Genomic DNA, 56,751 nt, shown 5'->3' on the forward strand with positions numbered 1-56,751 from the left:
CATCGGCGGCACCACGTTTAGCTTCACCGTCGAGCTGCGCTACGGCGCCGGGGCGTTCGTCACCGGTGAGGAAACGGCGCTTATAGCGTCGGTCGGAGGGCAGCGAGGCCTTCCGCAGCAGCGCCCGCCCTACCCCGCCGAGCGCGGCCTGTTTGGTCGCCCGACGCTGATCAATAACGTCGAAACCCTGGCCAACATCCCGCCGATCATCCGAAACGGCGGCGATTGGTTTGCGAAGATCGGTACCGAGAAAAGCAAAGGAACCAAAGTGTTTTCCTTGGTAGGCAAGATCAATAATGTGGGTCTCGTCGAGGTGCCGCTCGGTATGCCGCTTCGCGAGGTCATCTATGACCTCGGCGGCGGCATCCCGGACGGGCGCACATTTAAGGCGGTACAAACCGGTGGGCCATCCGGCGGCTGCATCCCGGCAGAGCACCTGGATTTACCGGTCGACTTTGAATCGCTGCAGCAGGCCGGCTCGATCATGGGCTCGGGCGGCATGATCGTCATGGATGATGCCTCATGTATGGTTGACGTGGCGAAATACTTTATGGGTTTCTGTAAGTCGGAGTCGTGCGGCAAGTGCATCCCCTGCCGGGTGGGAACCGTGCAGATGCACGCCATCTTAGAGCGAATCACTGATGGCACGGCGACCATGGAGGATCTCGGTTTATTAGAGAACCTTTGCGGCCTGGCTAAGAACGCGAGCATTTGCGGCCTCGGCCAGTCGGCACCGAACCCGGTACTCTCCACGCTGCGATATTTCCGCGATGAGTACCGGGCGCACATTGAGGAGAGGCGCTGCCCGGCCGGCGTGTGCAAGTTTAAAAACGCCGGTAAAGATGTATACGAAGAAGACCTGGAGGTGCGAGATGAGACGGGAACCTCGAGTTAAAACGCTTAGGATAGATGATTGCGATTGCGCCGGGCGCGAGGACCAGACGGTTCTTGACGTTGCGCGCGAGAACAACATCCGCATACCCACGCTGTGTCAGATCAACGGTCTCACCAACGTGGGGTCATGCCGTATGTGCCTCGTCGAGGTAAAAGGCGTGCCGAAGCTGCTCACCGCATGCACCACCATGGTCTGGGAGGGTATGAAGGTTGTGACGAACTCGGAGCGCCTACATGAATATCGCAAGATGATTCTCGAGCTCTTCTTTGCCGAGCGAAACCACATCTGCGCGATCTGCGTTGCCAACAGAAGCTGCGAGCTACAAGCGCTGGCGTTAGAGCTCGGTGTGGACCACATCCGCTACCCCTACCTCTACCAGGCCCTTGAGATTGACTCGACACACGATAAATTCGTGCTCGACCACAACCGCTGCATCCTGTGCACCCGCTGCATACGGGCATGCTCGGAGATCGAAGGCGCCAATACGCTGGGCATGATGCGCCGTGGCGTCAACGACAAGGTCATCACCGACCTCAACCAGCCGTGGGGTGAGTCGCGAACCTGCACGAGCTGCGGCAAGTGCGTAAACGTCTGCCCGGTCGGAGCCATTTATGAAAAGGGCTTATCGCGCACCGAGTCGCGAAGAGAGCACACCTTCCTGCCTTACTTAACAATCATGCGGGGTGAGCGCTAATGAGAGAGAGAAATAAAGCGCGGGTGGCGACGGTATGGCTCGACGGGTGCTCGGGATGTCACATGTCGATTTTCGATATGGACGATCGGCTTCTCGAGCTCAAAGACCGGATCGAGCTGGTATACAGCCCGCTGGTGGATGCCAAAGATTATCCTAAAGACGTCGACGTCGCCCTGGTCGAGGGGTGTATCGGCAATGAAGAGCAGCGCAAATTCGCCCACACCATGCGCGCGAGCACCAAGACCTTTGTATCACTCGGCGACTGTGCGGTGACGAGCAACATCGTCGCCTACCGCAACCCGTTCAAGATGCACGACGTGATACACCGCGCGTTCATCGAAAATTCGGAGGGCGAGATCGTGCTGCCGCAAGAGGACGTCCCTCCGCTTCTCCCCTTCGCGGTGCCGATTCACGAGATTATCGACGTCGATGTATACATTCCCGGGTGCCCGCCCTCGGCCGATTTGATTCACTACACCTTGGTCGAACTGCTGGAAGGACGTCATCCGGATATCAAGAATCGCTTCGGATAGGAGGCGCGATATGGCAAAAAAGGCAGAAAGCGCGCGTAAAAATATCGAAATAGCTCCGATAACCCGTATCGAAGGGCATGCCAAGATAACCGTTCACCTCAATGACGACGGACAGGTCGAGGACGCCCGCCTTCACCTCACCCAATTTCGCGGGTTTGAGAAGTTCTGTGATGGGCGCCCCTTCTACGAGATGCCTTTTATCGTGCAGCGCATCTGTGGGATTTGCCCGGTAAGCCATGCTATAGCCTCATCCAAGGCGTGCGATCAGATCTTATCCGTGCGGGTGCCGAACGCGGGAATGCGGCTGAGAAAACTCGCCAATCTCGCCCAGGTTATCCAGTCGCACGCGCTGAGCCTGTTCTATCTCTCCTCCCCCGACATTCTCTTGGGGATGGACGCCGATCCGGCAAAGCGTAACCTCTACGGCGTTTTAGAGGCCAACCGTCAGCTCGCGTACGACGGGGTTTACCTGCGCAAATTCGGTCAATCGGTTATCGCCCATCTGGCAAGCACCGGCAAGCGCGTCCACCCTGGCTGGATCGTGCCCGGCGGCGTTGCCACTCCCCTCTCCGCCGAAGCCCGCGAGCAGATGCAGGCAATGATTCCGGGGGCTCTGGCGGCGGCACAGCGCTCGCTTATCTGGTTCAAGCAAGCGATGGAAAACTTCCGCGAGGAGATCCGCGCCTTTGCGTGCTTCCCCTCCCTGTTCATGGGGATAGTAGGTCCGGATGGCGAGCTCGAGTACAGCGACGGGCTCGTTCGAATTGTCGATTCTTCCGGCGCCACCATAGCCGATGAGCTCGATCCTTCGAGCTACCAGGACTTTATCCGCGAGATAGCGGTGCCCTGGACCTACATGAAATTCCCTTCGTATAAGCACCTACCGCCCCCGGAAAACTCGCTGCGTGTGGGGCCGCTCGCCCGCCTGAATATTATTGGTAAGGTGGATATGCCGCATGCAGCCCAGGAGTGGGCCGAGTTTCGAACCCTTGAGCGAGGTGTGGTCTTGAGCTCGTTTTATTACCACTATGCCCGGCTTATTGAGGTTCTTTACTCGATTGAGAAGATCGAAGCGATGTTAAAAGATCCGGAAATTCTGGGCAGACGTGCCCGGGCAAAAGCCGAGCCCAACTGCTCCGAGGGTATCGGCGTGGCCGAAGCGCCGCGCGGGATGCTCATCCACCATTACAAAATCAACGACGACGGCCTAATCACCTGGGCGAACCTCGTCATTGCGACCGGTTTCAATAACTACGCGATGAACCGCGGCGTGCTGCAGGTAGCCAAACATTACATCACCGGCCCCGAAATACCCGAAGGTGTGCTCAATAGGCTGGAGGCGGTCGTCCGCGCGTTCGACCCGTGCCTGAGCTGCGCAAGCCACGCCGTCGGCCAGATGGCGATGCGGGTGCAGCTCGTCGGCCCGGATGGAGCAGTGTTGGACGAGGTTATTCGGGGTTAAGCTACCGCTTTTTGGGTGGTTCGACCCCGTTGGCGTCGCAGTACTCTTTGATGGTTTTCAAGAATATGTTGCCGTACCGCTTGAGCTTCACCTCGCCAACGCCGCTGATATTGGCCAGTGCTGCATTGGTGCGCGGATAATACGCGGCCATCTCTTTGAGCGTCGCATCGTGGAAGATAACGTACGGGGGCAGATCCGACTCGTCCGCCATGGTTTTACGCAGCGCCCTGAGGGCTTCAAACAGCCCCTGGTCACACTTATCGTCGACGCTTACAGGTACTATCTCCACCTCGACGTGCGGCTTCGTAAGGAAAACCTGCTCATCCTCGAGCAACACGCCCCTGCTCTTCTCGTTGAGCCTGAGAACAGGATATCTGTCGCCCTCCAAACTCAGATACCCGAGTTGAACGAGTTCTCGAATCATCGACTGCCACTCAGTTCTTGAATGTTCTTTGCCGATGCCGTGTGTCGGCAGCTCGTCGTGGCCCCGCTCAATGATCTTCTGGTTATTCGAGCCGACCAGAATATCGATGATATGGGTAACCCCGAAGCCATTATTGACCCGGTGGACACAAGAGAGCACCTTCTGCGCGACAACCGTAGCGTCGAACTTCTCCCGCGGCTCCAGACAGACATCGCATAGGCCGCAGTTGGGCTCGTCGAACGCCTCGCCGAAGTAGCCAAGGAGCACTTTGCGCCGGCAGATGTTCCCCTCGCAGTAGTCGGTCATCTCTTTGAGCTTCTTGTAGGCGATATCGCGCTCCGCCTGGTCTTCTTTTTGTCTGATAAAATACTCGATTTTCGCTTTGTCGGCATAGCTGAAGAAAAGAATACAGTCGCTTTTTAAGCCATCCCTGCCTGCCCTGCCCGTCTCCTGGTAGTAGCCCTCGATGTTCTTGGGAAGATCGTAGTGGATGACGTAGCGAACGTTCGGCTTGTCGATCCCCATCCCGAAGGCAATCGTGGCGACGATTATCTCAGCGTCATCGCGGATAAAGCGTTCCTGGTTCCTGCTCCGTTTCTCCGGGTCCATCCCGGCATGGTACGGGAGCGCGCGAAACCCGGCCTTTTTAAGATCGGACGCGAGGCTGCTCACCAGCTTTCTGCTCTGGCAGTAGATGATCCCGGAATCCCCACGGTGCTCCGATATGTATTTTAACAGCCGCTGGTAAGCGCTGGTCTTGGGCTCGATTTTGTAGTAGAGGTTGCTCCTGTTGAAGCTCGCTCGATATTTGCTGCAGTCCGGGATACCCAGTTGCACCGCAATATCGTCTTGCACATGTTCGGTAGCCGTGGCGGTCAGGGCGATAATAGGTACCTCGGGGAAGTTATCCTTAAGGCTCCTAAGCTGGCGGTATTCCGGCCTAAAATCGTGCCCCCATTCTGAAATGCAATGCGCCTCGTCGATAGCAAAGAGCGCTATCGGAAGCCGTTTGAGAAAGCTTAAGAATTCGGGCATCATCAAGCGTTCGGGCGCAACGTAAAGAATCTTTATCTCGCCCCGCTCTAGCTGACTTCTCGCCCTGGTGATCTCGGAAGGATTAAGCGAGCTGTTGATAAACGCCGCCGCAACCCCGTTAGATACAAGCCCATCCACCTGGTCTTTCATCAAAGCGATGAGGGGCGAAACCACAATCGTTACACCATCGAGTTGCAAGGCCGGCAGCTGGTAACACAGCGACTTTCCCCCGCCGGTCGGCATCAAGGCAAGCACGTCTTTTTTATTGAGAACATCGTTGATAATATCCTGCTGGAGCGGTAGAAATGTCGTGTAACCAAAATATTTATTGAGCGTTGTAAGCACTGTTCCTCCGAAGTCGTCGATTCTTGCTAAGATTTTTTCTAAGAGCTTGCGATTAAACGCCTTGCGATCAAAGCTATCGAATTATAAAAGCGCATTTGCACATTAACGTTATATGGTGCCGCTGCCAAGAGCTTGCTTGGCTTGGTGTCCAATAAAAGGCATAGTCTAGAATGTTAGTAAAGCATATCAGCGAACACATCTACCTGGAGACAAAACAAGCGGCTATGAAGATGCTTGCCAAGAATTTTGCTACCACAGTGCTACCATTGCAGAAAAATGAGGGACATCCATTATCTGAACACCCCTCATAGCCTGCTAGAATTGGAGCCACTGAGCGGATTCGAACCGCTGACCTGCTCATTACGAGTGAGCTGCTCTGCCTGCTGAGCTACAGTGGCGCTTAACTATCGTTGCTGAGCTGCTAAAACAGTTTTAATCAGCGTAGATAGTGTAGCGTAAAATCCATCATTTTTGCAAGTTTGTTAGCACGCTGTTAGCACGAGATTAGCACTGTTTAAGCTCGTCACAGTACTTAAGACTTAGATATTATCTCTAAAATCGACACAATTGACAAGAGACGGATGGCGCTTTATGCTCGCGCAGTATGAGCCCAGAAGTCTGGATGACGGCCCTGCCCATAGAAAACTAGCGGGCAAGCAATCTACCAATCATCTATACCGGAACGTATTATGTGAACGCCAAGCAAAAGAGCGGCTAAGTATGCTGTAGCCTGTAACCAGAACAGCCCACCATCATTTGCGACCTCATCAAATTGGTTGTGTAAATAAATACCACTTTTGGAAAGCATAAAGCCTGCATATAGAACTAGAACGCCCCCAAACAACTGTGCAAACAAGACGCCCTTCCGTCTTGACAGGAGTCGCGGTTTTCTCGCACTGTGTCTAGCTGCTCTAGGTTGTACATATGTTTGCTGAGCTGTTTGCACAATACTCGTTGTTGGCATGTGCATTTGTGACTGCACCTGTACCAGTGGTACTTTCTGTGGCAATTGGTACACATATTTTGCCGCAACAAGCTCAATTTGTTGACCAGCTAAAAAAGGCTTCGGAAAGTAATCTTTCCCGAGACGCATTGAAGTATTACACCATGGGCAGTCACAAAGGTAATTTCCATACCAGTGATATTCATTCTTGGAACATTGTTTTAGCTTTACGCCTTCAGCCTTCAAAGCATTAAACCACTCAATTGCCGCAGGCCTTTTCGTTGGATCTGCATGGCCTTCAACAAAACATCGGTAAAACAAAACCCTTATAGACGGCGGAATTATGTTATATGGAAGTGCGTAACTGGGCGGTTCGATGCCTCTAAGGTCTGTAGCATATGGGAAATACCCCTTCTTTATCTTTTCCTCAGGGGTTGGAGCATCATCAACGAGAGGGCCTTTTGCCTGATACGGATGCACGCCATTCGCTAAAAACTTGAACACTATGATACCTAGGGCAAACAAATCTGAGTAGTATCGGTCGTAATCGTTTGTCTTAAAATCTACACCCATCAATTCAGGAGGCAGGTACTCACCGCTTCCGACTCGAGTGTAATAAGTAATGCCCGATGCCCTATCTTTTACCTGGAACGAGTCACAATCGATTATCGCTACTAGGGCGCTCGGAGATACGAGAATATTGGTTTCCCTTAAGTCTCCGATACGGTGCCCTTTCTCATGTAGCGCCGCAACCGCACTCACTATATTAAACGCTGCGGTAAACAAGTGCTGCCAGGTGAAGCTTCCACCAAACGCTTTTAGCCTATCGGAAGGGTCAAAATATTTGTGGGCTTCCTTAAACGTCTTTGTATCTATCAAAGGCATCGTATAGCCGACAAACCATGTTCTGGCTGGGTCGCTATAGAGAACGTCTTCCGGCCAACCGATTGATCGATACCTCGCATTAGGGGACGGATCATCTGGTGGGTTGTTCACCATGCTTAATACTTTTTGGTGGAGTTCTGCGGTAACTTTTTGCGGATGATAAATTTTTGCACAGCTGCTATCACTGCCGATAATTTTGTAGATAGCCCCTTCGCCGCCGCTCTTGCTAGTACTTTTTAATCCAATTTCATTGCCCTTAAGGTCATAAACCGTACGAATTGGCATTGGTTACATTCCTTTAGGTAGAATGCCAAGAACTAAGGTTTTATCATCCTCTGAATGCTCGCTGAGCTTATCGGATGCAAGTAAATCATAGATATCCTGGTTGGCCTGCTCAAAATCATCAATCTGTGCGGCATATTTAAAAAGCGGTCTAAAAAAGCCTTCGAACGGTGTGTAGCCGTTATCGGCTTTTTTCAAGCCGGCTCGTTGGCAGCCATCAGTAAACAGCGCAATACCATTGACACCGGAGACTGCCGATGTGCTCTTAAGCGACTTCTCCCAACCCTGGCTTGTCAGCGGTGTGACCTCATTTGTGTATTCGGATTCTCCCGGTCCCGTAATGAGCTGAAGACCATTATCCGTATCAATAACAAGCGCACCGTCCCCTATATGAACGGCTGCAACCGAATCCTTAAGGGTAATAGCGACGAGAAGTGTGCACGCTAAATCACGGAGGCTGCATTTTTCAGTTTCGGCTCTCTTCTCCAGCGCTCTCCTGGCCGCAATTACTGCATCTTTCGCTAGGGTTGTGATATCCACGCTTTCAGGTGTTGCTTTAGCAGCTCTTTCTACACTTTTTACAGCGCTTTTGACTGCTACGTTAGCTCCGATATCAGCTTTCGATGCACTACCAAGCCCGTCTGCAATAGCGGCAACCGCAAAATCTTTGTCGATAGTCTTAAAAGCAAATGAATCTTGACACGGCATAGCTAACTGGACATGAAGCGGACCTATAACCGAGGCACCAAAAAAAAATGTTTTCAACCATATCCTCCTGTGCCTTATATTGTTGAGATCTCTGCCCATCCAGTTGGGCTGTCTAGTTGGACATTTTCGCCGACTTTGGACGCCGATACTCTGCCTTGGCTTTTTGACAACCATTCGAACATAGCTTTAAACTTGCCGGGCATCAACCTTACAGGCGTTCGGTTTGAGGGCGAGAGCTGCTTTAGTGTGTCCATATCCGCCGGTTCGACTCCGACCGTAAAGAATAAGAAGTTCTTGTTATTCTCTCCGTCATTGATGCCTGCAATTACCTTATTCCAGATTGCATCGCCTGGTTGCATATCGGTAGGTTCTCCATCCGTGATCAAAAATATCCATGGGCGGTAGTAATCAATACCTCTACTCTTGTATTCAAGTTTACGTTCTTCAATTAAATCTATTGCTCTAAGAATGGCTTCACCCATAGGCGTTAAGCCTGAGGCAACTAATGTAGGCGGGTTAAACTGTTCCATTGATGAGAAGTCGTGGGTAACGGTTACGCCGTCGCCAAAGGTAATAATTGCTAAATCTACTCTTTTGCTTGCCAGCTCATCGGATGTGACATCCTCCTTGAAGAACCGTAAACCATCGTTAAGTTGCTTAATCTTGCTATTGACTACCATTGACCCTGATGTGTCGAGCAAAAGGACTGTGGCACAATGCGGATGCTGGGGATTTGCAATTTCGATACTCTCTTCAAGCCTTGACATAAATCCTCCTCGGTGGTTGCTTGCTACGTGGGATTCCAGTACTAATATACTAGACAACCTGCTGAGCTACAGTGGCATGATGTGTGTTTCGTTGTTGAACTGCAATTTCTCTGTTTTGCTCTTGTCCGTGTCTGACCATATTTTACCACGTTTTCCGGTGTTTTGTGACCAAACTGTGACCACGTTACGACTTGCATCCTACACAGCCACCGCAGTTAAATCGGGCTGTCCCAGTCTTTCGATCACCGTTTTTTCCGTGCTCGGATAGAGATGCGCATACGTGTTGAGTGTGAATTGAACCGAGCTATGCCCGAGCTGCTTCGACACAAACAATATATTAGCACCCTTATCAATGAGCAAGCTGGCACAACTGTGCCGCAGATCATGAAAACGAAGGTTCTTGACTTTAGCAGATTTCCCGACATATTTAAAGAGCCGCAAAACCAAAAGAGAGCCCGGGTGGTACCACCCTTTGGCTCTCTTTTTATAATAGACCTGTTCCAGGCCTATGTTAGCCAGGTAAAACCTAGGCTAGCTTGTAACTGTTAATCAACTTGGCGATCTCACCGGTTGCGCTGGCACTTCGCTCGGCTAACTTACGAACCTCGTCGGCAACAACGGCGAAACCCTTGCCGTGCTCGCCTGCTCGCGCGGCCTCAATTGCCGCATTGAGCGCCAGCAGGTTTGTCTGGCTGGCTATATCATCGATAACGTCGATGATATCGTTAATGCCGTTGGTAAGCTCGGCAATGCTATTGGTCTGGTCCTCAACGCTCTCAACAACACCGTTGATTGCTTGTGAGACGGTATCGACAGCGCCGACCGCTTTTACCGTTACGCCCGACTGATCGGACACTCCTTTAGCAACCTGGCTAATTGCCGAAGCAACCTGGGTTGTCGAGGCTGAGATCTGATCTGCCATTTCGGCCAGGTCGCGAGATGAAACTGTCACCCGATCAGCGACACCTCTAATCTTATCCAGCATGTCTTTCTCTTGCACGACACCGCGGACGATTTCATATGACCTGTTCAGGGATAATATTAAGCGTTGTGAAGGCTCTAAATAGAGTGTGTGCAGTATGAAAAACCGCCATTGTTTGCATAAATATGGCGTCCGTATACTGACAGATGTAGTATAGTCTTTGTATTTAATATGGCTCGTTGGCTAAATTTTGATTACTCGTCGCTCACTTCGTGGTTATCTATGCGCGGGCTCTCTTCAGCGCCATCGGTCTTCGTGTGAGCATCGGTGTGATCGTTGCCATTGGGTATTCTGCGCGGTCGTTTATGACTACCGCCGTTGCCGTGATTATGTGCCTTGCTGCCGTCACCGTTACCGTCGATCTCAATAAGAATCTCTTGCTCGCCCTCGTCACCGATTGCAACGAGTTCGGTGTCATCCTCTTCGAGGCTGATTTGCGGTTCTTTACAACAGCCGTCCTTGTCGGTCTTGCACTTACCCTGGCAGCATGGAAGCGCTTCAGCAAGCGGCATCTCGAGACGCTGGCCGGATTCAAGCTCGGCAATGACGGTCTCTTTCGGCACGTTAAACTCGACGATTCGCGCCGGGCCGAATTCTGTGTTGAGGCGCGTGCCTCTCTTCGGAGCGCGCTTTTTAAAATCCTGGTAGGCTTCGTATTCATATTTCAGGCAGCACATAAGCCTGCCGCAAATACCTGAAATTTTAAGCGGATTGAGCGGAAGATCTTGCTCTTTTGCCATACGGATGGAAACCGGTTCGAAATCGCCTAAGAAAACGGTACAACACAGGCGCTGCCCACACGGCCCCAGGCCCCCGACCATTTTAGCCTCATCGCGGACGCCGATCTGGCGCAGCTCGATTCTCGTCTTAAATATCGCCGCAAGGTCTTTAACGAGCTCACGGAAGTCGACACGGCCATCCGCCGTGAAGTAGAAGATAATTTTACTGCCGTCGAAGACGTACTCGACATCGATAAGCTTCATCGGCAAACTATGCTTTGCGATTTTTTCTTCGGCGCTCCGGTACGCTTCTTTTTCTTTTTCTTTGTTCTTTACAAGCTGGTCTTTATCCTCGTCGAGAGCTTTTCTGACCACTTTCTTTAAAGGGGCTGTGATTTCATCTTCGGTTACTTCCATCGGCGACGCGACTACTTCGCCGAATTCCATGCCCCGCGACGTCTTTACAACGACCTTGTCGCTCGTCTTTAGCTCTATCCCGTCCGGATCAAAGTAGTAGACCTTGCCAGCTTTCTTGAAAACGATTCCAACAACAATTGGCATACCTGCCAAACCCTCCTGCTCGTGCTAACTTATATACGGCGTATTTTGTACCGCCACCACGTCATGAATTTTAAACAACATCGTTTCAAATGCTAATTGCATATTAACATTAAAACGAGAATATTGCTTCGTTTCTTCTAGTATCTGCAAACACCTGTAGATATCTTTGCTGCTCAAAAGATCAGCATGCTCGCGGATCGCCTGTTCGTAATCCTGGTTGGTCAGCACATCGCTTCGACCGGTTTCTTTTACCAGGATGACATCACGATACCAGGATACTAAGATTGTGAGAATATCGTCGTAGCCCTGGTGTTCTTCGCGGCTCAGCTCACGCTTGTGCCGATCTTCAAGGCGGTTGATGATCTGCTTCGGCTTATCCTTCGGGCTGAACTGCTCTTTAAGCTCATCGAGCTCACGCTTATGCCGTGTTTTAAGCTCTTCGAGCGGCTTCTTTAGCTCGCCGACGAACTCCTCGGCAACAAAGCTTACCTGAGCAAGATAGGCTCTGTCCAGGCTTCGTGCGGCGCTGATGATGGCCTTTCGCCGGGCATGCTTGGCCGGCGACATAACAAACGAGATCGCCGTTCCAAGGATGCCGTCGCTTAAACGTGTGGCAAGAAGCGCCTCATCCGGATGCGCATTATATCTCTCAATCAAAAACGATGTCACTTGCGGCGCCGGGATGGACTGAAACCGTACCAGCCGGCAGCGCGAGACAATCGTCGGCAACACGTTCTCGATACTCGCGGTTACCAGGATAAATACTACGTGCTCCGGCGGCTCCTCAAGCGTTTTTAAAAGCGAGTTCGCCGCTTCATCGGTCATCCGGTCGGCATCATCGATGAGGATAACCTTGGTTCTTCCCTCGTAATTTTTAAGCGTAATCACTTGTAGGAGTGATTCAATTTGCTCGATGAGGATGAAGTTGCCTTCCGGCTCGATGAGGATAACATCGGGGTGGATATCGCGCAGCACCTTGCTGCATATCGCGCAGCTCCCGCAACCATCGTCGTCGCAGTTAAGGATCGCCGCCATGACTTTAGCGGTCGTCATTTTACCGATGCCGCGCGGCCCGACAAAGAGCAACGCGTGAGTATGGCCCCCGGCGTCGAGAGACCGTACTAATTTATCTATCGCATCGTCCTGGCCGATGATGGTGCGCCAGAGATTATTACCATTCACAAGCAGCAATTATATCATATATGGCAGTATTGCGGAGCGGATTACAGGAGCGGCTTTATTGCTTCGACAATCGCCGCATGCGCGGCATCGACCGGCTGCGTGCCGTCGATCAGGCGCCAACGCCCGGGATTCTTCTCGGCGAGCGCCAGATAGCCGATACGCACGCGCTCGTGAAACGCAAACGATTCCTGCTCGATGCGATCGGCCGATACTCTAGTCGCGCGCTCAAGCCCCACTCCGACCGGTACGTCGAGCAGAAACGTGATGTCGGGTTTCAGCCACTGCACCGAACGGTTGTTGATCTCCAGGATAAAGTCGAGCGGCAGTTCGCGCCCATAGTGCTGGTAGGCGATGGATGAGTCGATATAGCGGTCGCTGATTACTGTTAAGTCCTGCTCGAGCGCCGGCATTATCTGTTCAAAAACGTGTTGTGCCCTATCGGCGGCATAGAGCAGAACCTCCGTGTGATAATCCATACCGGTATTTGCCGGGTTAAGCAAGATTTGTCTGATTTCCGCACCGATTGTCGTGCCGCCCGGTTCTCTTGTCGTAATGACGGTGTGCTCTTGCTTTTGCAGATATTTGTCCAGGAGATCGATTTGCGTGCTCTTGCCGCTTCCCTCGATTCCCTCGAACGTGATAAATAGACCGTTTCGCATTAATTAGCACCTACTTTGTCGCGCGTTTTTGTGGTGGATGTGGCTTCGACCGTTGTCCCGGCCGATATTTTCTCCTCAGATGTTGGGACTTTAATAGCCTTGCCGTGTAACGGGGTGATATAGAACCCTTCGGCGAATGCGGCGTTTATTAAACGCCCTGTTGAACCGTCCCAAGCCTCATGCATAGCGCGCATCATACGGTGCTTGAAGCGCATCTCGGTAAAGAGAAAGAGGGTTTCCATCTTCCTGTTAAACGTATCAGTCGTATTGATTACGACATTGGGCTTTTGCGCCCTGAAGTAATAGAGCCCGCCGATTGCTTTGTTGTTCTTGGCCACCTCGGTGCCGATTTTGCCGGCAGTGGCGTGGTCGGTGTCATGGTAACCTTCGCGCCCACCCGACTCGAATGTGAAGATGTCGGTCGCCCCGATCTCGGTTGCGATTTTTTGCACCTTGTCGACGGCCTGTTTCTTATCTTTCTGGTAGCTCTCTTGCAAATAGCCGTCTTTATAGTTAATGAAGAACGTGCCGGCCAGCCTCTCGGCTTTCGAAATTTTGAGCTGGTCGTCATGGCGCGTTTTGATAATGCGCCGCGAGTAGAACGTGGGCATGTAGCGCTCTTTACCGCCATCGGCAAGAATCGCCAGGTAGACCTTATTGCCGCGCTCCAGTAGCCTTGGCAGGGTGCCCCCGGCCATAAACTCGAGGTCGTCCGGGTGAGCGGTTACAAAGAGAATAATGCCGTTCTCCGGTAGAGTATCTACACCCATGTACGCATGCCGATCAAGCATGACAGCTTGCGCATCTACGCCTTTCCGCTGCTCGCCCACCCCTGCTTCGTTGAAACGCGACTTAATCAAGTACGGGGCAGCGATGTAAAGCGCAACGAGCATAACCAGTACAAGCGAGACGACTATTGCTAATATCTTTATTACCACGTCCTCTTCAACTGCCTTTCTACAATTCCTTGTATGCCTCTCTACCTTCTTTATACAGGTCGCGCCCGTGCGCGTCCATAGCGACTATGACCGGCAGTTTTTCAACCTCAAGCTTGTAGACGGCTTCGGGGCCAAGCTCTGGGTATGCGAATACTTCGGATTTCTTGATATAGGACGTGAGAAGTGCGGCGGCCCCGCCCGGTGCGGCGAAATACACCGCGCTAAATTCATGGAGGGCTGCTTTTACATCGTCTGAGCGCGGCCCCTTGCCTATCATGCCTTTTAGTCCGCGGGCAAGAAGCGTGGGGGTAAAAGGATCCATGCGCGCGCTCGTCGTCGGGCCTATCGCGCCGGACACCTTCCCCGGCGGAACCTCCGAAGGGCCCGCGTAGAAGATAATTTGTCCGGTAAGATCAAACGGTACGCGTGAACCGCGCTCGATTGCCTCAGCCAAGTACGCGTGTGCCTGGTCGCGTGCAGTATAAATCGTGCCTGTTATTTCGACTTGGTCGCCCGCGTTAAGCCCGCGAACGACATCATCGGTTAACGGAGTGGTTATTTGTTTCGCCATATTTATGCCTCTAACCTCGCAATACGTCAAAGTTATTCGATGTAGCGCCAAAAATACGTGTGCCGTTTGTTCTATATAATCGCTTCTGCTTGCCTGGTCGCTACGCAATTAAACGCGACGGCGCATGGCAGGCATGCGATGTGGGTTGCCATGGTCTCGATCTTTAAGCCCAGCGCGGTTACCGTGCCGCCCAGCGCGCCCGGGCCGATGCCGAGCTTGTTGACCTCGGCAAAAAGCTCGCTCTCAAGTTGGGCAAGCTGCGGGTCGGGATTAACGGCATCAAGCGGCCGAAGGAGCGCTTTCTTAGCTAGAAGCCCCACTTTGTCAAAGCTACCGCCGATGCCGACACCGACAATAACCGGCGGGCATGATTTGGCGGCATTCTCCGCCGCCTGCAGAACAAAGCGGCGCACCGCGTCGACGCCGCCCGAGACCGGCAGCATCTCGAGCCGCGAGGCGTTCTCGGTGCCGCCCCCTTTCGGCATCACGGTAATTTTAACTGAATCGCCCGGGACGATATCTATGTTGATAAAAGCGGGCGTGTTGTCGCCGGTATTTTCGCGCTCAAACAACGGTTTTGTAACGATTGATTTTCTGAAGTAGGCTTCGGTGTAGCCGCGGCGCACACCCTCGTTGATTGCGGCGGTGAGATTGCCGCTCACCGCTACGTCCTGGCCGAGATCGACAAAAACGGTAACGTAACCGGTGTCCTGGCATATCGGCAAATTATCGCACACCGCAATCTCGGCATTGAGTACAAGTTTTTGGAGCATGTCGATGCCGGTCGCCGATTCCTCATATTCGAGACTCTTGTCTATGGCGGCAAGAACATCGGGACGAATCTCGATGTTTGCCTTAATGCAGAGGTCGCGTACTGTATCGGTTATAACCTGGGCTAAAACTTCCCGCATAGTGCTTAGCGCTCCTTGAATAATCTCTTTAAATTTCTCTACGAGATCGCCGGTACGATCTCTTTGAGCTCGGCGATTGCTGTTTTCACCGACGCCGCCGACTGGTGCAGAGCTTCCAGCTCAACGTCGGAGAGCGGCAGCTCGACAATCTCATCGACGCCCTGCGCGCCGATTCTTGCAGGCAGGCCGATATACATGTCGCTGATATCGTACTGCCCTTGGGCATACACGGCAGCCGGTACAATATCTTTTCTGTCGCTTAAGATATGGTCGACCATTTTAGCCGCGGCTGCTCCGGGCGCATAAAACGCGCTGCCGGTCTTCAAGTAGGACACAATCTCGGCACCGCCGTTTTTGGTCTTCTCGACGATCTGGTGTGCCTGCTCGTGGTTTACCATCTCAAGCAGCGGCCAGCCGTTAATCTTCGTATCGCTCACAACCGGAACCATTGAGTCGCCGTGCGCGCCGATAACTATACCCTCAATACTCGTCATCGTAGTATCAAGCGCCTGCGCTACGAAGTATTTATAGCGCGCGGTATCGAGGACGCCGCCCATACCGATAACGCGCTCCGGCGTGAGCCCGCTGAGTTTATATGCAAGATACGCCATAACATCCATCGGGTTGGTAACGACAACGAGAATTGCATCCGGTGCCTGGGAGACCACGTTTGCCGCGATCGATCCTAAAATGGCTGCATTTTTGCCGAGAAGGTCGGAGCGGCTCATCCCCGGTTGGCGTGCCAGGCCGGCGGTGATAACCACAACGTCCGACTCCGCAACCTCAGCGTATTCGGTCGTGCCGGTCACGGTTTGCCCATAACCTTCAATCGCGCCCGCCTGCATCATATCGATCGCTTTGCCCTTGGCGAGCCCGTCGACAACATCAACCAGGACAACGTCCGCAATTTTGTTTTTAAGAAGCGTATACGCACAGGTCGCACCAACGTTACCTGCACCAATAACAGAAACTTTTGCCATCATAACCCCCACTATTTCGCTCATGGTGAACAGCTCGAAACCTCTTAGTATGTGCGCTGCAAGCTGCAAGCTAAAACCATGGGACAAACCATCTATTTGTCTGAACTATTATTATAACAAAAAAAGAGACAGCCCTTGCTGTCTCTTTGATTTCAAATATTTATGTTAACTGCTACTCTCCGGCGGCTGCGCGTTTCGGTGCGGCGACGCTGGTTTTTCTCGTAGCCGTTTTCTTCGCGGTAACCTTTGTGACCGTAGCCTTCTTTATCGTGCTCTTTTTGGCCGCAGCTTTCTTGGTCGTTTTCTTCTTAATTACGCGCTTAGGCTTGGCTACTTTAAGCGCAGTGCCGCCATCCGCAGCGGTGCCCTTTGCGGCTTCACGCGCTGCTTTTTCCGCTGCTTTTCTGATCTTCGACGGACAATTCGGGTCGATGCAGAGAATCCACGGCCTACCGATACCGGTCATAACCTTAATCTTCGGCGAGCCGCACTCTTCGCATATCTCCATCAGCGGGATTATCTCGCCGCGCTGCGGAAGCGGATACGACACGGTGCAACTATCCGGTGCCGGCTCTTCGCCTTCTTCGGCCTTCTTGTAATTCGTGCAGCCGACAAAACGCTTGCGCGTCTTCTTCGACTTCATAATGCGCAGTTGCCCGCCGCATCCCTCGCGGGTGCAATCGCCGACAATCCTGTCTTCGCGGATACCGGCACGAATCTCGGCCCCGAGCTCTTCTTTGTGCTCTTCCAGCCCTTTCATGATCTCGTGCAGCAATAACCGTGACCGGTCGACAACCGCGTGCTGATTGGTCTCACCTTCCGCAATTGCGTCCATATCCTTCTCGAGCTCGGCGGTCATCGCCGGTGTGGCGATAAGCTGCGCGTATTTTACAAGCGAATCGGCAACCGCCACACCGGTTTCAGTCGGTATGATCGGGTCGCCGTGGATATAGCCGCGGTCGTAGAGACCTTTTATAATCTCGTGCCTGGTCGCCTTGGTGCCGAGACCGAGCTCTTCCATCACCTGGATAAGCTTGCTCTGGCTGTAGCGCGCAGGCGGCTGCATTTCTTTATCTTCCATCTCAATGTTAATGAGATCCAGTATATCGCCTTCGTGTGCCGGCGGGAGCTCTTCGTCTTTCTTGCGGCTGTACGGGTAGTACCTGAGCCACCCTTCAACCACGACGTGGCTGCCGCGCGCAAAGAACGGTTCGCCGTTGGTATCGATATCGATACGCATGCTCTCGGAGATCGAGACCGGCGCAAGTGTTGCCATAAATCTGCGAACAACCAGCTCGTAAACCTTCCACTCTTGCGGATCGAGGTTACCCTTTTCCACTACACCGGTCGGATGAATCGGCGGGTGGTCCGTTGCGAACTTTTTGCCGCGGGTTGGTTTCAGCTCTTTTTGCATAAGCAGCTCGCGGGCAAGGAACCCAAACTGCGAGCTGGCCGAAAGCGTCTTCAAAATGTCCTTCAAGTCGAGCGACGGCGGATACACGGTGTTATCCACCCTCGGGTAACTGATGAGGCCTCGCATATAGAGGCTTTCAGCGATACGCATCGCGTTTGCCGTCGAAAGCCCGGTTGAAGCGGCCGCGCTTAAGAACGCGGTGGTGTTAAACGGGGCCGGCGGCGCCGTCTCGCGCTGCGATTTTGTAACCGAGGTAACCGTGCCGGTTTTCGTACCGTTAATGGTAGCGATAGCCTGCAACGCCTCGTTGTGATCCCAGAATTTTTCTGTTTTATGGCTTGCGATAAAGCGCGTACCGCTGTGATCGAACATTGCCCTGATCTGCCAGTACGGCTGCTTGACGAACGCCTCGCGCTCTTTCTCGCGCTGTGCGATGAGTGCAAGCGTCGGGCTTTGAACACGCCCGACCGAGAGGAATTGCCCTCCCAGACGCCTTGATGCAAGCGAGATAAAGCGCGTAAGCGTTGCGCCCCAGATCAGGTCGATATCCTGGCGGGCCTCACCGGCCTGCGCGAGATTAATGTATAGATCCTCCGGGTGCGTAAACGCGCGCTCGATCTCTTGTTTTGTGATAGCCGAGAAGCGCGAGCGCTTTACGCCGACCTTCGGGTTTACTTCTCTAATTAGATTTGCGGCATCAACGCCGATTAACTCGCCTTCGCGGTCGAAGTCGGTTGCAATCACAACTTCGTTCGCGTCTTTTGCGAGCTTCTGCATAGCTTTGATAATCTGTTTTTGCATCGGCACTTTAATAATTGCGGCGTCGATGAGCGAGTCCGGCGTTACTTTCTGCCAGCTGCTGTATTCCTCAGGAAAATCAACTTTGAGGATATGCCCTTTAAGACCGATAACGGCCGTCTCCGAACCGTTTTCCGCATAGCGATAAATCGGAATCGTGTAGCTTTTCTCGGTTTTGATTTTTCCGTTCGCCAGTATCTTAGCTATTCGTTCTGCCGCGATATTCTTCTCAGTTACGATAAGTTTCATCCACACCAACTCTTTTTATGTACTCTCGTCTTGGATTGACACGGGTAAAAATTGTCTGACCAATTATATTGCTACTGTGAAATTTAGGCAATACACGAAACGCCTATATATATCACTGACTCGTGTATATATCGGAGGATTATACCCGAAGTTTAACTGGAATGTGGATAGTTTTCGTAACTTTTATGTTACGAGTGCTTGCAGGCTAAGAATATTGGTGGTCACAAGCCTACTATATGATGGGAGAAATTTATTGCTGGGCGCACTCGCCCGTTTGCCCTTTGAGGATTTGAACGCCGTGGCGCAACGCCGGTAAAATCACCGCAAGTGATTCGCGGACGGCCTTTGGGCTGCCGGGCATGTTGATAATGATAGTCTCGCCGCGGATGCCGCTGACCGCGCGTGAAAGCATGGCGTGTGGTGTGATTTTCAAGCTTTCCTGGCGGATCGCCTCGACAAATCCGGGGGCAAGACGCTCAACAACCGAAAGCGTGGCCTCGGGGGTAACGTCGCGCTTGGAAAAACCGGTCCCGCCGGTCGTAAGGATAACGTCGGCATCATCAAAATCAGCGAAGCGAACAAGCCATTCCTCGATCTTGTACTGTTCGTCGGGGATAACCTCGTGCGCGATCACAACAGCGCCCTCGCTCTCGACGATGCGTTTGATTTCCGCGCCGCTTAAGTCTTCACGCTCACCGCGCGACCCTTTATCGCTAATGGTAAGAACTGCGATTTTTATACCCTGAAGCCGCATATCTAGTAGTATCCTTTCGGGCAACTCTATGGAACCCAAATGCGCTGCCGATGCGCACTTGAATTTCGCTCGCCCTTAGTTTCTCAGTTTATTTTACGACAGCAATCTCGTCATCGACAGCGATTTTGCCCTCGGTGATGACTTTGACAAAAATGCCTTCTTTGGGCATAACGCAATCGCCGGCCTGGCGATAGATCGCACACTTGGTATGACATTCTTTCCCGATCTGGGTTACCTCTAAAACAACGCCATCGCCTACGGTAACTCTGGTACCGATGGGAAGTTTAAGCAGGTCGATGCCAATGGTTGTGAGGTTCTCGGCAAAATCGCCGGGGCCGACTTTGAGGCCCATTGCGACCATCTTGTCGATGCTTTCCTGCGCGAGCAGGCTTATTTGGCGGTGCCAATCGGCCGCATGGGCGTCGCCGACAATACCGTGATCCAACTTGATATCAGCAGAACCGATGTTTTTCTTGCGCATACCCTTCTTCGGGCTGGTGTTGACCGCAATAATTTTCGCGGTTCCGTTCGTGTTATCCATACTCTTAACCTCTTCCTTACTTCCTATATGCGCCGCTTTTACCGCCGGTTTTCTCGACGAGCTCGATGTCGGAAATCATCATGCTCTTATCCACTGCTTTGCACATATCATATACTGTGAGCGCGGCGATCGAGACCGCCGTTAACGCCTCCATCTCGACGCCGGTTCTGTCCATCGTTTTGGCTGTTGCGATAATGCCGAGCTCGCTCTCGGATAACGGGGTAAAGCTGATGTCGACGCCGGTGATCTGCAGCGGATGGCACATCGGGATAAGCTCTGGCGTCTTCTTAGCGCCCATAATCCCGGCGACCTGGGCAACTGCGAGCACATCGCCTTTTTTGATCCGGCCGTCTCTGATGAGCTCCATGGTCTCTGATTTCATCTTAACCACACCGCGAGCGATAGCCGTTCTGGCCGTGATCTGCTTCTTGCTCACATCGACCATCTGAGCTCTACCTTCTTCATTTAAATGCGTCAGTGCTTTTAGTTCTTGTTGAACGATATTCCACCGATCCGCCATCTTATCCTCCTATTTGGCTCATCAACCTGGCTAGTTTGTCCGTCCCGGCGTTATGGCGCTCCGGCTTGTTGCGCGTGACCTCCTGGATAAAGGCAACGAGTTCGTCACCGCTTTCGACCTCGCACATCTTTGCCCGGATGTCGAACTCCGTATCTGAGAACAGGCACACGCGGAGCTTGCCATCGGGGGTTATCCGCAAACGGTTGCAGCTTGAACAAAAATGATTGCTCATTGCGCTTATAAAACCAAGTGTACCAAGAGCACCCTCAAACGTCACATAGGTAGCCGGGCCCGCGCCCTTAGGCCCTGAAACGGGCGCAACGGGGCCGTATTTTGCAATCTTTGCCTTGAGCTCGTCTATTGAGATGTAGCGATCGGAGTCCCAATCGCCGACCGGCATAAACTCGATAAAACGCACGTGGACCGGATAGTCGTAGATGAGTTTTATAAAATCCTTGGGATCATCGTTAATACCCCTGATGAGCACCGCATTTACTTTAACGGGAGTAAGGCCGAACTCGAGTGCCGTTTTCATGCCTTCAAGCGCCCGCTCAACGCTTCCGCAGCGCGTCAAGGTACGATACACCTCAGGATTAAGGCTGTCGATACTGATGTTTATACGTTTCAAGCCGGCTTCTTGGAGCGCCTTGCCGTACTTCGGCAAGAGAATTCCGTTCGTGGTGAGCGAAACGTCATTTAAGCCGGGGATGTGGGTCAGCATATCGACCAGTTTTATAATGTCTTTTCGTACCAAGGGCTCACCGCCGGTTAAGCGTATCTTTGATATGCCTGCCTTAACCGCCGCCTTTGCAAAGCGCTCGATTTCTTCATAGGTCAGGATATCTTCATGCGGTTTGGGCTCTACTCCCTCTTCAGGCATGCAGTATGAACAGCGCAAATTGCAGCGATCGGTTACGGCGATACGTAGATAATCGATTTTGCGGTTGTAGCTATCGCGAAGCTCGCTCATAGTCTTCCTTTTTTTAGTGAGAATTGCTGCTCGAGAAAATTGGCGACCGCCACGGCGTCATCGAGGCCGAAATGCGGCCGGTCGATCGGGAACGAGTTATCGGTAACGAGAGCAACAAGTTCGTCTTCCGTGCTGATAAGCTCGGCCGAGTGCTCTTTGCGCGAAACCTCGATCTTCGGAAACGGCCCGCGCTTATACCCTTCGGTAATCACAAGATCGTGACCGGCATCAACCATATCGAGAACGCTTTCGACCGAAATCTCCTCCTCATAGTGTTTGATCATCGCAAACCTGTGAGCCGAGACAATCGCTACGGTATCGGCGCCGGCTTCGGCATGCCGATACGTGTCCTTGCCTGGATGATCGATGTCAAAGCCGTGGACATTATGCTTAATAACCGCGACCTTGTAGCCACGGCGCTTCAGCTCTTCAATAAGCTTAACGACGAACGTGGTTTTTCCGGTATTCGATTTGCCGACGATAGAAACAACCGGGGTCATTACTTAAAACATCCCAGCTCACACGAATGAATTTTGATACCGAGTTCGTCACACGCGTCACCGATTTGGTGAAGCGGCACCCCCAGCCCGGCGCCGATTTTACGGGCGGCCGTGCATGATAATCTGTTATCTTTAGCGGTCTCTTTTACTTTCTCAAGAACCTCTGCACTAATTTCTGACATTGGAACCTCCTAATTATCTACTCCGTGATCGGCTCGAACAGCTCAACCGTAACGGTATCGCCCGGGTTAACCTGCCTGACCGCTTCAGGTACAACCATCACACCGTTTGCCAGGCTTAACGGCTTTATATTGCCTGACTTCTGCATACCGCTTAAGCGCGCTTTAAATACACCGTCATCCCTGCGAACGATGACGCGAATCATATTGCGACGACCGGATTTGTTCTTAACCATATCCTCAGCGATTGCCTCAATACGCATCCGCATAAAATCGGTGCGCCCGCTCATTTTAAGCATGGCCGGACGAGCGAATTGGTCGAAACTTATCATCGATGAGGTTGGATAACCGGGCAGCCCTATTACCGGTTTGCCCTTGATGATGCCAAATGCAAGCGGTTTGCCGGGCTTCATCGCGACCTTCCAGAAGACCATCTCACCTGCGACATCGAGAATATCTTTAACGAAATCATAATCGCCGACGGAAACGCCTCCGGTTGTGATAATCATGTCGGCGGACGTTCCTTCCTCGACTTTTGCCATGAGCGCTTCGCGGGTATCTCTGGCGATACCGAGCATGAGCGGTATACCGCCGGCTTCAATCACCTGTGCGGCAATCCCATAGCCGTTGCTGTTTCGAATCTTGCCCGGCACCAGCGGCTCGCCGAGGTCGACCAGCTCATCGCCGGTCGTAATAATGGCCACCACCGGACGGCGCACGACCTGCACTATCGCCTTGCCAACGCTCGCCAGCACGCCGATATCGCCGGGCGTAAGTTTCTTTCCGCGGTGGACGGCGATTTCCCCTGCTTTAATATCTTCACCGGCAAAGCGAACGTTCTCGTTCGCTTGTACTTCGTCTTTAATCAGCACTCCGCCGTTAGTTTTTTCGGTATATTCGACCATTACAACCGCGTCGGCGCCCTCGGGCATCTGCGCGCCGGTCATAATGCGAATCGCCTCGCCGGCGCCAATCGCGCTTGTCGGCACATAACCTGCAGCGACATCGCCGAGTACGTGAAGCTCGATTCCGTTAAACGGGCATGCGCCGGCGGTGTCGGCCGCCTGTACGGCGTATCCATCCATCGCGGAATTATTAAACGGCGGGATATCGGCCTCGGCGTACACATCCTCATCGAGTACGCGCCCGAGCGCATCCATTATCGGCACTTCCTCACCGGAAAGCCGCTCTATTTTACTTAAAATAATTTCCCGTGCTTCATCAACGCTGATCACAGCACTTACCACTCCATTTAACGTCGTTGTATAATTACTGCTCTGCATGAACTGCTGCTCCTAAATGCTTGCACGGGCAGCGTCATACATACTATATTAATCCTTGCTTTTCACCGGTTCGCTGCATCCTAAGCGTGCGCCCTCGGTATACACTTTCATGTTTCCTGCGCGCACGTAACCGACCACTTCGATGCCGATTCTGTTTGCCAGGCGCACCGCCAAATCGGTTGCCGCCGTGCGGCTTACCAGTATCGGGATGCGCGCTTTGGCCGCTTTGACAACCATCTCATAGGAAATGCGCCCGGTGGTAAAGAGCATGATATCGCGGTCGGTGACCCCGTCAAGCCAGAGCTTGCCGAGGATCATATCGACGGTGTTGTGCCGGCCGATATCCTGCCTGATAAGCGAGATCTCGCCGTCTTTTACCACCGCGGACGAATGCATGCCCGGTCTACCACTTGAGTGCAGAAACTCTTTCATAAGATTAGGAATCGTGTCTTTTTCAACGGAAAATGCGGATTTCAGCGGCGCGATACCCATGGCATCACCGAGGCTCACAAATGAAAAACCCTTACCGCAACCCGATGTTATAAAACGTTTGCCCATCGCCTTCGTGGCGTTGGTCTTCGAGGTTTTCGTGCGCACGCGGACTTCGCCGCGCTCTTCGTCGACGCGCACGCTCTCCAGGTCGTCGCGATCTTGCAAGATGCCTTCGGATACAAGAAAACCGCAGGCCACCTCATCAAGGTGTTCCATGCTCGATTGCACGGTAACGAGTTCGTCCGAATTAACAAAAACGGTTACCGGGCGCTCGATTGGGGTGCGCAGATCATCGCGCGTCTTCGGCGCTTTGGTGTGGTGCGCCTTTGCTTCAGCTTCTTCGAGCTCACGCTCGGTATTGATATTTAAAAATGTGGAATCGGCACCGGGGAGATTTCGAATCTCGTTGTAGCCGATAACTTTCAGATCGATCCTGCCGAGCAGTGAGAGAATCTTGCGCTCACCTGCTGCAAGCACGTCATTTAATGCATCGACGCAGCGTTTGCTATAGAAAGCAAAGAGCGGCTCGAAACCGTTGGTTGTCATCGGAGCAATGACATCGGCTTCGCCGGTAAATCGGGCCAGGTAGTCGACCACCTGCGGGCTGATAAACGGCATATCAACGGCAATAATGAAGTTTATATCACGCGATGAGGACTTTAGCCCCGCGCTGATACCGCCGAGCGGCCCTTGAAACGGCACGTCGTCGCGCACTACCTTGGCGCCCGGAATATCAAACGGGATATCCTGGTTGGTGACGATAATAACTTCGCCGAACATACTTTGTAATGTGTTGAGCGAGCGCAAAAGCAGCGGCTCTCCGTCGAAGAGGACTGCGCTTTTATCTCTGCCCATACGGCTACTCTTACCGCCGGCCAGCAGTATGGCGCTCATGTCGTTTCGCTGTACAATCTCACTCATACCTACACCTGCACACGTTCGCTTTCCCTTGAGACTATATGGATGCCCGTCGCCTTAAACGACGCACCGACGCGACTTCCCACATTAAGGCCCATCTCGTCAACCGATTGCTTTGTGACGAGAGCGATGATCGGGAACCCGCAGTCGACGACAACTCGATAGAGTGCGCCAAGGTCGATGATTTTCTCGACCGTTCCAACAAATTGGTTGCGTGCGCTACTCCTTTGAGCTGCACTCTCGCCCATCATAGTAACTATTGTAACATTTTCAGGCCGGATTAGCATCCATATTCTGTCACCCGGTTTGCAAACGCCCGTATCCTGTACGGCGTCGACCTCGCTGCCATTGACCTGGGATTTAATAAGCCCGCCTTCCACTGCAAGCACATGGCCTTCGATGATGTTCTCAACACCGACGAAATCGGCGACTTTCCGGTTGATCGGCTGCTCCATAATCTGGCGCGACGTGCCCACCTGCACAACCCGCCCCTCATCCATAACCGCCCACCGGTTTGCCAGAATCAGCGCTTCGGTAAGCTCATGGGTAACGTAGACAACCGCCATGTTGAACTCGCGCAAAATCCTGTATAGGTCGGCGAGCAAAGCCTCTTTTGTCGGCGGGTCGAGCGATGCCATCGGCTCATCGAGAAGCAACAATTCGGGCTCGAGGATAATCGCGCGGGCAAGCGATGTGCGCTGCGCCTCACCACCCGATAGCTTGTTGTATGCCCTATCGAGCAGATGTGAAATGTTAAGCATTTCAGCAATGCGCTGAACTCTGCGATCGATGTCTATCTTCGAATCTTTGCGAACCCTCAGGCCGTATGCGATATTGTCATATACCGTGCCCCTAAAGAGCAGCGGCTCCTGGAACACCATTGCGAGACGGCGACGTGCTTCTAAATCGCTGCCGGCATTGCTGCCATCAACAAACGCGATTGCGCCTCTCTGGGGCTTTTCCAGGTGTGCTACCAGGCGCAGGAGCGTACTCTTGCCCGACCCGTTCGGTCCGATAACCGCCAGCACCTCGCCGCGGTTGATGGTAAGCCCGTCGATATTGATGACCTTTTTCCGGCCGTAATACATAACCAGATCCGTGACAGCGATATAGGGTTGGATCACTTGCCGACACCTTTCTGCTGATAATATGTCAATCCGTAGGTCGCCAGGAATGTAAGCGAGAGAAGAATAATACTGAGCGCGATAGCTTCGCTGAACTCACCTTTGCCGACCTCTTCGACGATAGCAGTGGTCAAAACCCGCGTTTGACCGCTGATATTGCCGCCGACCATGAGCACGGCACCGACCTCGGAGATAATCGCGCCAAAACCGGCAATAACCGCAGCAAAGGTCATGAGCCGCGCCTCTTTTATCAGGGTATAGAGCATCTGACCTTTGGTTGCACCAAGCGCCAACGCCTGGAGCCTGAGTTTTGGATTAAGCTGCTGGATTGCCGATGTGGTAAGCCCTGCGACCAGCGGCAGTGCGATAACCACCTGTGCGATTACCATAGCCGGCATCGTGTACATGAGCTCTAAAGACCCGAGAGGACCCGAACGCCACAGAAATACGGCAACGAATAAGCCGACGACAACGGGTGGCAACCCCATCCCGGCATTTATGATGCTGACAAAAACGTTGCGACCGGGAAAGCGGGTCAGCGCAAGCAAAAGTCCCAGCGGCACACCGAGGAGAAGCGAGATAATAACGGCGCTCCCCGATGTTTTGAGCGAACCGACCGTCGCTTCAATAACCAACGGATCGCCGGTAAAAATCAGCATAAATGCCTGTTTGATTCCCTCAATTAAGAGTTCCATGCTCTTTACACACCCACATAATTATGTACGGCTCGACCGACATGCGGCACGGCTTTCGATTAGTTTATGGCTTTCAGCCAAACATCAGTGTAAGCGCTATATTTGCACCCAAACCACGCTGAGCCGATAAAAGCATGTGACAGCCCGCAATTTACTAGCTCGAGCTGCCACATCTCTTGCATATATTATATTAAGATTTAACGCGTTACGCGATATTTCCGTTATTTCTTTGCATTAGGAACAAATAACGTCTTACCGTATTTCTTGGTTCCATACGAGCCGATCAAGCGCTGACCTTCGCGCGAGGTTAAGAAATCGGAGAACCGTACCGCGCCGTTGTAATTGACGAAGCTGTGCTTTGCCGGGTTAACGGTAATAACTCCATACTGGTTTTTCAGATCCTTGGTCTTCTTCAAAAGCAGCTCGAGGCTGATGCTTTTCTTCTGGACGAGATATGTTCCTTCGTCGGTTAGGGTGTAAGCATTTTTCTCGTTTGCTATTCTGATGGTAGCAGCCATACCCTGGCCGGTCTTCATGTACCAGCTGCCTGATGGTGTTGCGCCGGCGGCCTTCCAGAAACCGAGTTCTTTTGTATTCGTCCCTGAATTATCGCCGCGTGATACGAACTTGGCCTTTGCCGCTGCGATACGCTTGAATGCAGTTAGCGCGTCCGGGGCGGTTTTTACTTTTGCCGGATCGTTCTTCGGGCCGATGATGACAAAGTAGTTGTACATAACATCTTTGCGCGTTTTCCCATAGCCCTTCGACATGAATGTCTTTTCCTGTGCCGGTGAGTGCACGAGCAATACATCGGCGTCACCGCGCTGCCCCATTGTGAGGGCTTGCCCGGAGCCGACCGCAATAGATTTTACCGTAATACCGGTCTTTTTCTTAAAGATCGGCAACAGGTAATCGAGAAGACCCGTGTCCTTAGTGCTTGTGGTTGTCGCCAAGATGAGCACTTTTTCACTTCGCGCCGCGCCCGCAATGGTAAGCGGAGCAAGACAATTTGAAACAACGAGCGCCGCTATCACGGCAAACAACACTAGAGCTTTGTACTTCTTCCTCATGTTACCTCCCACTATCTAACTCAGTTCTACGTCTACTACACGTACTTTGTGCTTGGCGTTCCACCAACACTCCTACTAGCGTGAAGCACTCTCACGCAGGCTTTCGTCCTGTCCCTTCGAGCCGATTACTCAACCCTATAAGAAACACAAACACGTTGGCTTCCCGTATGGGAAAGGGGTGTCGAATCTGTTCGAGGAGGCTTTATAAGGACATTGTGCTCGCCACGACCCACATGGTTCAAGCAACCACCGCTCCTGAAACGACAGCATGGTATTGTTGCGCCCATCATCATAGAATCCCCTTTCCAAATACGGGAGGCTAACGCGTTTCCGCTTTAACCCTGTGAACCACACAATAAAAAGACACCAGCCCCCATACGGAAAAGCTGGTGTCGAAACCACAGCTCCTTTCCAAATACGGGAGGCTAACGCGTTTCCGCTTTAACCCTGGCCGACGCCCTTCTCGGGGGTTCGACGCCCTCATCCCCTAGCATTGCCGTAGGGATTTCGGGTCGGAGTCTATACGCTATGTAACATTATTTACAATACTATACACCAACCTTTACCGGTTATCAAGCGCCAAAACGCAAGATACTGTAACAACTTTGGCGGTAATTACGCCTTGCTCAACTTCGGTTACCGTTCCCCTGAGCTGGTTTCGAGCGCTGATTTTCATATGCTTTCCTCCCGCAACAAGTGTTGTTGAGTATGTTCCACTTACGCCGGCTTGTTATTCACGGTAAAAGAAAAAGCACCGGCTTTTTCTTTTAAAAGCCGGTGCTTAGAGTTTCGATTCTTCGTGCCTGCTACGCCTAATCCCTAAGGAGTAATCGAAGCTATATCGAGCTCATCAACAAACGAGATAAATGCCTGGCCGGACCGGGTTGGCGCATGCTTGCTGACTACAAGGTAAAGGTCACGCGTCAGCGCCGGACCGGGAAGCTTCACCGTAGTAATTTCGCCGAGCTTAAGCGAGCGCTCTGCTGCCCATTTCGATACGATCGACGCGCCAAGACCGGCGCTGACCGCGTTGATAACCGCTTCCGTGCTGCCGAGTTCCATTGCAACATTTAAGTCGTCAACATTTAACCCCTGCGCGCTAAGGTATCCCTCTATCGTCTGCCGGGTGCCTGAGCCTCGTTCGCGCAGGATAAAATCTATATTTTGCAGATCATCGAGCGATAACGTGCGTTTTTCGGCAAGCTCGTGGTCCGCCGGTACTATAAATACCAGCTCGTCATTTAAGAACGGACGTGCGGCAAGCTGCCCCAAACTCGGTTTTGCACCGATAAGACCCACCTGCAATTCACCGGAAACAAGCTGTTCGGCAATCTCGCCGGTATCGGCGACGCGAAGCGTAATGGAAACATCCGGGTATGCCTGCTTAAATTTGCCAAGAATTTTCGGCAGTACGTACTCGCCGGGGATGGTGCTGCCGCCAACCGAAAGGCGTCCCTTTACCGATTCGCCAAGTTCTTCAAGCTGGTGCTGGGCGTTATCCACCTGGCCGACGATCTGTAACGCCGTCGGATAGAAGAGTTTTCCAGCCTCGGTTAGCTGCACTTTCTTAGTTCTGCGATCGAGCAGATCAACACCCAAGAATTCCTCGAGCGCTTGTATTTGCAGGCTGACGGCCGGCTGAGACACACCAACAGCCCGAGCCGCAGCGGAAAACGTGCCCTTCTCAACTATGCTAATGAATGCTCTGAGTTGATTTATATTCATAGCGCCTCCATAACTTATATTTATAAAACAAGCTAATCAAATATGCTTTTATTATAACAGGTTATCGGAATGAGATATAGGACACTTAACTAACCGTTCTACAAAACAATAATCAACTATGCCGGAAAGATAATCGACCGGCATGATACCGTCCTTTACACGACAATATTTACCGCTTGATTAGGTGCGCAACGTCTAATACTATATAGTCTATAGACTTGGTAGTATTAGGACTGGAGATAGAGATGAGGCTGACGAAAAAGGCTGAATACGCAACAAGAACCATGCTGGAGCTGGCGAAACACTACGGCGGGCGTCCGGTGATGGCAAAAGACATCGCTGTGCGGCAGGATATCCCGCAAAAGTTTCTCACCCAAGTCATCGTCGAACTTAAAGGTGCCGGGCTTGTCGGCACGATACGCGGCACCGGCGGTGGAACATTTCTAAGCGTTGCCCCGCACCGGGTAAATCTGCGCCAAATTGTAGAGGTGTTTGAAGGTCCGATTGCACTGAATGAATGCTTGCACAGCAAAAACGACTGTTCGCATGCAGGCGCCTGCCCGATGTATGACGTATGGCGCCTAGCCCAGGCGAAGATGTTGAGCGTACTCGAATCAACTACGCTTGCCGATCTCATCAGCAAGCAAGATGGTGCCGCGGTGGATCACACAACGAGCGCACCTCGCATAAGCAACGAAATCGAGGTTGAAGTATAAGCGGAAGCATAGCCTGCGTAAAGAATTTATAGAAACGCACTTCTGTCCAAAACGATAAAAACCAGGTACTATGAAGATACAACCTGCGGTAATGGGTACCGCTTCTAGGTATACCAATAGCCTGCTTAGAAGCAGGCTGAATTGGGAATAATAAGGAGGCGACACAATGACAGATGAAAAGAGAATCGCCATAACGAAAGATATGACAATCGCCGATTGTGTTGAGAACTACCCGGAGACCGTTGAAGTATTCCACCGGTTCGGGCTCGCCTGTTTCGGATGCGCTGTTTCAAGACTCGAGAACCTCGAGCAAGGCGCAGCGCTCCACGGCATCAACCCCGACACATTGGTAGACGAACTCAATGCGGTCGTCAAGCAAGAAGATATATAAGTAGCTACGATTTTTCGCTTAGTAAAAAACGATTCGTAGCTATGTACCGTTTCGCTTTTTGCAGAAGGTACGTAGTTCTACCGTTTCACTTAATTTACAGGAGTAAGGGAGGCATATCATATGCCGGTATTTAGCTTTTCAGACTTGATCTGGTTATTCTTTATCTTGTCGTTTCTCGTACCTATTATCCAGCGGCGGCTTCTGGTTATGCGCAGACTGCAGTTTTTGCACAAGATTGAAGAACAAAGAAAGTCGCGCTTGATTACGCTCATCCACCGCCAGGAAGCGTTGAGCTTTTTAGGGATTCCTCTTGCCCGCTACATCGACATCGAGGATTCCGAGCAGATTCTACGTGCCATCCGGCTGACCGATCCCAAGGTGCCGATTGATATTGTCATGCATACACCGGGCGGGCTTGTGCTTGCTGCGGAGCAAATCGCGTTTGCGTTGAAGCGACATCCCTCGAAAGTAACCGCGTTTGTTCCCCACTACGCAATGTCCGGCGGTACGCTGGTTGCGCTGGCCGCCGACGAGATAATCATGGATGCAAACGCCGTTCTTGGGCCGGTCGACCCGCAGCTCGGCGATGCGCGCGGCGGGTCTGTCCCGGCAGCCTCGGTTCTCGCTGCGGCCGCTATTCCAAACCAGAACCGTGACGACCAGACGCTCATCTTAGCCGACCTCTCGCGCAAGGCAATCGACCAGGTGCACGATATCGTCTACCGGTTGATTAAGGATAGGATACCAGAAGAAAAGGCGCGCGAGCTGGCGACAACATTGAGCGAAGGACGGTGGACGCACGACTACCCGATCGGTATCGATGAAGCTAAAGAGTTAGGGCTACCGGCAAATGGTGAGCTACCGAAGCAATACCATGAACTCATGGAGCTATACCCGCAGACCATGCAGCGACGCCCATCGGTCGAATACGTACCGGTGCCGTACCGCAGCCGGCCGACCCCGAGGTCGCGCGACCACTAGTGATGCAAGATGAAACGACAAATTACTAAAATCAAGCTGAGCGTTAACGCGTCAAAGGTTTTAAGCCGGCGCTATCTGCTCAAAGATAGTGAGGGTAACGTCACGGAAACGCCGGCACAGCTCTTTAGGCGTGTTGCCAAAGCGATTGCCGCCCCCGATATGCGGTATGATCCGAGCGCCGGTATACAAGCGACCGAGGACGAGTTCTACCGGGCGATGGCTAACCTTGAGTTCTTACCCAACTCACCGACGCTGATGAATGCGGGAACGTCGCTCGGGCAGCTTGCCGCCTGTTTTGTTATACCCGTTAACGATTCCATCCCCGATATTTTCGACGCTGTAAAATATATGGCGATCATCCACCAAACCGGCGGTGGAACCGGCTTTTCCTTCTCCCGCCTCAGACCCAAGGGTGATCTCGTCAAATCCACTAAAGGGGTTGCATCCGGGCCGATATCGTTTATGCGCGTCTTCGACATAGGAACCGATGTTATCAAGCAAGGCGGGCGCCGGCGCGGTGCCAACATGGGTATTTTACGCAGCGACCACCCGGATATTATCGAATTTATTGCCGCCAAGCGCGATGAAGGTGTTTTTCGAAATTTTAATCTCTCGGTTGCAGCAACGGATGTATTCATGGAAGCGGTCGCAAGGAACGAGCCGGTTTCTCTCGTTAACCCGAGAACCGGTGAGGAACACAAGCGGCTTTCCGCCCGGTCCCTCTTTGATCTTATCGTTGCAAACGCCTGGTCGACCGGAGACCCGGGGCTGTTTTTCATCGACCGCGCGAACCAGGCAAACCCGACGCCAAAGATCGGCTCGTTTGAGGCTGCAAACCCCTGCGGTGAAGTACCGCTCCTCCCCTACGAGGCGTGCAACTTGGGCTCGGTCAACCTCACAAAAATGCTGCGGGACGGTACCATCGATTGGAATAAGCTGCGGGAGAGCGTGCATACAGGCATCCATTTCTTGGACAATGTTATTGATGCCGGCACATATCCGCTGCCGCAGATTGATGCTATGGCTAAGGGCAATCGCAAGGTCGGCCTGGGTGTGATGGGCTTTGCGGAGATGCTCCTTGAGCTGGGAATTCCGTACGATTCCGAAGAAGCCTTAGCAACCGGCGAGCACGTGATGAAATTCATCCGCGATGAAGCCGTCGCCGCATCGGTGGCGCTCGGGCACAAGTGGGGCTCCTTCCCCAATTTTGGGGAAAGCACACGGGCAAGCGACGGTCACAAGGCGATGCGAAACGCAACGGTTACAGCTATTGCCCCGACCGGCACCATCAGCATTATCGCCGGTGCAACCAGCGGTATTGAGCCGATTTTTGCGATTGCCTATGCCCGCAACATAATGGAAGGCACGACGCTTCTCGAAGTCGACCCCGTATTTGAGCGAGTGGCAAAACAGCGCGGTTTTTACAGCCGGGAACTAATGATGGAGATCTCAAAACAAGGCTCCATCCAGGGTATTGAGCAGATACCAGAGGATGTTCGACGGCTCTTTGTTACGGCGTTCGATATTGCGCCCGAATGGCACGTCCGCATGCAGGCGGCGTTCCAAAAATATGTCGATAACGCGGTATCAAAAACGGTAAATCTACCCGAAAATGCAACGCTCGAGGACGTTAAGAATATTTACATTCTCGCATACGAACTCGGCTGCAAGGGTATTACGGTTTACCGCTACGGCAGTAAGAAAGAGCAAGTGCTCTACATTGGTAAACCTGCGGAGCGCAAGATTATCGCGACGCCGGTTACCGCTTCATCGGAGTATTCCGGCGGAAGCTGTGCGTCAGACTGCTGCCCGTTGTAGCGAAGCTATCCTAAAACATGTAGTATCGTAGCACTTTGGGGGTGAGTAGTGCGCTTGGGCGGGTGGTGCTCATCATAACGCTCACAAACTTGCCGGCCAGCTCGGGGTGTTGTATTCCCCTCTTGAGCATCCAATCCATCGATTTATAATTAGAGCGCGCAAACAGCTGGCGAATGAACTCACCTTGCCTGTGCTCGCTGAAGAAATTCTTTGCAAGAAAATCCTGGTATACCTTGAGCGATGCTGCCGATACGTCGCCTTTGTCCAGCGCACGCTTCATGGCGTACGCGGCTTGCTCCCCGCTTTCGAGGGCATACGCTATACCCTCGCCACTTAAGGGGCTGATGAGCGCTGCTGCATCGCCGACGAGCATGACGCCATCCGCAACAACATCGTGCCGTCCATAGCCCATCCGCAAATGTGCCCCTTTAATTTCGGTTTGGGCTGTCGCGCCGCTTAAGTCAATCGGGCTCGTATCTTTCTCAGCCATAAACCAGTTCATCAGCGCTTTTGTGTCGATACTGCGCTCTTTGAGTACCAATGTGCTCAGCCCGAGACCGATATTGGCCCCGGAATTTCCGGTTGGAAATATCCAGGCATACCCCTCAGGAATATGCTCATCGACAAATACGTTAATGCAGTCATCCGGACCCTTAATGCCGGTATAATATGCTCTGACAGCAAACGCATGGGGCTTAACACACTCAATACCGGTACACTTGGCGAATGTGCCGTGTGTTCCGTCGGCGCAAATAACCGCCCGGCAGGCGATCTCAACCTCGTCACCGTTATAAATTGCTTTAATACCGGTGATGGCCCCATCGCTGGTTAGCATGCCTGTAGCTTTACGGTTGGTATACACTGTGGCACCTGCGACCTCAGCGGTTGTTAGTAATGTGTGATCGAACTCAAGGCGTGGGACCATGTGAAAATGCGGGTACCGGCAGTCTTCCACCGGGATCTGCGCTTCGAAATACGACCCATCGCTTGCAAAGAGACGGGCGCTATCGCACCGGTGGTATTTTCCCGAAGTAAGCCAGGCGTACAACCCCATCTTATCGAGCATTTCGGCTGCACGCGGCCCAATGCCATCACCGCAAATCTTGTCGCGAGGAAATGTGCTTTTATCGAGGAGCGCTACATGTATGCCTTGACGAGCTAGAAAAAAGGCTGTAGATGCCCCCGAAGGACCGGCGCCAACTACTACTACATCAAATTTTTCCATAGTAAAACCCACCAAGCTATCGATAATAGATTAAACGCCAAGCGCAATCTCTAGCTAATAATATACCTAGTTTTTACGCATTTCAATCTATCGTGCCTGATGGGTCGTACTAGCGCAAAATATAATTATCCGGCTATCTTGAGTACCGCTGTATGACTTGCTCGAGATTTATCTGCCCGTCGATAACCCTTCCGACGTAGTAACCGCCTATCGCAAGGATGACGCCGAGCAACACCGCACTAAACCCGAACGCCACCCAAGCGACGCCCACGATAAAGCCGGAAAGGATACCTAGCTGGGTATTGGTCATAATTATAACCCCCTTACCTGTTATGCTACCCATTGCTCAACCTGCGCAATATGGATCGTCATGTCATGACGTGCAAGATTAATGCCGAGCTTATTGATCCATTCGCGGTTGATCGCTTTTTCAATACGTCGGTCAAGATCTTGGAGATTTGTATTACGCCGCACCGTAAGCGACGAGTGTGCAAACAGTTCACCGTTCTCTTGGGAAAATATCTGAGTATTTGTCTCAAGCACCCCAGGCATATGTTTAATAAGATTATCAATTGAATGCTCAACAACGCTGTAATCGACAACCGTTGTCCCCGGCCCTTTCTCCTCCACCTCGTACTCGCCGCCCACGATAGCCGTGACCGATGCGGAAAGCTGGCCGCGCAGCCACAAAGCGGCAAGAGCAAACACTACGATAAGGAGCAATATCGATACAAGTGCAGCGGCAACAAAGTTCGCCTGAAACAGCGCGATGAGGCGCTGGTATGGAATTACAGCCCGCAGTTGCGCCGGCGATATCACGCGAAACGCCAAGAGCACGCCCACGAGGCTTGCCAGCGCTATCAAACCCGATAGCACAATTAGAAGTGCCCTGTTTAGTGTATCCATGGTAACCCCTATTGCTACGCTTATTTATGCTACGCGCTTTATCCTTGATATTCTCGCTCTCACCTGCTCAAGCTCATCATCGAGCCCAAGGGAAGACAGGTTAGTCTTGATATCGTTCTCGATTTCGGCGCGGACAGCTTGCCTATCGGCGATCGATGGTACCTCCAGTTCGGTCGCAACATCAAATGCCTCGCCATGCACTTGAAGTTCAACGTCAGTCGGTGTTATCGCTTCCTTATGCATATCCTTGGTAAGCCGATCCAGCAAGAATCTTTCGACATCTCTCCTTGGAACCACGGTCGAGCCCATATCGCTTTCACGAATTACAACATAGGGCGCTCTGAATGGTCTTACTTCGAGCACGAATAGCACCAGCGATACAAGAAATATGCCAAGCAGCAACGCCTGAACCGCCCCGGGGCTAAGCGACAGCAGTGACCGTTCCAAACTGGTTACGGGAGAGATAAGCGCCGGCACCCCTATCAGCCGCCCGATCAGGTAGAGTATACCTACCGCCGATCCGAGCATAAGCGCAATCGATATTATGGTTGCCAATACACGGTTAAATATCCTCATATCCTATACCGCCAATATCAGGTCTTCGACGCTGATATCCACGCTCTTTACTAACCCATCCAAATGCTTATCGCGAAGTTCCTTCCAAATTTCAGAACGCAAGCGGTCGGCAACTGTGGGAATATGCGTTTTAGTAACAGCGATGCTCACCGTTACGGTGTAGCGGCGGTCATAGTCTGGTCCGAACACCCATACCCCCGGCACATCCAACTTAATCGGGAACGAATCGCCGACCGGCACCGAGCTTACAGGCGAGACGCCCTTCATGCGACTGACCGCTGTAGCAACACTATGTGCGATCTCCTTTTTCTGCTCGAGCATATTATGCGACACGACTTTCACTTTCCTGCTGTTGTTGCTGTTGTTGCGCTTCCTGTGGGAAGAACAGATCGCTTACGATGATGTTCACTTCCTTGGCGCGCAACCCGGTCAACGAGTTTATCTGATTCATAACGTTTTGCCTGACTGCATTGGTAACATCAGGAATACTTTGGCCGTAGTCGACAATCATGCTAAGGTCGACGATGGCTTCTTCCTGCCCTACTTCGACATCGACGCCGGCGGTCCGCTGTACTCCCCTTGACCCGGTAATTCGTTGAATTGCACCGCCGATAGCGCGTTCCGTTGTGCCGCCCAGCGCATGGACACCTTCCACCTCGCGGGCCGCAATGCTGGCGATTTTTGCTACGACAGCATCAGAAATCGTAGTGTTGCCCAGACCTTGGCTTTGTAATTGGCTCGTCTGTTCGCCGGTATCCATGGGTTGATTGGCTTTAGCCTCTGCCATAAAAAGACCTCCTTCGCTTCATGGTTGCTTTTTATTACCCATAAAACCGCAGTATGCGTCGAAAAAACTCCACGCCACCGGAGGCTCTTTTATCGCGCTATAATCATCTGATGCTATATATGCCAGTTGAGGTGGTATTTTTATCACTTATTCTACGCATAGTGCAGCAAAGCACGGTAAATCATATTTGCAAAAGTGAAGGCCGCAAAAGCTCATGGCGTCTATAGAATTGATTGTTCGACAGGAGGTATGGCTACTTCGAGTAACTCTGGTGCTCTTGCAGTGTTTCGATTTCGTCGCTCATGTAGCCGAGCGCTTTGAAGTCCATCATACCGTTTGAGGAATGGCAGGCATCACATGCAAGACCGTTGCGGTTGATTCCGTGGTTAAGCTGTCTGATTCGCTTTTGCTCGACCCGCGTCCACTTTGGCGGTTTGATGCCCGCCGCATTTGCAGCTCTTCGTACCGCGAGGGCGAAGTCGCCGGTTTGCGCAAACACGACCGGGTTTGCCGTAACGCGGGTTTCTTTGACGATATCGAACCCGATGACATATGTATATTGCCTGAACGGATAAATCTTGGCTTTCCTATCTTCCCGGGTGGCGTTGGGCCAACCGCTCGGGTCGGCAGAGCCGTTAAACCACAAAAATTCCTGGTGTTTGTTAGCCGCACCGGTGGCAGCTTCTTCAAAAAGACCATCGCCGTCACGATCGGCGCCGCGTGTCGTATCCAGAACCGACAAGCCGGTCACCCCGGTTATGTGACATATTTGGCAGGCCAGTCTCACTGTATGCAGGTCGATACTTGCAATCCCGTGTTTAAAATCGGCGTGGCAAGATGTACACGAACGAACATTGCTTCCAGTTGTTTTACGGCTGCTCGCCACGTGACAGCTTTGGCACGATATATTCTGCGCCGCGTGCACGTCGGAAGCCGCCGTATAGGGCGTTCCATCCAAGTCAACCAGAGAGTCTTGATGACAGCGCAGGCATTGCGGAGCGGCCGGTTTGCCGACCGATGCCGCTGTTTTTGCGCTCGCATCCTCAACCCACTTATTTATACCGCTTACAGTAGTAACCTTACGCTGTCTCATGTCATATATCGAAGCGTGGCATATCAGACATTCGACAGTTGTTGACGGTGTAATGCCGGATGATGCGGCCCCGGCAGACACTGATGCTTTCTCAGAAGAATTGCTGCTGTGACAGCGGCCACAGCCACCGCTCCGTATCTCGCCGCTCTCGGTCTCAAGGCGATATGCCCAGATAGACGGATTAAGCGAGCGGCTCTCCGCCGCATCGATACCGGCAGCTGTTAGTTGCTTGGTGGTAAGTTTCCCATGAACATTATGCGAAGCCTCACCGCCTACTGAAATGTGGCACTTGAGACAGGTTTCAGTACCTGTATATCCACCAACATTTTCAATCGCCCCGGTATGGTCCATCTCAAAGGCTGCATTAAAGGTGTGGCATGCTTTGCACGAGACGCCACCGGCCAGGTTTTTACCATCAACCGACGTAAGCCTACCCGCCTTAATAATCTTTACCACATGTGCGTTTATGCCGTTATGGCACGTCGTGCAATCGGTTGAAAGGCGTTTGTTCTTATGACACGCTATACAGGTTTTCATCTGCGGTTTGTCACTTCCGCTCATGCCGGGTGCGGGATGAGCGATCTCTTTATGACACTCGATACACGTAACGCCTGCTGCGCTATGTGCCGGATGGAAATTTATTGCGCTTTTACTTGCATGCGTCTTGATGTTTTTAAATGTCGACGGATGGCAGCTGATGCAGTTATTATTATCAACCGGCGCCGCTGAGCTGATGGGCAGTTTTGTGAGGTGCGCGACAAGCCGGTTTAATGTCGCCTGGCCACCAAGACTTGCTTCTGATGAGCGCTTATTGTGGCACGCATTACACGTAATACTCTTATGGGCAGATGCACGCCACGAGCGATCGTAGGTGTTCATCTCGTGACACACTACGCAGTTCGCCGGCTTGCTGTAAAATGCAGCTGAGCCGACAGCAAACATCATGACCAGCAGCACCAGCGATGAGGCTGCTGTCATAAATACTTTTTGTGACTGTTGTGTCTGCTGCCTAGTCCGGCCGGCGTGCAACGAGCGACGTCCGGTACCCGGCATCGAGTCTGGCCAAGGCTTCATGGTAGTTCCATCGGCATATAGGATTGTGCGCTTTACTGACCTTCATAGTGAATATGTTTCGACTGCTGTGGGTATAACGTCGCGTAAACATGAGCCAATTTGTGAAGGAGGAGTTATGGCGACACGGGAAGAAATATTCGACCAGATGGAGCAGATGCTTGGGCGGGTACCATCGTTTATGGTAACACTCCCCGAAACGGTGCTTGAATCTGACTGGAACACTATGAAATCGTTCGAGTTCAGCAATACTAAACTGTCGGCAATACAAAAACACCTGATCGGTGTCGGGGTTGCCGCCGCTAATAGTTGTGAGCATATGTCGCTCTGGCACGGCATGATGGCGATGGCGCTCGGCGCAACCGACGAGCAAATCGACGAAGCATTGCTGACCGCCAAGCTTTCATCGGGCTGGAGCACATATCTGGAGGGCTCGATGGTTGATATGGACCAATTCACCGATGAAGCGGTGCAAATCGGCCAGTTCATACAAACCAACAAAGGAATGAAGGCAGCGTAGCATTTGGGGTTTCGTTAAGATTTCCTTAAAACGTTAGACTTAGAAAACTAGAAGACGTAAAAACCCGCTCAGAGGTTGAGCGGGTTTTAATTTATCCTACCGCTCGATTGAGCAATAGTTGTGCATAAGAAAAGGCCACCCTAAAGTAGCCTTACGTGGCGGAGGTAAATGGGAACCAAACCCATTAATTTATATGGTCTAATAAGGAATAACCAAAGGATGAAAGTTCTACGCGTAGAACTTTCTTGCTATGGTTAATGTGAAGGAGGAAGAAATATGCTTGTTTGAACGACATATCAAGGCTTTGAGGGGGTTTATGATCTTGTGGCAGTTAGAAGAATGGGCACGCTTCTCAAAGGCTATACTCGATAATTCTTCGCGTGCCTTTTCTTCACTTGCATAGTTCATTAAATTTACCGATTTTGTTTCTTTGGCTGATGCTGCAGTATAAGCTGCTTGGGCGTTCCGGGTCAGCAAAGGCGTATACGAGATTAGGAGAATTGACTAAGACTTTAAGCATCTAGCACTTCTTCCCTATCCTCAATTAGAAAACGCATACTAATAGGCTCATCGGGTTTCTCTGGTGCTTCATATGCGCTCATATTTTCCACGAAACCGTAATCCCTATAAAATCGAATACTTCTCTCATCATTTTTCGCATCCACTGCTATAAACTTAAATGCAACACCAAATTCCTCGTTAATGTCCTGAGAAAAACCCACGATACCGTTTAATAAATATCGTCCTATACCATGACTCTGATAGTCGCTGCATACGGCAAGCCGAGTGATTTTTAAAGCAGGATAATCTTCATAGGCCAGTTTTGGATGTTCACCAAGAATTCGTGCCTTTTCTCGAGTACTTAGACGGATTGCGTCGCCACATAGTGCGAAATAGGCAATAAGCTGGTTGTCGTAAAAAAACAAGCGTGGTTGTTGCTACTTTTTGATCAGCATGCGCGATGGCATCTTCAAGAAGAAATTCGTTTAGATCTTTGACACCACAGTCAAAATTTTCTGGTAAATTATCGGCGGTTAGTGGCTCGTAAGATAGCTTATCAGAATCGAAAGTAGCACTGGTCATGGAGATTATATAGCAGGAACGCTTTTCCAGCGTCTACGCATTTCCTTAGAGATTTCGCGAGCATGCTTAAGCTGGGCCTCTTTCTTTGCACTATACTTAGCATTCTTTAGGCTCTCATAAAAACGCTCTGCGTCCTTACCCTCTAAAATTGGTGTTGGCTCAATAGGCTTAGCCATTTCGGTCTCCCAGTGTTGTATCCCATAATGACGGAATACTCTAATATTATATATCGGCAATTTTGCAAGGTTTAAAACAGCAAAAGTGTGGTAATGGGCGGGAATAAGCTATAATTATTGCTTATAATCTGTTTGTCTTGATGATTTTATATTAGATGATTTTTACTAGATTAGCAAGAAATGTTGACAAAAAGTATAAGAAATGTAAACATTTCTTTACTATTGCCAGGCTATCAGGGATTATAAGTATTTATAATAATGGCTTTTCTGCGGTTTCTCTAGAGGTGGTAATAATGCCTATCCGTATATTCGGAAGTCATGGGGTAGTAAACTTAACGACACCAGAGGAAATTCTTAAGCTCTGGTTAAGTGACTACATTGAGCCACGCATACAAACGAGCTCGCTTAAGCGCTCTACCTTTATCCGCTATGAGGGCATACTTAATAACTATCTACTTCCCCACTTTGGTAAATGTAACCTGGTAAGTATCACACCGTCGATGATTCAGAAATTTCTATCGGGCAATATAAAAGAGGGTGAACTTGGCAACGGCTCGCTTAGAACCATACTTATAGTGCTAAATACAATCTTCGCTAGGGCGATTAAGTTTGGGTACTTGAAACAAAACCCGGCAAAAGAGATCGAGCGCCCAAAACTTGAAAACAAAGAAACGTACATCTTAACACCACAAGAAATACGCTAGCTCTTGGAAAAGGCAGAAGAGCCATATAAGACGTTGTTTACCGTGCTATTATGACCGGGTATAGGCGCGGTGAAATCTTAGGCTTTAAAGTGGGCTGATATTGATTTTGAGCGCAATTTAATCTTTGTGCGACGGCTCATCGCAGCGAGTTCTCCGAGCCTAAATCGAAACACAGCATCCGGGTTCTAGCTATGGATGATCGTTTAGCCTCTTCCCTTTTCAACCATAAATTAACAGCACCAGCAAACGAGCATGATCTTGTATTTTGCACTCCTGAGGGTGGCATTATAGACGGCGGCCATATTACCAAGGTAGCGTTTAAGAAGGCGCTAAAAGATGCTGGTATAGAAAAGCATATCCGCTTTCACGACCTCCGGCATAGCTTCGCAAGCCTCTTGATCTATAAGGGTGAGCGCCCGAAAGTTATTCAATCCATCATGGATCACGCAAATATCACAACCACAATGAACATTTATGGTCACTTAATGCCCGAAACCCACGTTGAAAGCGCTGCTAAGGTATCCTCTGCAATATTTGATGAGTAGTGTTTTTGATAACTACTTTTACTTGTATATCTTTAGAATAGCTTTATCAAAAACCTCTTTCATCGGCTTATTCTCATCGAACCAAACGCATTTGGCACCAACTTCGGTGACTGTCATAAGAGGTCCGCCACTCTTCAACATAACCACATCGCCTTTTTTAATTTCTTCCATAGCTATCTCCTCCTCTCTTCTACGTTGTATATATTCGACATAGATAATTGAACTCCTTCTGCTGCTATGCCTAACCTGGGCTTACCAAAAATGTATTTCATTAGAAGATACGTAAAAAGCACCAGTATTTTACGCTGGTGCTTTTAAGTTTTACCTGTTAAATACAGGTTTATACTTTGGCGGAGGTGCGTGGGAATCGAACCCACCAACCGAGGTTTAACCCGGCCGACTGGTTTTGAAGACCAGCTGAGCCACCAGGCCCAATCCACCTCCCTAAAAAGCGATGACGGATGTCCATCATCGCAATCTATACTATTTTGCCAGGTATACCGCAAAATTACAAGCTATATGGCTTGCCTTAACGGCGGTCACCAGCACCTACAGCCTCGATAATTACCGGCGGCCAAACAGCCAAGCCACCATTAACATGCTTTTACCGGACGATACGTGCTTCGCCCTGACGACGGGTGATGCCGATCATATCGAAGTACCCGAGGATCGGAATGACATACTTCCTCGAGGTGTCGAGAAGCTCACGCACATCCGCCGGGCTGATTTGCTTGCCCGAGAATTTTGCTTTCAAATCTTTCTTCGCCTGCTCGATGAGTGTGGCGTCAAAATACATATTCGGCGCGATACGCACCAGTTTATGCTCGCGCACCAGGTGATCGGCGAGTGAGTTTATCTTTTTAACCTCGAGATTCATCTCTTTGGAAAGAATCGTGGTCTCCGGCGGTGCGAACTTGGCATCGACGATCTTCTTCATGATCGAGCCGATGAGCTTCTCGTCTTCGCCCCCAACCGTGACCTTGGCCTTGGCATGAGCGATTTGCGCCTTATCGACGACGATCTTATTTGCCTGCTGCAGGTAACTTATAAAGGCATCGAACTCTTTGTCGGCCATCCAGTCGAAGAGCTGGTTCTTAATAATTTGTTTGCCTACCCACGGGTTGAGCGCGTTTTTCTGGAAGTGTTCGTTCAGGAATTCTTCAAAACGCTTAATTTGTTCATTAAACGCAGCTACGGTGATGTAGTTCTCCTGTTTGTCGACGGTGATCGAAGTGATCTCGGCGTTCTGTTTGAGTGTGACGAGACTCTCTTCGACTTTGTTCTCATCAAGCTCGCTTCTCACCCATAACTGCTTTGCGATTAAAAACCCCGGGGCTTCACGCACGTAAAGCCGCGCGATCGCCACCGGGTCGCCCTGTTCAAGGATGCGGCACCTTTCGGTAAAGTGCCCGGTGTGCGACGTCCTGAATTTTATCGGATGGCTGTCGAGTATCTTGCCGCCGCCGATGGTCTGGATCGGCGAGTAGCTTCTGACTACAAAATTATCATTATATTTAGGTATAAGCGGGCTCTCCAAGCGTACCTGAATAAACGCGGTTTCCCCCGGTGCCAGTACTTCGCGGTCGGTTAGGACGATGCGCGCCAGTACTTCGCTGGTGCCGTGATGCAAACGCACGCGCGCCCTGTTTTTAAGCTCGCGCGGCGCATTCTCTAAGAGCTTAAACTGCCCGTCAAACATCCAGGCCGGCGATAGAAACCCCGGCGCGAGAACGACATCGCCGCGCTCGATGTCATCTTTGTCGAGCCCGACCAGATTGAGCGCTACGCGCTGCCCTGCAACCGCCGTCTCCGCCTTGCTGCCGTGCACCTGAACATTGCGGATACGCACTTCTTTGTCGATGGGATAAACATGCGCGCGGTCGTCGAGGTGTATCTCGCCCGACCAGAGCGTACCGGTGACGACCGTGCCCGCGCCCGACATGGAAAACACGCGATCTACCGGCAAGCGGAACGGCGCGCTGTCCTGGCGCGGCACGATTCGCTGCGCGATCTCGTCAATCGTCTGCTTCAGCTCTTCGATGCCCATACCGGTCTTTCCCGATACCGGGACGATCGGCGCACCTTTCAGGCTCGTCTTGGCAAGCACTTGCTTGATCTCATCTTGGACGAGCGTAAGCCAATCGGGATCGGCGAGATCGGCCTTGGTAAGGGCCACGACGCCCTCTCTGATGCCGAGTAGATCGACGATTGCCAGGTGCTCTACAGTCTGCGGCATGACCGAATCATCCGCCGCAACAACCAGAAGCACGATGTCGATACCCGACGCCCCGGCGAGCATGTTCTTAACGAAACGCTCGTGCCCCGGCACGTCGACGATACCGAGGCGCTGGCCGCTCGGTAGAGTTAAGTGGGCAAATCCAAGCTCAATGGAGATGCCCCGTTTCTTTTCTTCTTCTAATCTATCCGTATCGATACCGGTGAGCGCCTTGATCAAGGTCGTTTTGCCGTGATCGATGTGCCCCGCCGTACCTAAAATTAATTGCTTCATCAGCTCTTTAAAACCTGCCTTACCAGATCAAACGCCGCCAGGACCTCATCGTCCTCCCCTTCCTGGATAGTGCGCGGGTCAAGAAGAGCGGAGCCCTCTTTAATCCGCACGATTACCGGTGGATCGTTTCGACGAAGCGCTTCCTCTACCGCATTTATACTCGCAAATGTCGGTGTCAGCGATACCACGACCGTCGGAAGCTCGGCCAACGGCAACGATCCGCCACCGACCCGGGATACTTCCGGCTCGGTGCGCACGATATAATCACCGCCGAGTGTACTGGTGAGCTGCTCCGCCAGCGTTTTCGCCCTGGCATCGAGCTCATCCAATTGCATGGTAAGCATTCGTATCGTCGGGTTTTTCTCCCGGACGTTATCCATATCAAGATAGTCCCTGAGCGTCGCCTCAAGCGCCGCCAGCGTCATCTTATCAACCCGCACGGCGCGTGCCAGCGGGTGTTTCTTCATCTTATTGATAAACTCCGCTTTGCCGACGATAATGCCTGCCTGGGGCCCTCCGAGGAGCTTGTCTCCGCTAAACGTGATAACATCAACGCCCGCGCGAACGCTCTCTTGCACCGTCGGTTCGTACGGCACGCCGTACTTGGAAAGATCGAGCAGCACACCGCTCCCCAGGTCTTCCATTACCGCAATACCCAGCTCGTCACCGAGCGCGACCATTTCCTCCAAACTCGGCTCGGCAGTAAAGCCCACGATACGGTAATTGCTGGTATGTACTTTCATAATCAGCGCCGTATTCTCCGTCACCGCGGCGCGGAAATCATCGATGTAGGTTTTGTTGGTAGTGCCGACTTCTCGCAGAATAGCGCCGCTTTGCCGCATCACGTCCGGGATACGGAATGAACCGCCGATCTCGACAAGCTGACCGCGCGAGCAAATCGATTCCTTACCGTTTGAGAGCGCGCTCAGTGCAAGCAGCACGGCAGACGCGTTATTGTTGACCACCATGCCGGCTTCGGAACCGGTGATCTTGGTTAGAACCGCCTCGACATGGCTGTGACGCGAGCCGCGAGCACCTTTTTCCAGGTCAAACTCGAGATTCGAATAATTCCCGGCGGCCATAACCACGGCCTCAATTGCATCTTTGCTAAGAATCGAACGCCCCAAATTTGTGTGAATCACGACGCCGGTCGCGTTAATAACTCGCTTTAAGCTCGGTGCGTACTGCTGCTCGAGCCACGCCACAAGCTCGCTGAGAAGTGAATCGATTGAAACATCAACACTTGTGAGCTCATCTTCATCCATTAAGAGAATCCTGCTGCGGCGCTCGTCGATGACGTAACGCACACCATCCACCACCAGCGGACGCGGATACGCTTCCAACAAATCTCGCACATCGGGTAAGTCGAGAACTTCATCGACTTTAGGTAATTGCCTCAAATACTCATTTTTTGACATAGGAACTCACTCCTGCATGTTCTCGACCATCAAAAAACCACGACATGCAAACCGCGTGGTTTTCGACACCATCTGATGTTATCGCTACTACGATTAAATCTATTTTCGCCGTAAATTTCAACTTGCTACACAACACGAATCGTGCCAGGCAATCCTTCTTCTATGCGGCCTATAACTGCGCGAGTCGCCACTCCGTTTGCCTCAAGCGCCGCCAGAAGAGCGGCCGCTTTAGCTTCGGGCACACTGATCATCAGGCCGCCCGACGTCTGCGGGTCGAACAATATCTCGTGCGGTATTTCACCATTCGCTTCAAACGTGACCAATTCCTGCAAGAACGCCATATTGCTTTTTGCTCCACCGGGAATAACCCCCTGCCGGGCAAAATCAATCGCCATCGGCCAAATCGGCAGTGAATTGATCTCGACGACCGCGGCAACGTCGCTGCCTTCGGCCATCTCTTTAAGGTGCCCGAGCAGGCCGAAACCGGTAACGTCGGTGCACGAACTCACGCCTATCGAGATCATCGCCTCGGCTGCCGCTTTATTCAGCGTCGCCGCGCTTTCGATAGCCGGCATAATATCATCCTCGCTAACGCGACCGAATTTTAGCGCGCTCGCCAAAATACCCATGCCGAGCGTTTTGGTAAGAATTAAAACATCGCCGGGCTTGGCGCTGCTATTTGAGATCACCTTATCGAGATCGACAACGCCGGTAACGGAAAGCCCGTATTTCGGCTCGTTATCCTGAATGCTGTGCCCACCGACGATGACCGCGCCGGATTCGCGCACTTTATCGCGCCCGCCCTGCAAAATCTTGCCGAGCATATCGAGGCCGAGATTGCACGGAAACGCGACGAGGTTAAGCGCGGTCAGCGGCTTGCCGCCCATTGCATAGATATCGCTTAGCGCATTTGCGGCGGCGATTTGCCCGAACATATATGGTGAATCGACGATCGGCGGGAAGAAATCGACTGTCTGAAGAAGCGCCGTGGTATCGTTGAACCTGTATACCGCGGCATCATCTGATGTATCGAAACCGACGACCAGCTCTTCCACCTCATCGGCCGGAATCCAGCTTAGTGCTTCCATGAGGTCACCCGGACCCATCTTCGCTGCTCAGCCGCTTTTACTTGAAAGCTGTGTCAGTCGCACGTTTTCCATTGCTACGCGTCCTTTCGTTTTTCTGTGTCTATAGATATCGCTAACGGGCTATAACATCCCGCAATATATTGGATTAATACTGTTAATTATAGCTGGAAATCTCTTTAGTGACAATACGGGGAACCATATAATAGCAGGTAGTCGCACACAACCGATGTTGCAGAGATATGCTCTAGAGGCCTATATCGCCCGCAGCCGCCGTCATCGCTTGAATGCCGAGGCCTATAAACTCATCAAGCGTGAAGCCAAAGCTCTCGCATGAAGCCATCTGCTCGCGGCTTGCGCCCTTGGCAAACGCTTTTTCTTTAAACCGGCGAAGCGCGAAATCGACCGTGGTCGAGGCCATCTTCTTATCTGAGGTCATAAGCGCGCAGGCCACCAGAAAGCCGGTGAGCGGATCGGTGGCGTACAGCGTCTTATCCATCAGGCTCTCGATCGGCACTTTCACAGCATGCGCCAGAATCGCATGGGTAACTTCCGGTGCGACATCGGTATCCTCAAGCATCCCGGCGGTTCTTAGCCCATGCACGTCGGGCCGATCGAATGTCTCATCGTAGTCGAGGTCGTGCAGCAAACCGGCGAGACCCCACTCGTCTACGTCCTCTTTGAAATGCTCGGCGAGAGCACGCATAATTGCTTCGGTTGCGAGCATATGCTTTATGAGGTTCTTGTTCTTTACGTTCTGTTTTACAAGTGCGAGTGCGGTATCCCTATTCATTGCCGACTGTCCCCTTCACCCTCTCTGCTAGCCAAGCAATCCACTCATCGAATCCCTCTTCCGTCTTACAGGAGAGCGGAATAATAGTGGCGCTTGGATTGAGTTGTTGCATTGTGTCGCGCAGGCGCTCCATGCTGAAATCAAAAATCGGCATGGCGTCGATTTTGTTAATTATGAGCACCGATGCGTCGCGGAAGATCGGCGGGTACTTAAGCGGTTTGTCATCGCCTTCCGGCACGGAGAGAATCACTACGCGTGCCGACTCGCCGAGCGTAAAATCGGCGGTGCATACCAGATTGCCCACGTTTTCAATTACCAGCAGGTCGGTCGCATCGAGATCAAGGCGCTCGATCGCCATTTTAACCATATTCGCTTCGAGGTGGCACGCGCCTCCGGTGTTAATCTGCACGGCTTGAATGCCGTGGGCGCGCATCGTTTCCGTGTCCACACTCGATGCCACATCGCCCTCGATGACCGCGGTCTGATAGTGCTCTTTCAGGCGCTCCGCCGTCTTGAGGATGAAACTGGTTTTACCGGCCCCCGGGGATGCCATAAGATTGACCGCAAAAAGGCTCTTCTCCTTAAACAGGCGAGCGTTTTCTACAGCGAGCGCGTCATTAGCGCCGAATATGCTTTCAAGTACTTTGATTTCCATTCTCATCACCTATGCACGTATGATATCAAGCTCGGCGAAGCCCGGCAGCTTTCGCTAGCCCGCTGCGGCCTGGCTCACGCCCTTCGCTGCGCTCTTGGTCAAGCCTTCGTTACTCGACTTCGATCGAGTCCACGTAGAATTCCTTACCCGAGACGAGCTCAACGGTAATCTCCCCGCACTTGGGGCAGATGTGGATGCCGAACTCATCGACCTCGCTCGTTTCGCCGCAGGCATGGCACTTAATGATTACCGGCACGTGTTCGATTACGAGCGTTGCACCCTTCGCGATCGTATCGTTGGTTAAATAGTCGAAGTAGAACTGCATCGAGTCTTCAACCAGGGCCATTAATTTGCCGGCCTTGACGCTGATTTTAAGTATCTTTGTCGCGTTATTCTGCTGTGCATTATCGATGGCGATATCGATAATGCCTTGCGTTAAACCTAATTCGTGCACGAACAAACCTCACAATTCTAGGCTATAGTACAGCTAGAATCAGAATATTACAATTGTCACAATTACACATGTACAAGATGTGTATGCCCGATGTCGGCCGGCACGCTACAACCAACGTGCGAGGAAGAGGCTAAGCTCGAATAAGACAATCAGAGCGGCACTCAATGCGAGCATATCAACGAGACCCCAATCGGGCGTGGCAACCGCCCCTATTATGAAGCAAGCTACGTACGCGAAACGCCAGTTAGCACGCAGTGTCTTACGGTCGACGATACCGAGCTTAATCAAGAGTAAGATTACGAGCGGCGTCTCGAATGATACGCCGAATGCCAGCGTAAAGAGCGCTACAAAATTAAGATAATCGTCAGCCTTGTTAACAAATGCAAGCTCCCCCACGCCCTGGGCTTGCAGCCAGCTGATTGCGGCCGGAAGAACGAGGAAAAACCCGAACGAAGCGCCGGCTAAAAATAGTATGATGAGAAACGGTAAGATTATCCACACGTAGCGACGCTCATTTTTCTTCATGGCGGGCGTGAGAAATGCGAGTAGCTGGTACACAATAAACGGCGATGTAAGGACAAACCCGCCGATGACAGCCAGCTTGAACCTGATCGCGAATATCTGCATAAAGCCAAACGCGGTCAGCTCTACGCCTTGCATGTCCGACGGCAATGGGTACTTTATGAAACCTATGAGGGGTTTAAAGAACGTATAGCAAAGAGCCGTCCCGATAACGAGCGCGATAACAGCATACATGAGCCTGCTGCGAAGCTCATCGAGGTGCTCCATAAATGTCATTTCATGCGCGGTCACAAACAAGCCTCCACGTAGGAATTGGTGTGCGGGTAGCAGAAATCATACCTTCACGCTATCCTTTTCAGCATCTTCCTTCGATGCTTCTTCCGCCGGTTCATCTTCCATATTTTTCATAGGCTCGATTAGGTCGCTCTGAATCGGATCGATAAGATCTTTTTGAACCGCCGACTGTATCCCCGATGTCGCTTTCTTAAACTCACTCATGGCTTTACCAAGGGTTTTCGCTATCTCGGGAAGACGGCTCGGCCCTAGAATTAAAAACGCTAAGACGAGTATGACAACAATTTCGGTTGGCCCCATACCTAACATAACTTACCTCCGAGAACAGTTTAACAGCGGCAAGCAGCCACGTCTAGAGATTACCATAATATTGTAACAACTGTTACAGCTGCAACACGGCGGTACTGTAAAAAGCGGCATAGCGCAAACCGCTGATGCCGCTTCATCATGTAGCTAGTATCAATTATGGTATTCGCTTTTACGGGATTTGTTTTACCAGACGCAAGATAACCTCATGATCCCTTACCTTGATCATCTCCACCTTATCCATGATGCTCGTCAAAAGGTCCATCCCGAGGTCCCTGTCCGGCGACGGGGCAAGAGGTTTTGCTGCAGCCCCTGTATCTTTGGCGATGTATTTCACATCGATCACCAGCTCGTCATCTTGGCGATAGGCACCGAGCTCGACCTCCTGATTTCCGTCGAGAGAGTCCTTGTGAAGCTGGAGAATGGCATTTGTGCATGCCTCAGAGACGGCGATCTTAATATCCTCGACCGCCTCGCTGTCAAACCCTAAGAACCCTGCAAACGCAGCAGTTATCAACCTCGCAACACCGACATATTCCGGTTTAGCGGGTATCTTCACGCTGGTTGTATCAAGTAAAGCATCCACTTATGATCCTTTTAAAGCGTTGATTGCTTCTTCCTCGGTCGTATAAATCGGAAAGACTTTAACAAGGCCGGTTATCCTGAAAATCTTTAGGATATTTTCTTGCGTGCAGACGAGTGCGATTGAACCCTGGTGAGACTTTACGCGCTTTAAGCCGCCGACCAATACGCCCAAGCCCGAACTGTCCATAAACTCGACCTTTTGCAAATCGATTATGATGTCGTATTTTCCCTCATCAACAAGGTCGATGAGGCGGCTTTTTAGTTTGGGTGCCGTATAAACATCGACTTCTCCTTCAAGAATAATGATGCCAATCCCATTTACCTCTTTGCTCTCGATCTTCAAATCCACTATTCCACCTCCAGCTGATACTTAAAAACACTTATACCACGTGAGAAATGCCACCAAACTTTTAGCCTATAGCACCTCACTGTTCGCATTCTCTCCTACTCAATATACCCCCAGCTCAACACCGGTTTCTTGCGTACCACATCTATATACCCCAAACGACTGCTGGTTAACCATGCTTTGCTTAGTTCATTCTATGCAAATAAGGGTTATCTGACAACCATACGCTCGTATAGCTTGCCTTAAGCGGCGTTCATAACGCCGCACTCTTCACAGAAATCGGCGCTTTTTCTATCGGTATCCGCAAGGTTGCTCGAGAAATACATGACACACTTTGGCGTCGAGCAGTGTCTTAAACCGAATATATGCCCGAGCTCGTGCACTGCTTCTTTCTCTACCCGAGAATAGAACCGCGCTTCCCCACCCGGCTCATCGATCCCCTCGCGAAGCCTGGTAAGTGAGATGACGCCGCAGCACCCATCAAGGATGGCCTGGCCGAAAACAAAATTAAATCCGGGTGAGAAGATATCGACATCGATAACCGCCAGTAGTTTTCCGGAAGACCCATCCCGGATACCCCGCAAGTCTTTAAGAAGAAGGCTGCCATTATATTGGCCTCGTGCGCTATTGTATGGGCCGGGCGGAAGCGGTGTGCGCGGATTAACCGCAACACGTCTTTCAAATTTCCGCCCTACAATTGCCGCAATATGATTGATAACTTCATCGGAAATGTCGCCGAATGGAAGGATCGTGATCGGATCGGTTTGCAGCAAGCTATTTTTCACTATGGCCCTCCCGGCGGTATGCCCGCAATATCTCGATGACTTCGGCATCGGTGGTCTGTTCAAATGATTCGTAAAATTGGCCGACGGCGTAGAAGATATCGTGAAACTCAAGACACACGAGCTCATCAACCTCGGGTTTGAGCCGCATATAGGTATCGGTTGGGGCGACCGGCACTGCGAGCACAGTTTTTGAAGGGTTCTGGCGTTTGACCGCATGGATCGCCGCCAACGCAGTATAGCCGGTCGCCAGCCCATCATCGACTATGATGGCTATCCTGTTGGTGAGCGGCGGCTCTTTACTGTCGCCAAGATACAGACGCCGGCGGCGCTCGATCTCAGCCATTTGTTTCGCCGCTTCCTGCTCGACATACTCCCGCGATATGCCAAGTTGCCGCACAAGGGATTCGTTAATGATTACCTCACCTTGTGCGGCGGCGCCGATTGCGAGTTCGGGGTTACCGGGCGCGCCGATTTTGCGCGGGGTGATAATGTCGAGATCGACTCCGAGTATCCTCACGACTTCGTTGCCGACAACGACACCGCCGCGAGGAATCGCCAGCACAACGGCATCTGCCTCTTTGTATTCACCTTCCAGCCGGAGTGCGAGTTTACGCCCTGCGTCTACCCGGTCTTTGAACATCCAAGCCCCCTGTTTGTTGTCATGCTTGTTATGCTCATTTTTAGGTCAAAAAAAACAGCAGGTCAAGAACCTGCTGTTGCAAACTGATACCATCAACTATGACTCTGCGCTCTTGCCTTTCTCGATAAGTTCCTTAACCTTCTGGCCGCCTTTGTGACCAATTTCCTCGTAGAACTCGTGACCGTATTTCTCTTTAACTACCTGACCGCCTTTTTTGCCGCCTTTATGACCTATTCCCTCATAAAATTCCGGACCGTATTTTTTCGACGTAGTTTCGCCGCCCTTTTCACCAATCTTCTCATAGAACTCGGGACCGTATTTTTTCGAGGTCGTCTCGCCGCCCTTGCGGCCCGCCTCGCTGACTGTCATTTTGCCTTTGTCCTCTGCCATTTTTGTCGCCCCCTTTCTTTCACTTAATTGATACCCACGGATTTCTCATCTAAACGTTACGGACCTCGGGGAGCACCCGCCTGCAATAAAAAAGGGCGGCTAAACCGCCCTTTGCACAACATCAACAACACACATAATGCGATGAGTTCTTTTGGTAATTTCAGCAGCTACTCCGCAGCTTTCTTGCCCTCTTCAATGAGGCGCTTTACCTTCTGGCCGCCTTTGTGACCGATCTCTTCGTAGAATTCGTGCCCGTATTTCTGCTTGGTGGTCTGGCCGCCTTTCTTTCCGCCTTTGTGACCGATCTCTTCGTAGAACTCGGGACCGTATTTTTTCGCGGTGGTTTCGCCGCCCTTGCGGCCCGCCTCGCTGACTGTCATTTTGCCTTTGTCCTCTGCCACTTCCGTCGCCCCCTTTCGTGCTTTTCTTACCCTGCATTCAGGACTTTAAACATTTCCTTAGCAGAGTAACCCGTGGGATGACCCCGGAATTGGGCAGCCGTCAATTTGGTGCAACTCGCGCGCGAGTTGACTATAATCGTGGGAGATTCTCAGGGAGGTATGTTATGAAAGTCCTGGTAATAGGCAATATTGGTTTTGACTTAATGGCTCCATACTTACAAAAGGAGGGCATTGAGACCATCCTGGTCATTACCACTCGCGAACCGCTGAACGCGGAATACGCGGATCATGCCTACTTCTATCAATCCGAAACAGATTTCTGGCCCCTGGTAGACCTCGCGGTTGAAGAACAAGCCGACGCGGTCATCTCGATTTCGGGCCCCGATCCCGCCAATCTGCGCGACGGGCACGTCAAGGATGTCCTTGAGCGCGAATTTAATATTCCTGTTCTTGCTAACCCTCTACAAGCGGTGCAAATCGCCGCCGACAAAGAAAAGACGAAGGAATTCTTACATCGGCATGGGTTCCCCGCAACGGAAGGGCACGTAGTAAGTTCGCGCTCTGAAGCCTTCGAAGCTGCCGACAAGTACGGGTACCCGCTCGTGCTCAAGCTCATCGATCACTCGGGCGGTACCGGGATGCAGATCGTACACAATCGCCTTGACCTCATCAAGGGTATGGGCTCGAGCGAAGGCAGAGTTTTAATCGAAAAGTACACGGCAGGACCGGAATTCTCGGTTGAAGTGCTTAACTTCGATGGAAAAACGTTGCCTATGCTGCCGGTGTTTAAAGGATACACGAATCATGAGTGCCTGCACCCGATGGAGCGCGTAAAACTGGCACCGGCGCCGTTGCCCGAAATCGACATCGCACACTTGCGAGATCTCGCGCGTGACGTTATCGGCACGCTTGGTGTCCAGCCGACCGGCGACGTCGACATAGTATGGTCGGAAGATGGGCCGCGTATACTAGAGATCAACCCGCGCTTTGGCGGTGTTACTGCTTTATCCATGGCGGCAAGCGGCATAATATCCTATCACGCGCTGATCGATATGTTGCTCGGCCGCTGGAAAACGACCGATTACCACTTCGACCGTCACTTTGCCGCGGACATGCCGTTTTTCTCAGATATCGATTATGACCGTGTCCGCAATATCCTGCATATTGAGGGCGTCTTCAGAGTAAAGATCCAGAAGCTTAAACAGACATCCGGCCGTATTGCCTTAAAGGCAAAGACCAGAGAAGAATTGTTAGATGCCGCACGGCAAGTATCTGCAATATGCGATTGTGCGGATTGCTATACTGCGCTTGAAAGTTTACCGGAAAAACTCGAACTGGCCGCTGCCGTATAAGCAGCCAAGCAATAATGCATTCTTCATTGCAGACTAAAAGTGGTAGCTACCACGGCAGCTACCACTTTTATGCTTAAGCCTATACAAACAAGTTTGGCATGACTAACGAGCTGCTTGTTTACCGCGCTCGATAAGCTCTTTGACCTTCTGACCACCCTTGTGTCCAATTTCCTCGTAGAACTCACGGCCATATTTTTTAGCGGTTGTTTTGCCGCCTTTGCGTCCTGCTTCGCTTACTGTCATTTTGCCTTTTTCCTCTGCCATATCTAAAACACCTCCTCATAGACTAGCCATTGGCACTTATTTTTTACCCCGGGTATACATCTCTTAAACTCCGATTGCTTAGGTGGCTGCATGAACTTTTTAACCAATTCCACCGTTTTTAAACCTGGTGCATGCCGGAAAAGCGCTTAGGCCTCCTATCCTCCAGTTTCCTTCCCTTTTTCTATTAAATCCCTAACCTTTTGGCCGCCTTTATGCCCAATCTCTTCATAGAATTCATGCCCATATTTTTCTTTAGTGGTCTGACCGCCTTTGGGGCCCCCTATCTTACCACCTTTTTCACCAATCTCTTCATAAAATTCACGGCCGTACCGCTGTGAGGTGGTTTCGCCGCCTTTGCGACCTGCATCACTGACGGTCATTTTGCCTTTATCCTCCGGCACAATTATCACCTCCTTCCAAAATGTTAACTGTACCACCGGAAAGATTGCTTTTGTTAACCAAGGTTCTACCCAGGAGCACCACCCTTAAACCAACCAGATGAGATTCGGGGACACAAATAAAAAAGGGACAGCCACCGGGCTGCCCCTTGTCTAACTATCTTCGGGCTGTTTCAACGTTAGGCCCTCTTTTTGCCCTCCTCGATGAGGCGTTTTACCTTTTGACCGCCTTTGTGACCGATCTCTTCATAGAACTCAGGGCCGTATTTCTTCGAGGTCGTTTGACCGCCTTTCTTGCCAATCTCCTCATAAAACTCCGGGCCATAACGTTTTGAGGTGGTTTCGCCACCCTTGCGTCCAGCCTCGCTTACCGTCATTTTGCCTTTGTTCTCTGCCATCGTTTTCACCTCCTGCCGCTAAGCTACGATGCGCGCGGTTTGCTTATGTGCGTTTTTTTCCTTCTTCAATCAAGTGTTTAACTTTTTGACCGCCTTTGTGACCGATCTCTTCATAGAACTCAGGGCCGTACTTGCGTGCCGTTGCCTCGCCGCCTTTTTCTCCGATCTTCTCGTAGAATTCCGGGCCGTACTTCTTAGAGGTGGTCTCGCCGCCTTTTTCTCCGATCTTCTCGTAGAATTCCGGGCCGTACTTCTTAGAGGTGGTCTGACCGCCTTTGCGCCCGGCCTCACTTACCGTCATTTTTCCCTTTTCTTGAGCCACCGCTTTCACCTCCCACCGCCAACTCGCAATAGTTGGCATTGGACCTACAGCGGAACATTATCAGCATCTCGTACGAGGATTTATTCCCCCGCCGTTTTACTTTTACCCGCAAACATCAACAATCAATCGCCGAATAATTTAAATTTTTACCCTTAAAGAGTTACCCACTTCGTCAATCTTTAAACATGAGCTAACTGCCCCTATTCTTAAGCTTCTGAATCACGTGATCTATGATGTCCTGTGCAACATCACGCCCGGTGGCTTCCATGATCCCGCCCCATGCCGGTGCTCCATTTACCTCTAACACGTAGTTGCCCTCAGGGCCTTCTATGATATCTACACCGGTGTAATCAAGCCCGAGACATCGGCTAATACGAACCGATATATCTCTTTGTTCGTCGGTGAGCGTTGTGGCGACCGGCATGCCGCCGGCCCGTATGTTGGTCTTCCAGCGACCGATTTTGGCTATACGGTAGATTGAGGCAACTACCTCATCGCCGACAACAAAGGCGCGAATATCGCGCCCTGGATTCG

At 51.6% G+C, this 56,751-nt stretch carries 66 protein-coding genes, 2 tRNA genes and 1 riboswitch (2 of these 69 running past the window's edge); of the genes, 12 read left to right on the forward strand and 56 right to left on the reverse strand.

All coding sequences use genetic code 11. The features are described 5' to 3' along the window. The 4 genes in view from VGK02_07745 to VGK02_07760 are tightly spaced (at most 10 nt apart) and all read left to right on the forward strand, a layout consistent with a single transcriptional unit that may run on beyond the window. Window positions 1-895: the 3' portion of a NuoF family protein gene (locus tag VGK02_07745; GenBank protein ID HEY3374936.1), read on the forward strand. It extends 827 nt beyond the left edge of the window; only the last 895 of its 1,722 coding nucleotides appear in the window; its start codon lies beyond the left edge, outside the window; it ends in the stop codon at window positions 893-895. Beyond that, entirely contained in the window at window positions 873-1,589 is a 717-nt protein-coding gene (hoxU, locus tag VGK02_07750; protein HEY3374937.1) for a bidirectional hydrogenase complex protein HoxU, read from the forward strand. Before VGK02_07745 ends, hoxU begins: the two co-directional genes overlap by 23 nt. Beyond that, window positions 1,589-2,122, forward strand: coding sequence for a hypothetical protein (locus VGK02_07755; protein HEY3374938.1), 534 nt, complete (start codon window positions 1,589-1,591; stop codon window positions 2,120-2,122). The genes hoxU and VGK02_07755 overlap by 1 nt, the downstream gene beginning before the upstream one ends. A 10-nt stretch (window positions 2,123-2,132) precedes the next feature. Further along, window positions 2,133-3,584, forward strand: coding sequence for a Ni/Fe hydrogenase subunit alpha (locus VGK02_07760; protein ID HEY3374939.1), 1,452 nt, complete (start codon window positions 2,133-2,135; stop codon window positions 3,582-3,584). Between the two features lies 1 nt (window position 3,585). Here the strand turns inward: VGK02_07760 and recQ are convergent, their stop codons facing one another. The 26 genes from recQ to VGK02_07890 all read right to left on the reverse strand — a co-directional run bounded on the left by recQ (window position 3,586) and on the right by VGK02_07890 (window position 29,708). Further along, on the reverse strand, window positions 3,586-5,388 hold the full coding sequence (gene recQ / locus VGK02_07765) for a DNA helicase RecQ (GenBank protein HEY3374940.1): 1,803 nt from the start codon (window positions 5,386-5,388) through the stop codon (window positions 3,586-3,588). Window positions 5,389-5,710: 322 nt separating this feature from the next. Then, window positions 5,711-5,786 (reverse strand) — tRNA-Thr (locus tag VGK02_07770). A 263-nt stretch (window positions 5,787-6,049) separates the two neighbouring features. After that, complete coding sequence (locus tag VGK02_07775) at window positions 6,050-7,501, reverse strand: hypothetical protein (protein ID HEY3374941.1); 1,452 nt, start codon at window positions 7,499-7,501, stop codon at window positions 6,050-6,052. A 3-nt stretch (window positions 7,502-7,504) separates the two neighbouring features. Next, window positions 7,505-8,263, reverse strand: coding sequence for a PP2C family serine/threonine-protein phosphatase (locus VGK02_07780; GenBank protein HEY3374942.1), 759 nt, complete (start codon window positions 8,261-8,263; stop codon window positions 7,505-7,507). A gap of 17 nt (window positions 8,264-8,280) precedes the next feature. Then, window positions 8,281-8,973: a VWA domain-containing protein gene (locus VGK02_07785; GenBank protein ID HEY3374943.1), complete on the reverse strand. Its 693-nt coding sequence runs from the start codon at window positions 8,971-8,973 to the stop codon at window positions 8,281-8,283. A gap of 526 nt (window positions 8,974-9,499) precedes the next feature. Continuing rightward, a complete protein-coding gene (locus VGK02_07790; protein ID HEY3374944.1) occupies window positions 9,500-9,958 on the reverse strand; it encodes a methyl-accepting chemotaxis protein in 459 nt (152 codons plus the stop codon). A 191-nt stretch (window positions 9,959-10,149) separates the two neighbouring features. After that, window positions 10,150-11,235: a stage 0 sporulation family protein gene (locus VGK02_07795; GenBank protein ID HEY3374945.1), complete on the reverse strand. Its 1,086-nt coding sequence runs from the start codon at window positions 11,233-11,235 to the stop codon at window positions 10,150-10,152. A 24-nt stretch (window positions 11,236-11,259) separates the two neighbouring features. Continuing rightward, window positions 11,260-12,417, reverse strand: coding sequence for a DNA polymerase III subunit delta' (gene holB, locus VGK02_07800; GenBank protein ID HEY3374946.1), 1,158 nt, complete (start codon window positions 12,415-12,417; stop codon window positions 11,260-11,262). Between the two features lie 41 nt (window positions 12,418-12,458). After that, entirely contained in the window at window positions 12,459-13,076 is a 618-nt protein-coding gene (gene tmk, locus VGK02_07805) for a dTMP kinase (protein HEY3374947.1), read from the reverse strand. Then, entirely contained in the window at window positions 13,076-14,014 is a 939-nt protein-coding gene (locus tag VGK02_07810) for a PIG-L family deacetylase (protein ID HEY3374948.1), read from the reverse strand. The genes tmk and VGK02_07810 overlap by 1 nt, the downstream gene beginning before the upstream one ends. Window positions 14,015-14,033: 19 nt before the next feature. Then, complete coding sequence (locus tag VGK02_07815; protein ID HEY3374949.1) at window positions 14,034-14,585, reverse strand: FumA C-terminus/TtdB family hydratase beta subunit; 552 nt, start codon at window positions 14,583-14,585, stop codon at window positions 14,034-14,036. Between the two features lie 71 nt (window positions 14,586-14,656). Then, window positions 14,657-15,496 (reverse strand): fumarate hydratase, encoded by an 840-nt coding sequence (locus VGK02_07820; protein ID HEY3374950.1) that lies wholly within the window; start codon window positions 15,494-15,496, stop codon window positions 14,657-14,659. 38 nt (window positions 15,497-15,534) lie between these two features. Further along, window positions 15,535-16,500, reverse strand: coding sequence for a malate dehydrogenase (gene mdh, locus VGK02_07825; protein HEY3374951.1), 966 nt, complete (start codon window positions 16,498-16,500; stop codon window positions 15,535-15,537). A gap of 148 nt (window positions 16,501-16,648) precedes the next feature. Further along, entirely contained in the window at window positions 16,649-18,937 is a 2,289-nt protein-coding gene (locus tag VGK02_07830; GenBank protein HEY3374952.1) for a DNA topoisomerase I, read from the reverse strand. Between the two features lie 250 nt (window positions 18,938-19,187). Next, window positions 19,188-19,691: a MogA/MoaB family molybdenum cofactor biosynthesis protein gene (locus VGK02_07835; protein HEY3374953.1), complete on the reverse strand. Its 504-nt coding sequence runs from the start codon at window positions 19,689-19,691 to the stop codon at window positions 19,188-19,190. 88 nt (window positions 19,692-19,779) lie between these two features. Beyond that, on the reverse strand, window positions 19,780-20,232 hold the full coding sequence (locus VGK02_07840) for an MOSC domain-containing protein (GenBank protein HEY3374954.1): 453 nt from the start codon (window positions 20,230-20,232) through the stop codon (window positions 19,780-19,782). A 16-nt stretch (window positions 20,233-20,248) separates the two neighbouring features. Continuing rightward, the gene (gene moaC / locus VGK02_07845) at window positions 20,249-20,752 is read right to left on the reverse strand and encodes a cyclic pyranopterin monophosphate synthase MoaC (protein ID HEY3374955.1); all 504 of its coding nucleotides are present in this window, start codon (window positions 20,750-20,752) and stop codon (window positions 20,249-20,251) included. Window position 20,753: 1 nt separating this feature from the next. Further along, a complete protein-coding gene (gene moaA, locus VGK02_07850) occupies window positions 20,754-21,722 on the reverse strand; it encodes a GTP 3',8-cyclase MoaA (protein ID HEY3374956.1) in 969 nt (322 codons plus the stop codon). Further along, complete coding sequence (mobB, locus tag VGK02_07855; protein ID HEY3374957.1) at window positions 21,719-22,222, reverse strand: molybdopterin-guanine dinucleotide biosynthesis protein B; 504 nt, start codon at window positions 22,220-22,222, stop codon at window positions 21,719-21,721. Before mobB ends, moaA begins: the two co-directional genes overlap by 4 nt. After that, the gene (locus VGK02_07860; protein ID HEY3374958.1) at window positions 22,222-22,404 is read right to left on the reverse strand and encodes a hypothetical protein; all 183 of its coding nucleotides are present in this window, start codon (window positions 22,402-22,404) and stop codon (window positions 22,222-22,224) included. The genes mobB and VGK02_07860 overlap by 1 nt, the downstream gene beginning before the upstream one ends. Before the next feature lie 17 nt (window positions 22,405-22,421). Beyond that, complete coding sequence (gene glp / locus VGK02_07865; protein ID HEY3374959.1) at window positions 22,422-23,684, reverse strand: gephyrin-like molybdotransferase Glp; 1,263 nt, start codon at window positions 23,682-23,684, stop codon at window positions 22,422-22,424. Window positions 23,685-23,732: 48 nt separating this feature from the next. After that, window positions 23,733-25,097 (reverse strand): formate dehydrogenase accessory sulfurtransferase FdhD, encoded by a 1,365-nt coding sequence (fdhD, locus tag VGK02_07870; protein HEY3374960.1) that lies wholly within the window; start codon window positions 25,095-25,097, stop codon window positions 23,733-23,735. A gap of 2 nt (window positions 25,098-25,099) precedes the next feature. Continuing rightward, entirely contained in the window at window positions 25,100-26,218 is a 1,119-nt protein-coding gene (locus tag VGK02_07875) for an ABC transporter ATP-binding protein (GenBank protein HEY3374961.1), read from the reverse strand. Next, window positions 26,215-26,913 (reverse strand): ABC transporter permease, encoded by a 699-nt coding sequence (locus tag VGK02_07880; GenBank protein HEY3374962.1) that lies wholly within the window; start codon window positions 26,911-26,913, stop codon window positions 26,215-26,217. The genes VGK02_07875 and VGK02_07880 overlap by 4 nt, the downstream gene beginning before the upstream one ends. 221 nt (window positions 26,914-27,134) lie before the next feature. Continuing rightward, window positions 27,135-27,983, reverse strand: a complete 849-nt coding sequence (locus VGK02_07885; GenBank protein ID HEY3374963.1) for a substrate-binding domain-containing protein — start codon at window positions 27,981-27,983, stop codon at window positions 27,135-27,137. 388 nt (window positions 27,984-28,371) lie between these two features. Further along, a riboswitch (molybdenum cofactor riboswitch) is annotated at window positions 28,372-28,513 on the reverse strand. A gap of 289 nt (window positions 28,514-28,802) precedes the next feature. Continuing rightward, complete coding sequence (locus VGK02_07890; protein ID HEY3374964.1) at window positions 28,803-29,708, reverse strand: selenium metabolism-associated LysR family transcriptional regulator; 906 nt, start codon at window positions 29,706-29,708, stop codon at window positions 28,803-28,805. 245 nt (window positions 29,709-29,953) lie between these two features. Between VGK02_07890 and VGK02_07895 the strand changes: the two genes are divergently transcribed. The 4 genes from VGK02_07895 (at window position 29,954) to VGK02_07910 (ending at window position 33,614) form a co-directional block, all read left to right on the forward strand. Beyond that, window positions 29,954-30,424, forward strand: coding sequence for an Rrf2 family transcriptional regulator (locus VGK02_07895; GenBank protein HEY3374965.1), 471 nt, complete (start codon window positions 29,954-29,956; stop codon window positions 30,422-30,424). A 166-nt stretch (window positions 30,425-30,590) separates the two neighbouring features. Further along, a complete protein-coding gene (locus tag VGK02_07900; protein ID HEY3374966.1) occupies window positions 30,591-30,815 on the forward strand; it encodes a DUF1858 domain-containing protein in 225 nt (74 codons plus the stop codon). A 120-nt stretch (window positions 30,816-30,935) separates the two neighbouring features. Beyond that, window positions 30,936-31,796, forward strand: a complete 861-nt coding sequence (locus VGK02_07905) for a hypothetical protein (GenBank protein ID HEY3374967.1) — start codon at window positions 30,936-30,938, stop codon at window positions 31,794-31,796. A gap of 9 nt (window positions 31,797-31,805) precedes the next feature. Continuing rightward, entirely contained in the window at window positions 31,806-33,614 is a 1,809-nt protein-coding gene (locus VGK02_07910) for an adenosylcobalamin-dependent ribonucleoside-diphosphate reductase (protein ID HEY3374968.1), read from the forward strand. 10 nt (window positions 33,615-33,624) lie between these two features. Here the strand turns inward: VGK02_07910 and VGK02_07915 are convergent, their stop codons facing one another. The 7 genes from VGK02_07915 to VGK02_07945 all read right to left on the reverse strand — a co-directional run bounded on the left by VGK02_07915 (window position 33,625) and on the right by VGK02_07945 (window position 39,275). After that, complete coding sequence (locus VGK02_07915) at window positions 33,625-34,839, reverse strand: geranylgeranyl reductase family protein (protein ID HEY3374969.1); 1,215 nt, start codon at window positions 34,837-34,839, stop codon at window positions 33,625-33,627. A gap of 133 nt (window positions 34,840-34,972) precedes the next feature. Next, window positions 34,973-35,149, reverse strand: a complete 177-nt coding sequence (locus VGK02_07920; protein ID HEY3374970.1) for a DUF2273 domain-containing protein — start codon at window positions 35,147-35,149, stop codon at window positions 34,973-34,975. A gap of 20 nt (window positions 35,150-35,169) precedes the next feature. Beyond that, window positions 35,170-35,745 (reverse strand): hypothetical protein, encoded by a 576-nt coding sequence (locus VGK02_07925; protein ID HEY3374971.1) that lies wholly within the window; start codon window positions 35,743-35,745, stop codon window positions 35,170-35,172. Between the two features lie 24 nt (window positions 35,746-35,769). Continuing rightward, window positions 35,770-36,321 (reverse strand): hypothetical protein, encoded by a 552-nt coding sequence (locus tag VGK02_07930; GenBank protein ID HEY3374972.1) that lies wholly within the window; start codon window positions 36,319-36,321, stop codon window positions 35,770-35,772. 3 nt (window positions 36,322-36,324) lie between these two features. Continuing rightward, a complete protein-coding gene (locus VGK02_07935) occupies window positions 36,325-36,654 on the reverse strand; it encodes a hypothetical protein (GenBank protein HEY3374973.1) in 330 nt (109 codons plus the stop codon). Beyond that, complete coding sequence (locus tag VGK02_07940) at window positions 36,644-37,108, reverse strand: Asp23/Gls24 family envelope stress response protein (GenBank protein ID HEY3374974.1); 465 nt, start codon at window positions 37,106-37,108, stop codon at window positions 36,644-36,646. The genes VGK02_07935 and VGK02_07940 overlap by 11 nt, the downstream gene beginning before the upstream one ends. A 253-nt stretch (window positions 37,109-37,361) precedes the next feature. Next, window positions 37,362-39,275 carry a NapC/NirT family cytochrome c gene (locus VGK02_07945; GenBank protein ID HEY3374975.1) on the reverse strand — a complete coding sequence of 638 codons (1,914 nt, stop codon included), beginning with the start codon at window positions 39,273-39,275 and terminating at the stop codon, window positions 37,362-37,364. A 115-nt stretch (window positions 39,276-39,390) separates the two neighbouring features. Between VGK02_07945 and VGK02_07950 the strand changes: the two genes are divergently transcribed. Next, on the forward strand, window positions 39,391-39,792 hold the full coding sequence (locus VGK02_07950; protein HEY3374976.1) for a carboxymuconolactone decarboxylase family protein: 402 nt from the start codon (window positions 39,391-39,393) through the stop codon (window positions 39,790-39,792). Between the two features lie 512 nt (window positions 39,793-40,304). Here the strand turns inward: VGK02_07950 and VGK02_07955 are convergent. Next, on the reverse strand, window positions 40,305-40,718 hold the full coding sequence (locus VGK02_07955; GenBank protein HEY3374977.1) for a GNAT family N-acetyltransferase: 414 nt from the start codon (window positions 40,716-40,718) through the stop codon (window positions 40,305-40,307). Window positions 40,719-40,880: 162 nt separating this feature from the next. After that, complete coding sequence (locus VGK02_07960; protein ID HEY3374978.1) at window positions 40,881-41,051, reverse strand: hypothetical protein; 171 nt, start codon at window positions 41,049-41,051, stop codon at window positions 40,881-40,883. Window positions 41,052-41,344: 293 nt separating this feature from the next. On the opposite strand from VGK02_07960, the gene VGK02_07965 reads away from it, so the two are divergent. Beyond that, entirely contained in the window at window positions 41,345-41,755 is a 411-nt protein-coding gene (locus VGK02_07965) for an N-terminal phage integrase SAM-like domain-containing protein (GenBank protein ID HEY3374979.1), read from the forward strand. A gap of 191 nt (window positions 41,756-41,946) precedes the next feature. Next, the gene (locus tag VGK02_07970) at window positions 41,947-42,300 is read left to right on the forward strand and encodes a tyrosine-type recombinase/integrase (GenBank protein HEY3374980.1); all 354 of its coding nucleotides are present in this window, start codon (window positions 41,947-41,949) and stop codon (window positions 42,298-42,300) included. Between the two features lie 18 nt (window positions 42,301-42,318). On the opposite strand, the gene VGK02_07975 is transcribed toward VGK02_07970, so the two are convergent. The 16 genes from VGK02_07975 to VGK02_08050 form a co-directional block, all read right to left on the reverse strand. Beyond that, window positions 42,319-42,471 (reverse strand): DUF2158 domain-containing protein, encoded by a 153-nt coding sequence (locus VGK02_07975; protein HEY3374981.1) that lies wholly within the window; start codon window positions 42,469-42,471, stop codon window positions 42,319-42,321. 177 nt (window positions 42,472-42,648) lie between these two features. After that, a tRNA-Sec gene (locus tag VGK02_07980) sits at window positions 42,649-42,744 on the reverse strand. Window positions 42,745-42,904: 160 nt separating this feature from the next. Next, window positions 42,905-44,809 carry a selenocysteine-specific translation elongation factor gene (selB, locus tag VGK02_07985; protein HEY3374982.1) on the reverse strand — a complete coding sequence of 635 codons (1,905 nt, stop codon included), beginning with the start codon at window positions 44,807-44,809 and terminating at the stop codon, window positions 42,905-42,907. After that, on the reverse strand, window positions 44,809-46,227 hold the full coding sequence (selA, locus tag VGK02_07990) for an L-seryl-tRNA(Sec) selenium transferase (GenBank protein ID HEY3374983.1): 1,419 nt from the start codon (window positions 46,225-46,227) through the stop codon (window positions 44,809-44,811). Before selA ends, selB begins: the two co-directional genes overlap by 1 nt. A gap of 125 nt (window positions 46,228-46,352) precedes the next feature. Continuing rightward, the gene (gene selD, locus VGK02_07995; protein HEY3374984.1) at window positions 46,353-47,387 is read right to left on the reverse strand and encodes a selenide, water dikinase SelD; all 1,035 of its coding nucleotides are present in this window, start codon (window positions 47,385-47,387) and stop codon (window positions 46,353-46,355) included. 172 nt (window positions 47,388-47,559) lie between these two features. After that, entirely contained in the window at window positions 47,560-48,105 is a 546-nt protein-coding gene (locus VGK02_08000; GenBank protein ID HEY3374985.1) for an HD domain-containing protein, read from the reverse strand. Beyond that, a complete protein-coding gene (gene hypB / locus VGK02_08005; GenBank protein ID HEY3374986.1) occupies window positions 48,098-48,760 on the reverse strand; it encodes a hydrogenase nickel incorporation protein HypB in 663 nt (220 codons plus the stop codon). The genes VGK02_08000 and hypB overlap by 8 nt, the downstream gene beginning before the upstream one ends. 109 nt (window positions 48,761-48,869) lie before the next feature. Continuing rightward, entirely contained in the window at window positions 48,870-49,214 is a 345-nt protein-coding gene (hypA, locus tag VGK02_08010; protein HEY3374987.1) for a hydrogenase maturation nickel metallochaperone HypA, read from the reverse strand. Window positions 49,215-49,319: 105 nt separating this feature from the next. Then, complete coding sequence (tatC, locus tag VGK02_08015) at window positions 49,320-50,027, reverse strand: twin-arginine translocase subunit TatC (GenBank protein HEY3374988.1); 708 nt, start codon at window positions 50,025-50,027, stop codon at window positions 49,320-49,322. A 42-nt stretch (window positions 50,028-50,069) separates the two neighbouring features. Next, a complete protein-coding gene (locus tag VGK02_08020; GenBank protein ID HEY3374989.1) occupies window positions 50,070-50,339 on the reverse strand; it encodes a twin-arginine translocase TatA/TatE family subunit in 270 nt (89 codons plus the stop codon). A gap of 169 nt (window positions 50,340-50,508) precedes the next feature. Next, window positions 50,509-50,922: an ATP-binding protein gene (locus VGK02_08025; protein HEY3374990.1), complete on the reverse strand. Its 414-nt coding sequence runs from the start codon at window positions 50,920-50,922 to the stop codon at window positions 50,509-50,511. Next, window positions 50,923-51,270, reverse strand: coding sequence for an STAS domain-containing protein (locus VGK02_08030; protein ID HEY3374991.1), 348 nt, complete (start codon window positions 51,268-51,270; stop codon window positions 50,923-50,925). A gap of 239 nt (window positions 51,271-51,509) precedes the next feature. Continuing rightward, complete coding sequence (locus VGK02_08035; protein ID HEY3374992.1) at window positions 51,510-52,052, reverse strand: archaemetzincin family Zn-dependent metalloprotease; 543 nt, start codon at window positions 52,050-52,052, stop codon at window positions 51,510-51,512. Further along, window positions 52,042-52,692, reverse strand: a complete 651-nt coding sequence (locus VGK02_08040) for a phosphoribosyltransferase family protein (GenBank protein ID HEY3374993.1) — start codon at window positions 52,690-52,692, stop codon at window positions 52,042-52,044. The genes VGK02_08035 and VGK02_08040 overlap by 11 nt, the downstream gene beginning before the upstream one ends. Window positions 52,693-52,788: 96 nt before the next feature. Next, the gene (locus tag VGK02_08045) at window positions 52,789-53,082 is read right to left on the reverse strand and encodes a hypothetical protein (protein HEY3374994.1); all 294 of its coding nucleotides are present in this window, start codon (window positions 53,080-53,082) and stop codon (window positions 52,789-52,791) included. 167 nt (window positions 53,083-53,249) lie between these two features. Continuing rightward, window positions 53,250-53,483 (reverse strand): hypothetical protein, encoded by a 234-nt coding sequence (locus VGK02_08050; protein HEY3374995.1) that lies wholly within the window; start codon window positions 53,481-53,483, stop codon window positions 53,250-53,252. A 164-nt stretch (window positions 53,484-53,647) separates the two neighbouring features. On the opposite strand from VGK02_08050, the gene VGK02_08055 reads away from it, so the two are divergent. Next, entirely contained in the window at window positions 53,648-54,835 is a 1,188-nt protein-coding gene (locus VGK02_08055) for an ATP-grasp domain-containing protein (protein HEY3374996.1), read from the forward strand. A 102-nt stretch (window positions 54,836-54,937) separates the two neighbouring features. On the opposite strand, the gene VGK02_08060 is transcribed toward VGK02_08055, so the two are convergent. The 5 genes from VGK02_08060 to VGK02_08080 form a co-directional block, all read right to left on the reverse strand. Beyond that, window positions 54,938-55,099, reverse strand: coding sequence for a KGG domain-containing protein (locus VGK02_08060; GenBank protein ID HEY3374997.1), 162 nt, complete (start codon window positions 55,097-55,099; stop codon window positions 54,938-54,940). A gap of 155 nt (window positions 55,100-55,254) precedes the next feature. After that, complete coding sequence (locus tag VGK02_08065; GenBank protein HEY3374998.1) at window positions 55,255-55,500, reverse strand: hypothetical protein; 246 nt, start codon at window positions 55,498-55,500, stop codon at window positions 55,255-55,257. A 176-nt stretch (window positions 55,501-55,676) separates the two neighbouring features. Further along, window positions 55,677-55,895 carry a KGG domain-containing protein gene (locus VGK02_08070; protein HEY3374999.1) on the reverse strand — a complete coding sequence of 73 codons (219 nt, stop codon included), beginning with the start codon at window positions 55,893-55,895 and terminating at the stop codon, window positions 55,677-55,679. A gap of 43 nt (window positions 55,896-55,938) precedes the next feature. Further along, window positions 55,939-56,217, reverse strand: coding sequence for a general stress protein (locus VGK02_08075; GenBank protein HEY3375000.1), 279 nt, complete (start codon window positions 56,215-56,217; stop codon window positions 55,939-55,941). A gap of 190 nt (window positions 56,218-56,407) precedes the next feature. Beyond that, on the reverse strand, window positions 56,408-56,751 hold the 3' portion of the coding sequence (locus tag VGK02_08080; GenBank protein HEY3375001.1) for a RimK family alpha-L-glutamate ligase. 544 nt of this gene lie beyond the right edge of the window; 344 of the gene's 888 nt are visible here — the last part of the coding sequence; its start codon lies beyond the right edge, outside the window; its stop codon occupies window positions 56,408-56,410.

The organism is Candidatus Aquicultor sp., assembly GCA_036504445.1.
GTDB lineage: Bacteria > Actinomycetota > Aquicultoria > Aquicultorales > Aquicultoraceae > DASXVE01.

Bases quoted from the DNA above. Each gene is read 5' to 3' on its own strand.
- hoxU (HEY3374937.1), top strand. From the start codon at position 873: ATGAGACGGGAACCTCGAGTTAAAACGCTTAGGATAGATGATTGCGAT.
- VGK02_07755 (HEY3374938.1), top strand. From the start codon at position 1,589: ATGAGAGAGAGAAATAAAGCGCGGGTGGCGACGGTATGGCTCGACGGG.
- VGK02_07760 (HEY3374939.1), top strand. From the start codon at position 2,133: ATGGCAAAAAAGGCAGAAAGCGCGCGTAAAAATATCGAAATAGCTCCG.
- VGK02_07775 (HEY3374941.1), bottom strand. From the start codon at position 7,501: ATGCCAATTCGTACGGTTTATGACCTTAAGGGCAATGAAATTGGATTA.
- VGK02_07785 (HEY3374943.1), bottom strand. From the start codon at position 8,973: ATGTCAAGGCTTGAAGAGAGTATCGAAATTGCAAATCCCCAGCATCCG.
- VGK02_07790 (HEY3374944.1), bottom strand. From the start codon at position 9,958: ATGCTGGATAAGATTAGAGGTGTCGCTGATCGGGTGACAGTTTCATCT.
- VGK02_07795 (HEY3374945.1), bottom strand. From the start codon at position 11,235: ATGCCAATTGTTGTTGGAATCGTTTTCAAGAAAGCTGGCAAGGTCTAC.
- tmk (HEY3374947.1), bottom strand. From the start codon at position 13,076: ATGCGAAACGGTCTATTTATCACGTTCGAGGGAATCGAGGGAAGCGGC.
- VGK02_07815 (HEY3374949.1), bottom strand. From the start codon at position 14,585: ATGGCGAAACAAATAACCACTCCGTTAACCGATGATGTCGTTCGCGGG.
- VGK02_07820 (HEY3374950.1), bottom strand. From the start codon at position 15,496: ATGCGGGAAGTTTTAGCCCAGGTTATAACCGATACAGTACGCGACCTC.
- mdh (HEY3374951.1), bottom strand. From the start codon at position 16,500: ATGAGCGAAATAGTGGGGGTTATGATGGCAAAAGTTTCTGTTATTGGT.
- VGK02_07830 (HEY3374952.1), bottom strand. From the start codon at position 18,937: ATGAAACTTATCGTAACTGAGAAGAATATCGCGGCAGAACGAATAGCT.
- VGK02_07835 (HEY3374953.1), bottom strand. From the start codon at position 19,691: ATGCGGCTTCAGGGTATAAAAATCGCAGTTCTTACCATTAGCGATAAA.
- VGK02_07840 (HEY3374954.1), bottom strand. From the start codon at position 20,232: ATGGATAACACGAACGGAACCGCGAAAATTATTGCGGTCAACACCAGC.
- moaC (HEY3374955.1), bottom strand. From the start codon at position 20,752: ATGGCGGATCGGTGGAATATCGTTCAACAAGAACTAAAAGCACTGACG.
- moaA (HEY3374956.1), bottom strand. From the start codon at position 21,722: ATGAGCGAGCTTCGCGATAGCTACAACCGCAAAATCGATTATCTACGT.
- mobB (HEY3374957.1), bottom strand. From the start codon at position 22,222: ATGACCCCGGTTGTTTCTATCGTCGGCAAATCGAATACCGGAAAAACC.
- VGK02_07860 (HEY3374958.1), bottom strand. From the start codon at position 22,404: ATGTCAGAAATTAGTGCAGAGGTTCTTGAGAAAGTAAAAGAGACCGCT.
- glp (HEY3374959.1), bottom strand. From the start codon at position 23,684: ATGCAGAGCAGTAATTATACAACGACGTTAAATGGAGTGGTAAGTGCT.
- fdhD (HEY3374960.1), bottom strand. From the start codon at position 25,097: ATGAGTGAGATTGTACAGCGAAACGACATGAGCGCCATACTGCTGGCC.
- VGK02_07880 (HEY3374962.1), bottom strand. From the start codon at position 26,913: ATGGAACTCTTAATTGAGGGAATCAAACAGGCATTTATGCTGATTTTT.
- VGK02_07885 (HEY3374963.1), bottom strand. From the start codon at position 27,983: ATGAGGAAGAAGTACAAAGCTCTAGTGTTGTTTGCCGTGATAGCGGCG.
- VGK02_07890 (HEY3374964.1), bottom strand. From the start codon at position 29,708: ATGAATATAAATCAACTCAGAGCATTCATTAGCATAGTTGAGAAGGGC.
- VGK02_07895 (HEY3374965.1), top strand. From the start codon at position 29,954: ATGAGGCTGACGAAAAAGGCTGAATACGCAACAAGAACCATGCTGGAG.
- VGK02_07900 (HEY3374966.1), top strand. From the start codon at position 30,591: ATGACAGATGAAAAGAGAATCGCCATAACGAAAGATATGACAATCGCC.
- VGK02_07905 (HEY3374967.1), top strand. From the start codon at position 30,936: ATGCCGGTATTTAGCTTTTCAGACTTGATCTGGTTATTCTTTATCTTG.
- VGK02_07910 (HEY3374968.1), top strand. From the start codon at position 31,806: ATGAAACGACAAATTACTAAAATCAAGCTGAGCGTTAACGCGTCAAAG.
- VGK02_07915 (HEY3374969.1), bottom strand. From the start codon at position 34,839: ATGGAAAAATTTGATGTAGTAGTAGTTGGCGCCGGTCCTTCGGGGGCA.
- VGK02_07920 (HEY3374970.1), bottom strand. From the start codon at position 35,149: ATGACCAATACCCAGCTAGGTATCCTTTCCGGCTTTATCGTGGGCGTC.
- VGK02_07925 (HEY3374971.1), bottom strand. From the start codon at position 35,745: ATGGATACACTAAACAGGGCACTTCTAATTGTGCTATCGGGTTTGATA.
- VGK02_07930 (HEY3374972.1), bottom strand. From the start codon at position 36,321: ATGAGGATATTTAACCGTGTATTGGCAACCATAATATCGATTGCGCTT.
- VGK02_07940 (HEY3374974.1), bottom strand. From the start codon at position 37,108: ATGGCAGAGGCTAAAGCCAATCAACCCATGGATACCGGCGAACAGACG.
- VGK02_07945 (HEY3374975.1), bottom strand. From the start codon at position 39,275: ATGAAGCCTTGGCCAGACTCGATGCCGGGTACCGGACGTCGCTCGTTG.
- VGK02_07950 (HEY3374976.1), top strand. From the start codon at position 39,391: ATGGCGACACGGGAAGAAATATTCGACCAGATGGAGCAGATGCTTGGG.
- VGK02_07960 (HEY3374978.1), bottom strand. From the start codon at position 41,051: ATGGCTAAGCCTATTGAGCCAACACCAATTTTAGAGGGTAAGGACGCA.
- VGK02_07965 (HEY3374979.1), top strand. From the start codon at position 41,345: ATGCCTATCCGTATATTCGGAAGTCATGGGGTAGTAAACTTAACGACA.
- VGK02_07970 (HEY3374980.1), top strand. From the start codon at position 41,947: ATGGATGATCGTTTAGCCTCTTCCCTTTTCAACCATAAATTAACAGCA.
- VGK02_07975 (HEY3374981.1), bottom strand. From the start codon at position 42,471: ATGGAAGAAATTAAAAAAGGCGATGTGGTTATGTTGAAGAGTGGCGGA.
- selB (HEY3374982.1), bottom strand. From the start codon at position 44,809: ATGAAGCAATTAATTTTAGGTACGGCGGGGCACATCGATCACGGCAAA.
- selA (HEY3374983.1), bottom strand. From the start codon at position 46,227: ATGTCAAAAAATGAGTATTTGAGGCAATTACCTAAAGTCGATGAAGTT.
- VGK02_08000 (HEY3374985.1), bottom strand. From the start codon at position 48,105: ATGAATAGGGATACCGCACTCGCACTTGTAAAACAGAACGTAAAGAAC.
- hypB (HEY3374986.1), bottom strand. From the start codon at position 48,760: ATGGAAATCAAAGTACTTGAAAGCATATTCGGCGCTAATGACGCGCTC.
- VGK02_08020 (HEY3374989.1), bottom strand. From the start codon at position 50,339: ATGTTAGGTATGGGGCCAACCGAAATTGTTGTCATACTCGTCTTAGCG.
- VGK02_08040 (HEY3374993.1), bottom strand. From the start codon at position 52,692: ATGTTCAAAGACCGGGTAGACGCAGGGCGTAAACTCGCACTCCGGCTG.
- VGK02_08045 (HEY3374994.1), bottom strand. From the start codon at position 53,082: ATGGCAGAGGACAAAGGCAAAATGACAGTCAGCGAGGCGGGCCGCAAG.
- VGK02_08055 (HEY3374996.1), top strand. From the start codon at position 53,648: ATGAAAGTCCTGGTAATAGGCAATATTGGTTTTGACTTAATGGCTCCA.
- VGK02_08060 (HEY3374997.1), bottom strand. From the start codon at position 55,099: ATGGCAGAGGAAAAAGGCAAAATGACAGTAAGCGAAGCAGGACGCAAA.
- VGK02_08070 (HEY3374999.1), bottom strand. From the start codon at position 55,895: ATGGCAGAGAACAAAGGCAAAATGACGGTAAGCGAGGCTGGACGCAAG.